Origin of the sequence: Klebsiella pneumoniae subsp. pneumoniae HS11286 (assembly GCF_000240185.1) — a bacterium.
GTDB lineage: Bacteria > Pseudomonadota > Gammaproteobacteria > Enterobacterales > Enterobacteriaceae > Klebsiella > Klebsiella pneumoniae.
Map to the genome: position 1 here is coordinate 54659 of NC_016846.1, position 52215 is coordinate 106873.

At 52.9% G+C, this 52215-nt stretch carries 85 protein-coding genes (2 of these 85 only partly in view); 6 read left to right on the plus strand and 79 right to left on the minus strand.

The features are described from left to right. The 20 genes from KPHS_p200730 to KPHS_p200920 form a co-directional block, all read right to left on the minus strand. Window positions 1-449, minus strand: the 5' portion of a protein-coding gene (locus tag KPHS_p200730; protein YP_005229689.1) for a hypothetical protein. 241 nt of this gene lie to the left of the window's left edge; 449 of the gene's 690 nt are visible here — the first part of the coding sequence; its start codon is at window positions 447-449; its stop codon lies off the left edge, out of view. A 192-nt stretch (window positions 450-641) separates the two neighbouring features. After that, window positions 642-1373 carry a conjugal transfer surface exclusion protein TraT gene (locus KPHS_p200740; RefSeq protein YP_005229690.1) on the minus strand — a complete coding sequence of 244 codons (732 nt, stop codon included), beginning with the start codon at window positions 1371-1373 and terminating at the stop codon, window positions 642-644. Between the two features lie 185 nt (window positions 1374-1558). Continuing rightward, on the minus strand, window positions 1559-2092 hold the full coding sequence (locus KPHS_p200750) for a conjugal transfer entry exclusion protein TraS (protein YP_005229691.1): 534 nt from the start codon (window positions 2090-2092) through the stop codon (window positions 1559-1561). A gap of 2 nt (window positions 2093-2094) precedes the next feature. Continuing rightward, window positions 2095-4944, minus strand: coding sequence for a conjugal transfer mating pair stabilization protein TraG (locus KPHS_p200760; RefSeq protein ID YP_005229692.1), 2850 nt, complete (start codon window positions 4942-4944; stop codon window positions 2095-2097). Then, entirely contained in the window at window positions 4944-6323 is a 1380-nt protein-coding gene (locus KPHS_p200770) for a conjugal transfer pilus assembly protein TraH (protein ID YP_005229693.1), read from the minus strand. The genes KPHS_p200760 and KPHS_p200770 overlap by 1 nt, the downstream gene beginning before the upstream one ends. Beyond that, a complete protein-coding gene (locus tag KPHS_p200780) occupies window positions 6301-6744 on the minus strand; it encodes a conjugal transfer protein TrbF (RefSeq protein ID YP_005229694.1) in 444 nt (147 codons plus the stop codon). Before KPHS_p200780 ends, KPHS_p200770 begins: the two co-directional genes overlap by 23 nt. A gap of 45 nt (window positions 6745-6789) precedes the next feature. After that, window positions 6790-7347, minus strand: a complete 558-nt coding sequence (locus tag KPHS_p200790; protein ID YP_005229695.1) for a conjugal transfer protein TrbB — start codon at window positions 7345-7347, stop codon at window positions 6790-6792. Next, a complete protein-coding gene (locus KPHS_p200800; RefSeq protein ID YP_005229696.1) occupies window positions 7319-7558 on the minus strand; it encodes a conjugal transfer pilin chaperone TraQ in 240 nt (79 codons plus the stop codon). The genes KPHS_p200790 and KPHS_p200800 overlap by 29 nt, the downstream gene beginning before the upstream one ends. Window positions 7559-7568: 10 nt before the next feature. Then, entirely contained in the window at window positions 7569-8321 is a 753-nt protein-coding gene (locus KPHS_p200810; RefSeq protein YP_005229697.1) for a conjugal pilus assembly protein TraF, read from the minus strand. A gap of 20 nt (window positions 8322-8341) precedes the next feature. Beyond that, on the minus strand, window positions 8342-8668 hold the full coding sequence (locus KPHS_p200820) for a hypothetical protein (protein YP_005229698.1): 327 nt from the start codon (window positions 8666-8668) through the stop codon (window positions 8342-8344). Between the two features lie 12 nt (window positions 8669-8680). Then, on the minus strand, window positions 8681-8929 hold the full coding sequence (locus tag KPHS_p200830) for a hypothetical protein (RefSeq protein ID YP_005229699.1): 249 nt from the start codon (window positions 8927-8929) through the stop codon (window positions 8681-8683). Then, window positions 8907-9161, minus strand: a complete 255-nt coding sequence (locus KPHS_p200840) for a conjugal transfer protein TrbE (protein YP_005229700.1) — start codon at window positions 9159-9161, stop codon at window positions 8907-8909. Before KPHS_p200840 ends, KPHS_p200830 begins: the two co-directional genes overlap by 23 nt. A 31-nt stretch (window positions 9162-9192) precedes the next feature. Continuing rightward, window positions 9193-11148 carry a conjugal transfer mating pair stabilization protein TraN gene (locus KPHS_p200850; RefSeq protein YP_005229701.1) on the minus strand — a complete coding sequence of 652 codons (1956 nt, stop codon included), beginning with the start codon at window positions 11146-11148 and terminating at the stop codon, window positions 9193-9195. Between the two features lie 58 nt (window positions 11149-11206). Further along, complete coding sequence (locus KPHS_p200860; RefSeq protein ID YP_005229702.1) at window positions 11207-11845, minus strand: cconjugal transfer pilus assembly protein TrbC; 639 nt, start codon at window positions 11843-11845, stop codon at window positions 11207-11209. 12 nt (window positions 11846-11857) lie between these two features. Beyond that, window positions 11858-12847, minus strand: coding sequence for a conjugal transfer pilus assembly protein TraU (locus KPHS_p200870; RefSeq protein YP_005229703.1), 990 nt, complete (start codon window positions 12845-12847; stop codon window positions 11858-11860). Continuing rightward, window positions 12844-13245: a hypothetical protein gene (locus KPHS_p200880; RefSeq protein ID YP_005229704.1), complete on the minus strand. Its 402-nt coding sequence runs from the start codon at window positions 13243-13245 to the stop codon at window positions 12844-12846. The genes KPHS_p200870 and KPHS_p200880 overlap by 4 nt, the downstream gene beginning before the upstream one ends. Window positions 13246-13279: 34 nt before the next feature. Beyond that, window positions 13280-13915: a conjugal transfer pilus assembly protein TraW gene (locus KPHS_p200890; protein YP_005229705.1), complete on the minus strand. Its 636-nt coding sequence runs from the start codon at window positions 13913-13915 to the stop codon at window positions 13280-13282. Continuing rightward, complete coding sequence (locus KPHS_p200900) at window positions 13915-14304, minus strand: conjugal transfer protein TrbI (protein ID YP_005229706.1); 390 nt, start codon at window positions 14302-14304, stop codon at window positions 13915-13917. Before KPHS_p200900 ends, KPHS_p200890 begins: the two co-directional genes overlap by 1 nt. Then, complete coding sequence (locus KPHS_p200910; protein YP_005229707.1) at window positions 14304-16943, minus strand: conjugal transfer ATP-binding protein TraC; 2640 nt, start codon at window positions 16941-16943, stop codon at window positions 14304-14306. Before KPHS_p200910 ends, KPHS_p200900 begins: the two co-directional genes overlap by 1 nt. Window positions 16944-17014: 71 nt before the next feature. After that, window positions 17015-17413: a hypothetical protein gene (locus KPHS_p200920; protein ID YP_005229708.1), complete on the minus strand. Its 399-nt coding sequence runs from the start codon at window positions 17411-17413 to the stop codon at window positions 17015-17017. 183 nt (window positions 17414-17596) lie between these two features. Here KPHS_p200920 and KPHS_p200930 point away from each other — a divergent pair, with 183 nt between their 5' ends. After that, on the plus strand, window positions 17597-17803 hold the full coding sequence (locus KPHS_p200930) for a hypothetical protein (RefSeq protein ID YP_005229709.1): 207 nt from the start codon (window positions 17597-17599) through the stop codon (window positions 17801-17803). Here KPHS_p200930 and KPHS_p200940 read toward each other — a convergent pair. From KPHS_p200940 to KPHS_p200960, 3 genes are all read right to left on the minus strand, one after another. Further along, window positions 17790-18194, minus strand: a complete 405-nt coding sequence (locus tag KPHS_p200940; RefSeq protein ID YP_005229710.1) for a hypothetical protein — start codon at window positions 18192-18194, stop codon at window positions 17790-17792. The genes KPHS_p200930 and KPHS_p200940 overlap by 14 nt on opposite strands. 66 nt (window positions 18195-18260) lie before the next feature. Beyond that, window positions 18261-18572: a hypothetical protein gene (locus tag KPHS_p200950; RefSeq protein ID YP_005229711.1), complete on the minus strand. Its 312-nt coding sequence runs from the start codon at window positions 18570-18572 to the stop codon at window positions 18261-18263. Continuing rightward, entirely contained in the window at window positions 18573-18791 is a 219-nt protein-coding gene (locus tag KPHS_p200960) for a hypothetical protein (protein ID YP_005229712.1), read from the minus strand. 65 nt (window positions 18792-18856) lie between these two features. Between KPHS_p200960 and KPHS_p200970 the strand changes: the two genes are divergently transcribed. Further along, a complete protein-coding gene (locus KPHS_p200970; protein YP_005229713.1) occupies window positions 18857-18982 on the plus strand; it encodes a hypothetical protein in 126 nt (41 codons plus the stop codon). A 131-nt stretch (window positions 18983-19113) separates the two neighbouring features. Here the strand turns inward: KPHS_p200970 and KPHS_p200980 are convergent, their stop codons facing one another. The 9 genes from KPHS_p200980 to KPHS_p201060 all read right to left on the minus strand — a co-directional run bounded on the left by KPHS_p200980 (window position 19114) and on the right by KPHS_p201060 (window position 24930). Beyond that, complete coding sequence (locus tag KPHS_p200980) at window positions 19114-19698, minus strand: conjugal transfer protein TraV (protein ID YP_005229714.1); 585 nt, start codon at window positions 19696-19698, stop codon at window positions 19114-19116. Window positions 19699-19769: 71 nt separating this feature from the next. After that, a complete protein-coding gene (locus tag KPHS_p200990) occupies window positions 19770-21194 on the minus strand; it encodes a conjugal transfer pilus assembly protein TraB (RefSeq protein YP_005229715.1) in 1425 nt (474 codons plus the stop codon). Continuing rightward, complete coding sequence (locus tag KPHS_p201000; RefSeq protein ID YP_005229716.1) at window positions 21194-21934, minus strand: conjugal transfer protein TraK; 741 nt, start codon at window positions 21932-21934, stop codon at window positions 21194-21196. Before KPHS_p201000 ends, KPHS_p200990 begins: the two co-directional genes overlap by 1 nt. Next, window positions 21921-22487 carry a conjugal transfer pilus assembly protein TraE gene (locus KPHS_p201010; protein YP_005229717.1) on the minus strand — a complete coding sequence of 189 codons (567 nt, stop codon included), beginning with the start codon at window positions 22485-22487 and terminating at the stop codon, window positions 21921-21923. The genes KPHS_p201000 and KPHS_p201010 overlap by 14 nt, the downstream gene beginning before the upstream one ends. Before the next feature lie 19 nt (window positions 22488-22506). Beyond that, on the minus strand, window positions 22507-22812 hold the full coding sequence (locus tag KPHS_p201020) for a conjugal transfer pilus assembly protein TraL (RefSeq protein YP_005229718.1): 306 nt from the start codon (window positions 22810-22812) through the stop codon (window positions 22507-22509). 13 nt (window positions 22813-22825) lie between these two features. After that, a complete protein-coding gene (locus KPHS_p201030; RefSeq protein ID YP_005229719.1) occupies window positions 22826-23194 on the minus strand; it encodes a conjugal transfer pilin subunit TraA in 369 nt (122 codons plus the stop codon). A 61-nt stretch (window positions 23195-23255) separates the two neighbouring features. Then, on the minus strand, window positions 23256-23426 hold the full coding sequence (locus tag KPHS_p201040; protein ID YP_005229720.1) for a conjugal transfer protein TraY: 171 nt from the start codon (window positions 23424-23426) through the stop codon (window positions 23256-23258). 150 nt (window positions 23427-23576) lie between these two features. After that, a complete protein-coding gene (locus KPHS_p201050; protein YP_005229721.1) occupies window positions 23577-24314 on the minus strand; it encodes a conjugal transfer transcriptional regulator TraJ in 738 nt (245 codons plus the stop codon). Window positions 24315-24513: 199 nt separating this feature from the next. Further along, complete coding sequence (locus tag KPHS_p201060; protein ID YP_005229722.1) at window positions 24514-24930, minus strand: conjugal transfer protein TraM; 417 nt, start codon at window positions 24928-24930, stop codon at window positions 24514-24516. A gap of 390 nt (window positions 24931-25320) precedes the next feature. On the opposite strand from KPHS_p201060, the gene KPHS_p201070 reads away from it, so the two are divergent. Then, window positions 25321-25806, plus strand: coding sequence for a putative lytic transglycosylase (locus KPHS_p201070; RefSeq protein ID YP_005229723.1), 486 nt, complete (start codon window positions 25321-25323; stop codon window positions 25804-25806). 32 nt (window positions 25807-25838) lie between these two features. Here the strand turns inward: KPHS_p201070 and KPHS_p201080 are convergent, their stop codons facing one another. The 3 genes from KPHS_p201080 to KPHS_p201100 form a co-directional block, all read right to left on the minus strand. Next, window positions 25839-26168 (minus strand): hypothetical protein, encoded by a 330-nt coding sequence (locus KPHS_p201080; RefSeq protein ID YP_005229724.1) that lies wholly within the window; start codon window positions 26166-26168, stop codon window positions 25839-25841. A 32-nt stretch (window positions 26169-26200) separates the two neighbouring features. Then, on the minus strand, window positions 26201-27022 hold the full coding sequence (locus KPHS_p201090; protein ID YP_005229725.1) for a hypothetical protein: 822 nt from the start codon (window positions 27020-27022) through the stop codon (window positions 26201-26203). Window positions 27023-27132: 110 nt separating this feature from the next. Then, window positions 27133-27474 (minus strand): hypothetical protein, encoded by a 342-nt coding sequence (locus KPHS_p201100; protein ID YP_005229726.1) that lies wholly within the window; start codon window positions 27472-27474, stop codon window positions 27133-27135. A gap of 265 nt (window positions 27475-27739) precedes the next feature. On the opposite strand from KPHS_p201100, the gene KPHS_p201110 reads away from it, so the two are divergent. Beyond that, window positions 27740-27955, plus strand: a complete 216-nt coding sequence (locus KPHS_p201110; RefSeq protein YP_005229727.1) for a hypothetical protein — start codon at window positions 27740-27742, stop codon at window positions 27953-27955. A gap of 3 nt (window positions 27956-27958) precedes the next feature. On the opposite strand, the gene KPHS_p201120 is transcribed toward KPHS_p201110, so the two are convergent. From KPHS_p201120 to KPHS_p201550, 44 genes are all read right to left on the minus strand, one after another. Next, entirely contained in the window at window positions 27959-28237 is a 279-nt protein-coding gene (locus KPHS_p201120) for an XRE-like antitoxin protein (RefSeq protein YP_005229728.1), read from the minus strand. Beyond that, window positions 28227-28547 (minus strand): RelE-like toxin protein, encoded by a 321-nt coding sequence (locus KPHS_p201130; protein ID YP_005229729.1) that lies wholly within the window; start codon window positions 28545-28547, stop codon window positions 28227-28229. Before KPHS_p201130 ends, KPHS_p201120 begins: the two co-directional genes overlap by 11 nt. 80 nt (window positions 28548-28627) lie before the next feature. Beyond that, window positions 28628-28852 carry a hypothetical protein gene (locus tag KPHS_p201140; protein ID YP_005229730.1) on the minus strand — a complete coding sequence of 75 codons (225 nt, stop codon included), beginning with the start codon at window positions 28850-28852 and terminating at the stop codon, window positions 28628-28630. Window positions 28853-28862: 10 nt separating this feature from the next. Continuing rightward, window positions 28863-29075: a hypothetical protein gene (locus KPHS_p201150; RefSeq protein ID YP_005229731.1), complete on the minus strand. Its 213-nt coding sequence runs from the start codon at window positions 29073-29075 to the stop codon at window positions 28863-28865. Window positions 29076-29135: 60 nt separating this feature from the next. Beyond that, a complete protein-coding gene (locus KPHS_p201160; protein ID YP_005229732.1) occupies window positions 29136-29492 on the minus strand; it encodes a hypothetical protein in 357 nt (118 codons plus the stop codon). Continuing rightward, on the minus strand, window positions 29489-29614 hold the full coding sequence (locus KPHS_p201170) for a single-strand binding protein (RefSeq protein YP_005229733.1): 126 nt from the start codon (window positions 29612-29614) through the stop codon (window positions 29489-29491). Before KPHS_p201170 ends, KPHS_p201160 begins: the two co-directional genes overlap by 4 nt. Window positions 29615-29749: 135 nt before the next feature. Then, entirely contained in the window at window positions 29750-29926 is a 177-nt protein-coding gene (locus KPHS_p201180; RefSeq protein ID YP_005229734.1) for a hypothetical protein, read from the minus strand. Between the two features lie 143 nt (window positions 29927-30069). Then, the gene (locus tag KPHS_p201190) at window positions 30070-30204 is read right to left on the minus strand and encodes a hypothetical protein (RefSeq protein YP_005229735.1); all 135 of its coding nucleotides are present in this window, start codon (window positions 30202-30204) and stop codon (window positions 30070-30072) included. 129 nt (window positions 30205-30333) lie between these two features. Further along, window positions 30334-30651, minus strand: a complete 318-nt coding sequence (locus tag KPHS_p201200; RefSeq protein YP_005229736.1) for a hypothetical protein — start codon at window positions 30649-30651, stop codon at window positions 30334-30336. 14 nt (window positions 30652-30665) lie between these two features. Next, on the minus strand, window positions 30666-31016 hold the full coding sequence (locus KPHS_p201210; protein YP_005229737.1) for a hypothetical protein: 351 nt from the start codon (window positions 31014-31016) through the stop codon (window positions 30666-30668). Then, window positions 31013-31285: a hypothetical protein gene (locus tag KPHS_p201220; protein ID YP_005229738.1), complete on the minus strand. Its 273-nt coding sequence runs from the start codon at window positions 31283-31285 to the stop codon at window positions 31013-31015. Before KPHS_p201220 ends, KPHS_p201210 begins: the two co-directional genes overlap by 4 nt. A 47-nt stretch (window positions 31286-31332) precedes the next feature. Beyond that, on the minus strand, window positions 31333-31668 hold the full coding sequence (locus tag KPHS_p201230; RefSeq protein YP_005229739.1) for a hypothetical protein: 336 nt from the start codon (window positions 31666-31668) through the stop codon (window positions 31333-31335). A 76-nt stretch (window positions 31669-31744) separates the two neighbouring features. After that, complete coding sequence (locus tag KPHS_p201240) at window positions 31745-31909, minus strand: hypothetical protein (protein YP_005229740.1); 165 nt, start codon at window positions 31907-31909, stop codon at window positions 31745-31747. A gap of 68 nt (window positions 31910-31977) precedes the next feature. Further along, window positions 31978-32136: a hypothetical protein gene (locus KPHS_p201250; protein YP_005229741.1), complete on the minus strand. Its 159-nt coding sequence runs from the start codon at window positions 32134-32136 to the stop codon at window positions 31978-31980. A gap of 227 nt (window positions 32137-32363) precedes the next feature. Continuing rightward, on the minus strand, window positions 32364-32738 hold the full coding sequence (locus tag KPHS_p201260; RefSeq protein YP_005229742.1) for a hypothetical protein: 375 nt from the start codon (window positions 32736-32738) through the stop codon (window positions 32364-32366). Between the two features lie 55 nt (window positions 32739-32793). Continuing rightward, window positions 32794-33120 carry a hypothetical protein gene (locus tag KPHS_p201270; RefSeq protein ID YP_005229743.1) on the minus strand — a complete coding sequence of 109 codons (327 nt, stop codon included), beginning with the start codon at window positions 33118-33120 and terminating at the stop codon, window positions 32794-32796. Continuing rightward, entirely contained in the window at window positions 33117-33845 is a 729-nt protein-coding gene (locus tag KPHS_p201280; protein YP_005229744.1) for a plasmid SOS inhibition protein A, read from the minus strand. The genes KPHS_p201270 and KPHS_p201280 overlap by 4 nt, the downstream gene beginning before the upstream one ends. Further along, window positions 33842-34273, minus strand: a complete 432-nt coding sequence (locus KPHS_p201290; protein YP_005229745.1) for a plasmid SOS inhibition protein B — start codon at window positions 34271-34273, stop codon at window positions 33842-33844. Before KPHS_p201290 ends, KPHS_p201280 begins: the two co-directional genes overlap by 4 nt. A 44-nt stretch (window positions 34274-34317) precedes the next feature. Next, window positions 34318-36375, minus strand: a complete 2058-nt coding sequence (locus KPHS_p201300) for a DNA-binding protein (RefSeq protein ID YP_005229746.1) — start codon at window positions 36373-36375, stop codon at window positions 34318-34320. 69 nt (window positions 36376-36444) lie between these two features. Further along, window positions 36445-36693, minus strand: a complete 249-nt coding sequence (locus KPHS_p201310; RefSeq protein ID YP_005229747.1) for a hypothetical protein — start codon at window positions 36691-36693, stop codon at window positions 36445-36447. Between the two features lie 48 nt (window positions 36694-36741). Then, window positions 36742-37284 carry a single-strand binding protein gene (locus KPHS_p201320; protein ID YP_005229748.1) on the minus strand — a complete coding sequence of 181 codons (543 nt, stop codon included), beginning with the start codon at window positions 37282-37284 and terminating at the stop codon, window positions 36742-36744. A gap of 116 nt (window positions 37285-37400) precedes the next feature. After that, window positions 37401-37772, minus strand: coding sequence for a hypothetical protein (locus KPHS_p201330; protein YP_005229749.1), 372 nt, complete (start codon window positions 37770-37772; stop codon window positions 37401-37403). 343 nt (window positions 37773-38115) lie between these two features. Next, window positions 38116-38679 carry a hypothetical protein gene (locus KPHS_p201340; protein ID YP_005229750.1) on the minus strand — a complete coding sequence of 188 codons (564 nt, stop codon included), beginning with the start codon at window positions 38677-38679 and terminating at the stop codon, window positions 38116-38118. Between the two features lie 47 nt (window positions 38680-38726). Next, the gene (locus KPHS_p201350; RefSeq protein YP_005229751.1) at window positions 38727-40082 is read right to left on the minus strand and encodes a hypothetical protein; all 1356 of its coding nucleotides are present in this window, start codon (window positions 40080-40082) and stop codon (window positions 38727-38729) included. A gap of 51 nt (window positions 40083-40133) precedes the next feature. After that, complete coding sequence (locus KPHS_p201360; RefSeq protein ID YP_005229752.1) at window positions 40134-40364, minus strand: hypothetical protein; 231 nt, start codon at window positions 40362-40364, stop codon at window positions 40134-40136. 91 nt (window positions 40365-40455) lie between these two features. Continuing rightward, window positions 40456-40683 carry a hypothetical protein gene (locus tag KPHS_p201370; RefSeq protein ID YP_005229753.1) on the minus strand — a complete coding sequence of 76 codons (228 nt, stop codon included), beginning with the start codon at window positions 40681-40683 and terminating at the stop codon, window positions 40456-40458. Window positions 40684-40701: 18 nt separating this feature from the next. Beyond that, entirely contained in the window at window positions 40702-41130 is a 429-nt protein-coding gene (locus tag KPHS_p201380) for a single-strand binding protein (protein ID YP_005229754.1), read from the minus strand. Between the two features lie 232 nt (window positions 41131-41362). After that, window positions 41363-41683: a hypothetical protein gene (locus tag KPHS_p201390; protein YP_005229755.1), complete on the minus strand. Its 321-nt coding sequence runs from the start codon at window positions 41681-41683 to the stop codon at window positions 41363-41365. 34 nt (window positions 41684-41717) lie between these two features. After that, window positions 41718-41972 (minus strand): hypothetical protein, encoded by a 255-nt coding sequence (locus KPHS_p201400; RefSeq protein YP_005229756.1) that lies wholly within the window; start codon window positions 41970-41972, stop codon window positions 41718-41720. A 187-nt stretch (window positions 41973-42159) separates the two neighbouring features. Beyond that, entirely contained in the window at window positions 42160-42351 is a 192-nt protein-coding gene (locus KPHS_p201410; RefSeq protein YP_005229757.1) for a hypothetical protein, read from the minus strand. A 42-nt stretch (window positions 42352-42393) separates the two neighbouring features. After that, entirely contained in the window at window positions 42394-42900 is a 507-nt protein-coding gene (locus KPHS_p201420; protein ID YP_005229758.1) for an anti-restriction protein, read from the minus strand. A 42-nt stretch (window positions 42901-42942) separates the two neighbouring features. Beyond that, a complete protein-coding gene (locus KPHS_p201430; RefSeq protein YP_005229759.1) occupies window positions 42943-43608 on the minus strand; it encodes a hypothetical protein in 666 nt (221 codons plus the stop codon). A gap of 14 nt (window positions 43609-43622) precedes the next feature. Next, a complete protein-coding gene (locus KPHS_p201440) occupies window positions 43623-43979 on the minus strand; it encodes a hypothetical protein (RefSeq protein YP_005229760.1) in 357 nt (118 codons plus the stop codon). Between the two features lie 72 nt (window positions 43980-44051). Further along, on the minus strand, window positions 44052-44819 hold the full coding sequence (locus tag KPHS_p201450) for a hypothetical protein (protein ID YP_005229761.1): 768 nt from the start codon (window positions 44817-44819) through the stop codon (window positions 44052-44054). A 53-nt stretch (window positions 44820-44872) separates the two neighbouring features. Further along, window positions 44873-45292 (minus strand): hypothetical protein, encoded by a 420-nt coding sequence (locus KPHS_p201460; RefSeq protein ID YP_005229762.1) that lies wholly within the window; start codon window positions 45290-45292, stop codon window positions 44873-44875. A gap of 9 nt (window positions 45293-45301) precedes the next feature. Continuing rightward, window positions 45302-45523, minus strand: coding sequence for a hypothetical protein (locus tag KPHS_p201470; RefSeq protein YP_005229763.1), 222 nt, complete (start codon window positions 45521-45523; stop codon window positions 45302-45304). Beyond that, window positions 45523-46224, minus strand: a complete 702-nt coding sequence (locus KPHS_p201480; protein ID YP_005229764.1) for a putative methylase — start codon at window positions 46222-46224, stop codon at window positions 45523-45525. The genes KPHS_p201470 and KPHS_p201480 overlap by 1 nt, the downstream gene beginning before the upstream one ends. Before the next feature lie 201 nt (window positions 46225-46425). After that, window positions 46426-46542 (minus strand): hypothetical protein, encoded by a 117-nt coding sequence (locus KPHS_p201490; RefSeq protein YP_005229765.1) that lies wholly within the window; start codon window positions 46540-46542, stop codon window positions 46426-46428. Window positions 46543-46660: 118 nt separating this feature from the next. Continuing rightward, entirely contained in the window at window positions 46661-46891 is a 231-nt protein-coding gene (locus KPHS_p201500; protein YP_005229766.1) for a hypothetical protein, read from the minus strand. Between the two features lie 62 nt (window positions 46892-46953). Further along, window positions 46954-47625: a mediator of plasmid stability gene (locus KPHS_p201510; protein YP_005229767.1), complete on the minus strand. Its 672-nt coding sequence runs from the start codon at window positions 47623-47625 to the stop codon at window positions 46954-46956. A 2-nt stretch (window positions 47626-47627) separates the two neighbouring features. Next, window positions 47628-48599, minus strand: coding sequence for a mediator of plasmid stability (locus tag KPHS_p201520; RefSeq protein ID YP_005229768.1), 972 nt, complete (start codon window positions 48597-48599; stop codon window positions 47628-47630). Window positions 48600-48729: 130 nt separating this feature from the next. Further along, a complete protein-coding gene (locus tag KPHS_p201530) occupies window positions 48730-48855 on the minus strand; it encodes a hypothetical protein (protein YP_005229769.1) in 126 nt (41 codons plus the stop codon). Further along, on the minus strand, window positions 48848-50332 hold the full coding sequence (locus KPHS_p201540) for a putative retA reverse transcriptase (protein YP_005229770.1): 1485 nt from the start codon (window positions 50330-50332) through the stop codon (window positions 48848-48850). Before KPHS_p201540 ends, KPHS_p201530 begins: the two co-directional genes overlap by 8 nt. A 315-nt stretch (window positions 50333-50647) precedes the next feature. After that, window positions 50648-50764, minus strand: a complete 117-nt coding sequence (locus KPHS_p201550) for a hypothetical protein (RefSeq protein ID YP_005229771.1) — start codon at window positions 50762-50764, stop codon at window positions 50648-50650. Here KPHS_p201550 and KPHS_p201560 point away from each other — a divergent pair. Further along, window positions 50742-51173 carry a Protein impA gene (locus tag KPHS_p201560; protein ID YP_005229772.1) on the plus strand — a complete coding sequence of 144 codons (432 nt, stop codon included), beginning with the start codon at window positions 50742-50744 and terminating at the stop codon, window positions 51171-51173. The two genes, KPHS_p201550 and KPHS_p201560, sit on opposite strands and share 23 nt — an antisense overlap. Continuing rightward, on the plus strand, window positions 51173-52215 hold the 5' portion of the coding sequence (locus KPHS_p201570) for a DNA polymerase V subunit UmuC (RefSeq protein YP_005229773.1). Its footprint extends 229 nt past the window's final position; the window shows 1043 of its 1272 coding nt (coding positions 1-1043); its start codon is at window positions 51173-51175; its stop codon lies beyond the right edge, outside the window. The genes KPHS_p201560 and KPHS_p201570 overlap by 1 nt, the downstream gene beginning before the upstream one ends.

A 52215-nucleotide genomic window follows, 5' to 3' on the forward strand; every position in this document is an offset into this window, starting at 1 on the left:
TGAGTCTGCACGGACCAGGCAAACACGTCGTCAGCACTGTCGCGGCGATTGACGCCGGGGATATACAGATTTTCTGCTTCGCGGACAACACGGGAGGCAAGAGAGGACAAGGCGGAGTCATCCGTGCTGGCCGGGCCTTCCACACATATGGAAAGATGGAAGTATTCCGGTTTGCTCTGTACTTCTGGCTTTGCATCGGAAATAACTGACGCCGTGTTTCGCTTACGCTCCACGGAAGACGTCATTATTTTTCGGAAAAAGACACCTGCGATGAAAACAAGCAGAAGAATAACTAACGCGCTGCAGATATACATGATGTGGTCACTGAAGAGAGAACAGACCTCGCGATGTGACAGGGAATAAATTCCCCCCGCTGCAGGATGTGGGTAAATATCGCCAGGCATCAGTTCATGTGTATCAAGAGACCTGACAGGCACAGATATTGTCATAAATAACCTCTGTTCAAATAAAGACGAAAAGACTCCGCCGAAGGCGGCAACGCCTCACAGATGCACAAATAAATTGCGCAACTGTTCACCGTTTAGATGTGGAATTAACTGATTATTTGACGAATGAATTCTGACACGCCGGAAAGGTGATGCCAGTCTGGCCCGGAGTACCCGGGCCGTGGAATAGAACGTTTACAGGATATTAGCGATCGATTTTGCCAGCTGGTCTTCAAGAACAGGCTGGGCTTCAGGGAACTTGAGGTTAACTTTATTCGCGTTAGAGACGACGCGAGTCTGGTATTTATGCTGATTACCCGTTTCAGTACTTGTCTGCACTTTTGCTCCGGATGTTCCCTGACGTAATACGGCCACGTTATCAGTCTGAACCTGTGTTTTGGTTCTTTCCGCGATCTGAACATCGGTGATCATGGTGTAGTTCACATCTTCCACCATCGCGTCAGCCGCCATTCCGACCAGACCGGCTGCAAGCCCTACTCCCAGGGTTGCTCCCGCGGAACTGGAGTTGTAAGCGGTAATCCCCGCCCCAAGAGCGGCGCCAGTCACAGCGCCCTCATAACCCCGGCTTAACCAGCCCTGAGACTCACGAAGGTCCATTTTATCGGCCTTGAGCACATTCGCCTGGATCCAGTAGCCCGCCGTATCGGGGTTACTGACGACCTGATATCCCTTTGAAGTGACAGCGCTGGCAATTTTTGCCTGCAGGCCACTCATATCCTTATCGGAGGTATTTTTGATTTGCAGATAAACCGTCTTATTATTTGAAGGTTCCAGCCAGATTGTTTCGCTCATCTGGGTTTTTACTTCCAGATTTCTCTTTTTAATAGCGGTTCCCATTGCACTACATCCAGACAACACCAGAGCAGAGCTGACGACCATCACAGCCATGAATTTATTAAGCTTCATCCTGAATCCTTGTGACATAATCAATACGAGTGAATACACATTCTCTTATGATTTCGGAATGCGCATTCACTATATACGAATTTTAAACGAGATGTGAAAACTAATTACAGTCTAAGAAACCAATAATAACAAAGGAAACTTTTAGGCTGTTAACAAACCACCATAATTGATAGGTTGCCTCTGGATCATCCCCCCCCCAACTTTTCTGCTCTGAAAGAGTTTATCGCAGATGAGAGTACCGAAAGTTGATATCGTCCAAAATCAATATTCATAACAAACCATACAAAAATCGTCGCAATAAGAATCATGAACGAAAAAGGAAATGGAGAGGCATAATACACTCTATTAAATAGTGCAAGCGCTAGAATTAAAGCCATATACACAAGTGCATAGACCATAACTTTTCTAGATATAAACCGATATACCTGCGAGCGCATTCTATAGGTTCTGGGAACAGATAAAAAAAGTGAACGCGCACTTGCCACACCAAGCAGAACAATAAGACTTATAACACCGGGGAACACCAACACCCAAAATATGAACTTAACAGACAAATACCCGCCCCCTACACTAATTAGGGCGCAAATCATATTCCAGGCGGCAACAATTACTCCAGGCCATAGACATGACCAAAAAGATGGTATCTCCATTTCACCTCGTGAAAACACATTTTTCAGCTCATCTACTTCTTCAATGAGGATTTTATTGGTCATCATCATTTTCATCTTTTCCCATCAAGAAAATCCTTTTGCGTTTTCGCCGCTTTTTCCTCTAACTCAGCCTGAGAGTCAGCTCCAGGTAAAGAATTTACCTTACTCTTTCTTTCATTATAATCACCTTTAAACTCATTTGCTTTAGTTTTATGGTTCTTTTCCATTTCAGCATTTTCACTTTTCACCTCTGCGCCTTGCCGTTGTATGTTTTCGCGGGTTTCCTGATGCTGTTGTTTATTCTCTGTAATCATCCTATCCACCTTCTGACCCACGTTATCCTTAATACCCGCATCTTGTGTCATAACATCGATACGACGAGAATTTTGTCCGTAGTCGGCCATTACCGAACCATTGTCACCACCACCTGACACCCCAGCCATATTCTGTCCGATGCTTTCACGCCCCTGTTGATACGCAGCATCAACCCTGGGTTCTACCTGCTCTTTGACGAATTCACGCGCCAGGGCTTCACGCTGCGCCGCAATTTCAGGAGAACTGGTATTGGTCAGAATGGCTTCGGCATCCTGTGGAGCACGATGCTGAACAAAGTTCGCAAACTGCTGAGTCAGGTTTTCGTTCATCTGGCCAGTCATGCTCTCTGTGCGTGATGCCATCTCACTGTACTCATGGCTGCGTGTCCGGCTGCTTGTATACTGGTCATAGCTGTTTTTGGCACTGGAGAGTGACGCGGCAAACTGGTCAACACGCGAGCTGGCATTATTATCGGTAATATTGCCCGATGTGGTGGTTTTGCGGCTGGTAAAGTAATCGGATGCTTCCTTAAAGTCTTTGGCCGCCTGACTGCTGGTATCATGTCGGCTGTCATTCGATTCCCTACCGGAAGTTCCAACGTTATCTGTATTACCTGAGCTGTGTCCCCAGCCTGCACTTCCTTTACCACCAACTTCAGCAGAAAAACCACTGCCCCACTTTCCTAACTTGCCAAACAGCTGATCCCCAGAACTCCATTTACCAGATACATGTGCATCAAATGATTGAGTTCTTTTCGATGAATCATCCATCAACTGCTGGAAAGACTCCTCATTACTGATGTTGTTGGCTTTCGCATTAGCAACAACCGCATTCCACATCTTGCTTCTGGCCATCGAATCCTGCGAAGACTCGGTAGTATCGGCCCCTGTCGTTGTTGATGTGCTGTTCCCTTTATTGGTGCCAAATTGCTGCAGACTATTCCAGGCACTTGTCACGCTGCTGTTATAGCCATGCAGCGCGCTTTCGGCCTGGACATCAGCCTCACGGGCCATCTGTTGCTGCGCACTGGCTATCTGACGACCGACGTTGATATCCACCGGCAGTTTTGACATTGCACCACCACTGTCCCAGACCATCGATCCATCCCGCGTCTGCGTGCTCATACCCCCATTCGCCAGCTGCCGCGACATCTGTCCGAAACTGGTTGTACTGTTGGTACCCCAGCTGTAGCCGCTGACGTTCTCCATCTGCATGTTGGCGAAAGAGTAATTCCCGTCCACCACGCCGGAGGCCGCCTGCGATGTTGCACTGAGCCCCGAAGAAGAAAAATGGCTGTAGGCACTGGAGAAAGCGGCCCCCATGCTCTTCACGATCCCCCACGACAAGGGCGGTATCATCACGGCAATATAACCCGCGGTGGTCGCAATATCCGAGTTTTTGAGCTGAACCTGCGACAACTCAGAGAGAACAACCGGCACGCCATTTTGCTTCGCATAGTAGGCCATCGCGCTGTTCAGGATGGCGAACAGTAATGGCCACGTCTGCAGCCAGATAAGCGCAAACACATACCCTTTAAGCACCTGCAGCGTCATCATGTTAAACATGGCAGCCATCACCATGATCGGGAACATCCCAATCATTAAACCCATAATGACGGTCTGCATCAGTGGAAGTGCGCGAAGCGCCTGGTGCCCCATTGTGGCCTGTGCCAGCCGCTGCTTTTCAAGGGATGATGTGTTAGCCATATTGACCAGACTGGCGGTGTCCCCGCTGCGGGCCGCATAACTCTGGATCCCACTGCGCAGGGCGTTCATCGTGACGTTCTGGCGGATAATCTGCCCGGCGCTCTGTCCCGAGCTGTAGAAGTAATTGTAGCTGTCGCCAATCATCTGGCTGAAAAGCAGATCGGGATTAGGTTTGCCGCCAAACAGCTGACGAACATAGTAGTTCCAGGTTTTCCCGCCTGTCTGAGTATCAAGCGCAAGAGCCGATTTCAGATCCCGTGAGGCCTCTTCGCATGTCTGGAACTGGTTGTTTTTATCAAACACGCCACGCAGTGGGCTTGGGTTTGCAAAAATCAGGGTATACGGATCAGGTGAATTCAGTAATTCTTCAAAAGAGTACTTATGATTGAGGAAAATATCGCCCATCACACAGTTTTGTACGTAATCGGAAAACAGCGTCGTAATCTGAGGATTTTGTGACAAAAAATCCGTACTTTTCGCGACCAGATTACTGCCAAATAACATCCCCGTTTTACTGTACGTGACGCTGTCCGGCAGCGCGAAGACCATCTCATAACTCTGGATAAGCGCGTTTCCCACCCTCGTTGTCAGCGACGCAGGAATGGCAAGACCAATAGGAACATTATCGACTTCATAGACCTGCGCAACGTTACTGTAATCGATGATCTGCACAGGGGTACGAATGACAACCAGCATAGAGACCAGGGTGAGGGAAAAGACCCAGCCAATAAGGTCCATTACGTTGTGTTTTTTTACCCAGTTCCCCGCCACAATGAGTACCGAGATGGCGATACACATCTTTTCTATAGTCGACCATGTGCTGGTCCCCATAAACGCCGCAATCGCGTTCAGGTTGCCCCGTAACCAGTCGCCGCCAGCAATGGCATATATCTCAAGCATTACAGATTCCCCCCAAAATGATAGTTATTCTGGTAGCGGGTCATCATGCGGGCAGAGACCTGCTGGCGCATGTAACTCATTTGTCTGTCAACCACAAGCAAGGCGTCCTGCTGGACCTGAACACGGGACTGGAAAGCGGCAATCTGCACACTCGCCTGGTTGAGATTTTCCATGATCATATCCATTGTCGACTGGGGATAATTACCGGTTGAGATCATCGCCCGGGCCTGCTGGATAAGTTCCTGAATGTACTGCAGCAGGATGTCGTAGCCGATATAGTCCGTCAGCTGGTAAATAAGTGAGTTAGACACCCCGAGCATCTGCGGATCGACCAGGTATTTGAACACCGGAATGGTGGTGCTGGAGATAAACCCTTTCTCCTGCTCTGTCAGTTTTTCATCAGCCACCGCTTTATTCTGGATACTGCTCAACAAAGCGCGAATCTGATTTTTGAGCGCCTTATTGGCGGTGATGGTTACGGTCGCATCAGCAACGACCTTGAGACATTTATCCGAGTCATTGCAGTGGTAGATTTTAGCTGTGCCGCCCTCCATCATGGCTTTAATCAGATCCTGGTCAGTGGTGCGTGCCGGCAACGGGGTGATCTCACTGTTCTCACCAAAAATCAGCGTACCGGTCAGGGTCATCACAAACTCTTTCAGCTCCTTATTGCCATCAAAGAGCCGGTTCTTCGATAAGGCATTCCACATGATGTTAATGTTCTTCATCACACGTTCTTTGTCTTTATCGCTGGCCTTATCCTGGACGCTGTCCATCTTGCCGCCCACCGTACAACCCTGGCGCGAGGCGGCCCAGTCCGAAAAGATATTGCTTTCACCGGCAATGTCCTGGCAGACCTTTTGTTGAGCGACCTGGGTACGAGGAAACAGGCCACCCACAATTCCCTGAGCAGCCTGGCAGGAACTGAGGTTCATGCTGTTCATGTCAGTGGCCATCTTTTGAAGGAAGTCCTTTGCGGTTTTGATCTCCGGAACCGTGGTCTGCAGGGCAAGGTCAAAGAAGTAACCCGCGGCGTTGGACATAATTTGTTTGCCAAAGCGCTGCAGCTGCTCGCTGTTGATAAAGGAGAACGACCCCAGGTACGCATCGATGCCGCCGCAGCCGGCGTTAATATCCGGCAGGGTCATGCTGACCAGCTGGATCGTTTTCACCTGCGTTCTGGCATACAGCGAACCGCCAGAGGCATAACCCGCCGCCTGCCCCTGCCAGACCTGTGGCTGGCTGGTATTGGACGCAAACCCGAGCTTATTGAAGAAGTTATTCATGTCGCCATTCACGTCGGCGGCGGCGCTAAATGACAGGCCAAGCGCGGCACCGCAGAAAAGTGACAGAAGTTTAATTCGCATCCTGTCCTCCATTACGCACAGCATTCTTTTTAACTCTGTCATTTCTCAGAATAAAAAGGGTCTTAAGGTGATAACTGAAAAAATTGCGGATTGCTAATGTCACTCCGGCAACAAAGAACCCCACCCCAACAGCGATCAGCGCATAAGGGATGGCGTACATCATAATATTCCACAGGTCTTTTACTCGCAGGTCACCGCTGGCTATCCAGTCATCCACGCAGAGATTAAATAAAAATCTCATTATCCATAACAGCAGAGCACCTGCAGTGAGAAACACAATGAATAATTCCAGATAGATTTCCAGACGCCTTTCCCGGTGGATAAATTCCGGCTTCAGTTGTTCTATTTTTTCTGCTGCTGTCTGCCCGGGTGCTTTTAAACTTGCTGGAAATAAAAACGCATACAGTCCCGTCGAACGTATATATTTGTTCATGGCTATTTTCCTTAATCACTTGCTAAGACCGGATATAACAGAGACTCAGTGCATCATCTGAAATACCGTATCCACTCTGGCCATAAAGCCCTGTGCATCCGTGGCGCCCTGCAGGATCGGGTACGCTGCCAGCGTGTTTACGTTCACCAGAAACGTAGTCGGTGTGGCCACCGGGATATTGGGGAAAAAGGTCTGCATCACGTCAGGAGGCGCCGGCAGCGCTTCCGGAAACGCGTCATCACCCTGTCCGTCAATGGTGTAAGAGAACACGGAGAAGCCATACTGTCCGGCCAGCTGCTTCAGCACCGGGTCAAATTTATGACAGTAGGGACAGTGTCCCTGCATGAACAGCACCACTTTCCAGTCGCGCAGGTCCACCTGCTTTCCGTTGCTGAGTCGTAACCAGCGTGGCTGAGATGCCCCGCTCACCGCCTGGGGAGTGTCGCTCTGCGGGGAGGCCGTTTCAGTACCGGAGATACCCCGCGGATCCCAGAGCGACTTCACCTCATCGAGCGTTCCCGCATGTGCCACCCCAGCCAGTGCAAGGGAAAGAGCCAGTGCCGCCAGCGGCGTCTTAGCGAGGTTCATCAGGCTGTTTTTCACAGGCTTTCTCCTCTTTTTCGGCTTCAGCAATCAGGGCGTTTAGAATGCGGTATCCCCCGAACACCACCATACCCAGCCCGAAGATTTCCCCGGCCTGGACGGCCAGCTCAGGCTGTTTTCTGACAAGCCGGGCTATCAGGTGGAAAAACACGCCCACGGCCAGCACCCACATCCCGGTGATATCTAAATCCGGAAAACGAATATTTCGCATGACACACTCCTTAGAAATTCGGTTTAAAGTCGCTGGAGACATAGAGGAACTGTTTCGCCAGGTCGTCCTGACTGATAAAGCCGTAACTGAGAGGCTTCACCTGGCCACTTTTAGGGTTAACCAGCATCATCGCGGGGAAGAACTTCACGCCAAGCTGCTCTGCCTGGCCCTGGTCCGTCCGGCTGTCGGGCAGCATGGGGTTAATCACTCCGTCAACCGACACCGGTATCACGCTCAGGCCATAGGTTTCGCGAAAATTTTTAATCACCTGGACCAGCTGGCCATCGATCGCTTCCCGGCCCCGGTAGAAGAACATCACGCCGTAGTGCTGTGCGAGGGTGGAGATAGCCTGTCGCTGTTCGGCATAGTCGGCAGCGAGCTGGTTTTTTACCGTGCCGTTGTAGTGGCTGTACTGCAGGTTGTAATCGAGTTCGGGGTTTTCCAGCATGGCTTTCTTCGCACTCATCGAGAACAAACCTGCCTGCTGCGTCCAGTAGTTCTGCAGCCGGAAATACTTCACGAAGTTTTCAGACGATGGATACAGAATGGCTTCGTACAACGACCGTTTGGTGGCCGCCTGGAGTGTGGCGAGTTTCTCCAGAATATCCATTTGCGGCGGTGGTGCCGCTGGTACGGCTTTCCTGTCCTCATCACGGGGCTTCAGTTTCTCGTTGTACCACTGCCAGCCCGCGTCTTTGGCGAAAGCCGGCATCAGGGCGCAGCAAAGGCACCCCGCCAGCATGGCGGCATGTATTGTTCGCATGGCAAATACCCTTTTATGAATTAATGCGACTGGCGTGACAGATGCTGATAGACACTGTATTTATCGAGCTGGCGCTGTACCTTTCCTGCATCATCACGGGCTTCAAAGCGATAACCGCTGCAGTACAGAGGCAGATAATTTATCTGAAGGTCCACCCGCTCCCCGTCCCTGATCACCCACGCGGCCTGAGAAACAGTGTCGCACTGGATCCCCCAGGCCCGGTTGGTTGTCATAAATGCGTTAACCTGCCTGTCCCGCCACAGGCTGTACGATATAATGCTGACCAGGAGAAAGACAAACACCCCGACAAACACCATGACCAGCCCGTATGCTTTTTTCTCTTCCATTGACTCTCCTGGTCACATAATAAGGAATAGCGGCATGCTCAGTACTGAAGATATAAAAGCCTGCCGGTCCGCTGGCAGTTTCTGGAAAGCAGGTGAGTACTGAGCGGCCATCTGAACCAGTTCGGACGAGTTAATCAGGAACCTGTCTGTATGCAGAGAGATATCCGCAAGAACAGCCAGCACCATAACATGATGCTCCTGGGGTAAATTCTCTTCATTCAGAATGTCTATAAATTTCTCAATCGTGATATATTGATTCATCTTTGCTTTTCCTTGCATTTATAACTTTCTCCAGGACTGAGAAAAACAAATAACATACAGACATGGCAAACCCAGCCATAAGAATAAAGACCACACTTTCGACATAATCACTTCCCGACGTCCCTTTGACTGCATCCCAGGAGAAATAAATCACCGGAGAAATAATGATTATTGTTAGCGTTAATCTCAGGACAAAATCAATAACAGGCTTTTTGTGAAAACTCATTTTCATGATTATCGGTCTCTTTATTAGGCAGCATGGTTTATTGCGCGGATTGCTGACTCATGATTTCCTTAATTCGTTCTCTGGTCTTATTGGTGAGCACATCGTTTTCCGGTATTTTTTGATTTTTCATCAGGTCGTCCATAAAGTTGGTGAAATCCAGCTTGTTAAAATCAATCCCCTGGAGTTCCGCGACGGTAATGCCCCGACAGTCAGGACTGCTGGCGCCGCCAAAACCGATATGCAGCTGACCGTTTCTTCCCTGCTGCTGAACGATCTGCGCCAGTTTTGAGTCGAACTGGCAATAGCTCCTTTTTTTCTCCAGGCAAATCCCCAGAACCTTTTTAGAGCAGAATTCCCCTATACTGACCGTCAGCTTGTCTTTTTTCGCTTTGGCCAGCGCCTTTTCCTCGCTGCTGCAGCTTGCCAGCCCCACATCCTGGCCCCAGCCACTGTCTTTGCAGCAGTTACTGAAGCCGGCAGCAAACTTCTTACAGAACTTCGCTTTTCCGGTGAATGCCCGGACATCCACCCCGTTCAGTGCCGCGACGTCCTTCCCCGCGGCAGCCAGTGCCGCCAGCTCAGACACCGCCTGCCCAAAGTCGTTGCTCTTCCCGGACGTGGCTTTGTCACATTCACCATCAAGGCAGAAGACATCACCGCCGCAGATCATTTGCTTGCCACTCGTCCTGGTTTCGCAGGAATACGTTGCATATTCATGCAGGCACGTGCCTTCCTCGCTGGAGAAGGCGCACTGGCGGGATGACAGAGTACAGGCCGTATTTTTCATCAGGCTTTCACAGGAGCCGTTGTCCGCCGGCTGCGTGAGCCAGGTATCCTTATATTTCCAGCAGGCCTCCGTGAACGAGTAATCCCTGCCTCCGAGGGTGATGGTTCGCGTTCCTCCCGGACTGATACATTCCTCGCCCGTTTTTTTCCCTTCATCCTTACTGAACGGACAGCTTTCAACCCAGACGACTTCAGGTGCATAGACGGTTTCGGTTTCTTCCATCACCAGGGTGACCGTGACCTGTACGGGTTTCTGGCTGGCCGATGATACGGTCCGTGATGTTTTGCTTACTGAAAAGTTCTGCCCAGCAATGACCGCTTTGTCCACACCAAACGACTGATGAATCTTCCCCTTCCCGTCATAGGTATATTTCGTACAATGCGTGTTCTGACCGCCTGAACACATCGATTCTGAACGTGGCCAGCTGATCACATCAATGGGGAACGTTCGTTCAAAGAGGGTCAGGCTTTCACTCACTGCACTCTTGCAGCTATCCCGCACCTTCCCTTCGGAATCGCATTCTTCAATCCAGGGGATCACCAGAGGCTCACCATCCACCGAGGCATTCAGCAGACGACCGTTGGTCGGGATCGTCAGGTTGCCACTCCATTGCCGGGTACTCCGGGCATAATTCAGCGTCACCACCTGCTGATAGGTTCGGTTAACTTTCTGTGTGGTGGCGTTATCCTTCAGGGTCGCTTCCCGTGTGCAAAAATTTTCCACCTGCAGATCACGTTCGCAGGTATGGTTTGTGAACTCGCTGCGGTTCACAACCTGGGCGGTACAGGACTGTCCGGTATCACCGACAATGCTGTCGGCACGGGATTCTGTATCCTTTGCGGCCTGAATAAACGGCGCATCCTGAGATATCTGATCCGGTGGCCGGTTCGTGAACGACTCCGTAATCGTTTTGCCGGTATCTCCCTGGCTGAACTCCAGGGCTGAATCGCTTTTCAGAGAGCTGTCTCCGCTGGCAGTGACGCCGCCGTAGTATTTTGTCTGATCCGGGTTGTCGGTATACCCCGGCAGGTTTTGCTCACCACTGAAATTTTTTAGTGAGTTCAGACCATTGCCCTGCACCTGTTTCGCAAAATCCGAACCGGCTTTATAGTCACTTCCACTGTCAGCGCAGGCGGGGGATGCCAGCCAGATGAAGGCGCTCAGGACAAAAAAATGCGCGGTCAGCACGGAAATAACCGTCTTCATTTACACCCTCCCTCATCCCTCACCATTTCCGGTAACGCCATGAAGTACAGTTTATCTTTCATGGCTGGCTCCCGGCGGCATTCGAGGGCGCATCAAGTATTTGCCGGGCCACCTGTGCGCAGTCACCGGTTTGTGCCACTTTCTCCAGCGCCTGTTTGACGTGAATGTTACCGCGTACCACGTCATATCCGGCCTGACACCGTACCACCAGAGACGGCACACTCCGGATGCTGTACTGCGTATATAGTGTCGGGTCGATCTGCACGCCGTCGGTCACGCCATCCTTCACCAGCTGCAGCACCGCGTCAGTGGTGGTCTTCATGTCGTTATTGACGAGCCCACGCAGTGTCGCCGGAATGCCGTACTGCCGGGTTTCGTGCAGCATCCGCTTCAGCCCCTCTTCAGGTATCGAGAAGGAGACAAAGTACAGCGCCCCTTCTGCCGGCTTTTCCTGATTCGCCGCTTTCTGCTGGCTGACCAGATTATCGATAAACTGGCGGTCTGATTTGGGCAGAGGATTACGGTTGATTTGCGCCTCAAGCTCCTGCTGCAGCTGTTTATCCGGATGCTGGCGCAGCTGTTCGCTGAGGTTCTCCTGCTGCTTCAGCCATTCTCTGTCTGTAACAGAGGAGGTTTCAGCCAACACTGCTCGTCCGGTCAGCAAAAGCATGACCATAAACAGATTCATTAATTTCATGAGAGACTCCTGTCAGAGAAAGACACAATTGCGTTTACGCCACATCAGATAGCCATAGTTCTTACGGGTGTTGGGTGGATTTTTACCGGCCTCCCAGCGCATCACGCTGCGCCCCACGGGATGGCACTGGCCGCTGTCCGGGTACATGTTCACCATCTGATAGCGCCAGCGCTCTTTGGGGATGATCGGGGACGGATACTCATAGCAGACCGCCTTGTCCTTCCCGATGCTCTCCATAATTTGTCCCTGCCGGTGAAGCTTGTACGCCATGCGCTCGCTGACAAGTAACGAGGACTGCAGCGGACTGGACTCGTTGCTTACCCAGCCGCTAAACGGGTACATCGAACCCTGAGAGCCGGCACACCAGAACAGAATATCGAGTGGCATATGAAACGCGCTGGCCATAGCGTCAGCCGCGCACGCCCCCTGTGCGATGGGGTTGGCAAACAGGATGGCTTCCGGATTCAGAATGGTGGTGAGGCTGCTGTCCACCCAGGTCGGGTCAATCTCGGACAGATAGGCTATATCCATGTCTCCGCCTTCCAGACAGCCTGCGGAGGTGATGATGTTCAGCCAGTAGGTCAGCGGGTACTTGTACCAGTGAACGTGATAAAAAGCGCCGTTCACCTGCTTATCGTCCTTTCTCGCGGTCCCCATACCGGTCTTGCCGAGATTGATACTGAAGCCCCCCAGATTGACCATACAGCCAGGCGAACGGCTGACGTCCGTCATGGCCATCGGCTCCCAGTACCCGATGGCCAGGCCGGGACGAACAAAAATCGGTGGCGGCGCCGGACACAGCTGCAGGGGACTACCCGGATTGCTGGTATCAGGTAGATCGCCTTTACCAACCTGCACGCTGCCGAGTGATAAAGGAAATATGCAGCGCCAGCACACATCGGTGATCGGGTTAACAAACCGGCCCTCACAGGAGGGGTCTGCGGCGGCGCGGCCACTGAACGTTGAGAACGCGATGCAGATTAAAAAAAATATGGCTTTCATTCGTCAGTTTTCTCCCTGAGAACAAGACGGAGGGCATCGGTTTTATTGCGGACCTTTTCCCGTGTAGAGTCTTCGGCGCCCTCCATCCCGGCCCACACCATCAGGGACAGGCAGTCGAAGAGGTAAAGCTGGCGACGGTATGAATCCCTGTTCGTCTGGCGAACGGCGGACAGTGCATCGAGTTCACAAGTCATTTCATCGATAACCTTTTCACCGTTGTATCTCAGCCAGCGGTACAGCTTCTCGTTATCGGTCCTGAGACGCTCAACCTCTCTCTCCAGCCAGCTTTCTCTTGTACTGAGTTCCCGTATGACATTCTCCTGCTTACGGATGGTGGACCACATTAGCGTCAGCAAGAGCATCGTGAGCAGGATTATTAAGGCCAGTATCATCGGCATCGGTTACCTCTTTTGAATAAAACGCAGCCCCAGATCAGGGGTGCGGGACGGGCGGGAAGGTCTCAATATTCAGCCGTTCACCGGAGGGCGCCGGCGTGATCCGCGCCGGGACCGCCGTCAGGCCAAATCGCTTGCTCAGTACACCGTTCTGGTCGAAATAGATCCGGCTGTCCAGCGCTGCGGAGGTGTCCGGGATACTGCCACGCACCAGGATAATTTTGCTCATCAGGGTTTCCGGCACCTGACGCTTCATCCAGGCCAGCTGGTCGGCATCGTCACCATTGATGAAGTACAGGGTCTGGACAAACGGTACGGTTTTAAGCGGGTTCACCACTTCGCCCTTGCGGGCAAACACCCGCCCCTCATTGTCCTTCAGGTCTTCGGTCAGTCGGATGCTGGGATCAAACCAGCGCTGCTCGTATTTCTCCGCACGCTTAATGCCTTCCACCGGCGCCGGACGCTGACTGTTCTCGATAACCCGCTGCTTAAACGCATCCATCGTCTGGCCCCACTGGCCAGAGGATTGCAGCGACTGCAGACGCTGCGTGATGAGCTGCAGCATGTCCTGCTCCCGGACGGGCCATAAATCCCCCCAGGTACCGAGATCAGCCGCCTGAGTCAGCGGCGATAACAGGCAGGCGGCGAGCAGACAGTCTTTCAGTCGTATCATTACTCTTCTCCTTTCATCCGGCGGGCAATGTCGTGCTGGATGTTGCGGGTCACATCAGGCGCGCCCTGAACCACGGCAGGTGAAACCAGAATGACCACATGATGCTGCTGCTGATACTCCGCCAGACTCTTCTCCAGCGCGTCGTTAAACCGATCAGAGAGCGCTTTGGACTGCGCCTCTGTCAGCTGCTTCTGACTCACACTGTCCATAAAGCTGTCGAGCGTTTTCTTCATATCAAAAGCCACCACCCGCGGCGTGGAGTAGTCCAGAACCACGCGTGAGAGAAACGCGCTGGTTGCCAGGGCGAAAAGCACGAGAGCAACGATGACAGGTATCCGGCGAAAGGTAAGAGAGGTCGTACTGACCGGTTGTTCGGTGTTGTTTTTCATCACTGTTTATCCTCCATGTCATTCACCGGTATTCGGGATTCAAGCTCTGCCATTTCGTCTTTAAAGTTGCGGCACGCCAGTCCGTATACCGCATCGTGGATATCGACCCCCTCCTGCCGGCGCGCTTGCATGTACTCAAAATCCGGGCCTTTGGAGGAGTACATCGCCCGGCTGAGCGGGTCAACGAACAGGCGGTGCCAGGAGCAGTTCGCTTCCACCTGCAGCATAAAAGAGGAGAACCACTGCTCTTTGGCCGAACCGAAGCCGTTAATCATGTCTTTCTCCAGCTTGCTGAACTGATCCGGGTACAGCTGGTTATACTTGGCAAACTCTTTGGCTGACTGCTTCAGAATGGCCTTGTACGACGAGTTCCCCCAGGCAGCGCGTGCAGCGCTCGATGCGGTCGGGGAGTCGAAGTCCACGATATTTTGCGTGATGGTGATGTATGCGCCGGTATGTCGACGCGCGGTACGGTAGCCTTTCTCGATAAACTGCCCCACTTTTTCATTCTTGAAATCAAGGAGCTTCCAGCCCTCATCGATGACGTTCAGTTTTTTCAGGCCACGCGGTGACTGATACATCCTGTTCTCGATGTAAATAATCAATGAGAACATCACCGCGATAAGCAGAGAGGGCCGCGACTCCAGGCCACCGAGCTCCAGTACCACCATCCGGGCGTCATCGTGAAGTGTTGGTTTATCTGAGTTGAAATAGTCCCCGTAGATCCCATTCACCGTGTACTGATCGAGCAGGATTATCATCTCGTCCAGACGGCCCCGGATTGTCGGGGAATCAGCATATTCATCGCTGTCCTTCGCGTCCTGTAAAAACTGAACTACGTCATCAACGCGTGCATGATTACGCTTGCTTAACCAGGCCGCCTGAACTGCCTGCAGAAGCAGACCTTCATGGACTTCATCGAGGTTGCCGTTCGGACTGGCCATCACCGACATCTGATCGCGTATACGTTCTGCTGACATGTCAAAGTGAGCATCATCCAGCACGTTGGCGAACGGGTTAAACTTGAGGGTATCGCCATCGAGGTATACGCCCCCCATGTTTTCACACAGGGACTTATAGCCATCGCCCATGTCGAACACCCAGGCAAACCCGCCGGAGTCGAGCACACTGCGAATGAGGGGCTGAATCAGACCGGTTTTACCCGCCCCGGACGTCCCGCAGACTGCCATGTTGAAATTGGTATTGTTCATTCCCTCGTAGAACAGGTCGATGAACGCCAGCTGATTTCGGTAGGTGGGCGCCAGGAGTCCCGCCGGCGCCAGCGGGCTGTCAGCGACGATCGGCAGGAGGTTAGCCACCTGGAACGTCTCCGCCCGCTTCACCACGCCTGCCGCCTGCAGCTCTTTAAACAGGCCCTCACCACACTTGAACGGCATCATGGCCAGAAAGTTACGCAGGTGATGGTAGCGGGCCGGGATCAGCTGGAAACCGCCTTTACGGTAGCTGTTGAGCACCTGCTGTTCAGCGGCGAGAGAGGCCTCTGTGCTGTCTGCGGTGTACGTGGTGATATTAAAGAAGTAGGACACCAGGGAGGTCTGGTTGGTCGCCAGTCGCTGGCGGATATCGCCCCACTCCTGCATTTCCTTTATCACGTTCGGAAAAAACTTCGCGTAGGAGGTTTTGCTTTTCTTCTCCACGTCCATGAATTTCATGTTGGCTTCATTCTGGGTCTTCACCTGGTCCTCCACCATCAGCGTCAGCGTGATGACAAAGGGGCAGGAGATGGAGAGCTCCGGGTTAAGCAGGTTGGCGTAGTTATCCGCGGAGGTCCAGAGGAAGGCCATTTCCGGATCACTCTCCAGATGGTAGCTCGTCACCCGGGTTACGCACTCTTTCCCGTCGCGCCCCAGGCGGCCAATTTTCAGATGACCGGCGGTGACCTGCATATCAAAGCTGTCATCGACACACTGATAGTTCAGATCCTGATAGGGGTCCAGCTTATACGGTACGCGGTACATCTCGTGCGGGTCCGGGTTTATCAGCTCGCGCATCAGTTCGACCAGCCCGGCAGCATCAAGGATACGCGTCGGAATATAGGCACCGCCCAGTGACGCCCGCAGGATTTTAATCTGGTTCTCCATCTCCACAATTTGCGTGGTGGAGTTTTTCTTCCGGGGCACGCAGCAGGAGATGTACACGCGGTAGTTACGCAGCGTCAGGGGTAAATCCAGTGCAGGAGGCAGGGGGAACTTCGTCTCCGCTGCCCGGAGATAGTAGGCCTGGGTGATGGCGTTAAACTTCTTAGCCTGTTTACCGCTCCAGCGGAATTCACGCAGACCGTAGTCGATATCATTGCCGACCAGTTTGCTGGAGACCAGATGAAAACTGACCGGGACGCCCCGGGGAAGTTTGCTGCGCAGTAAATGCTCCAGTGTGGCGACGATACTTTTATCCGCACCGGGTAAAGGACGCGCCTCAAACATAAAACCGATGGTTTTGTTATTAATAAACAGCCCGGTCGCGGAATCATAATCCTTATAGGGCAAAATACGGCTGAACTGGGGGAAATTCATGCTGCCCAGCGTGTCATTGGCTTTCGCGGATTCGTCGGGCAGCTTCAGTGCTGATACCAGTGAATTCACAGTCTGGGTGACGGCATCGATGATGTTATTACTCATGCAGGCGTTCCTTTAAGAGCATTTCAAAATAACAAGGGTAATAAATGGCAAGAAGAATATTCATATCCGCACTAGAAACTCCTTCTTATAATGGAAAGCACTGGAATAAAAAACAATAAACACATGGAAGCAATAATCTGACCCATAAAGATCGAATCCAACAACACCTCCCCTTGCCACAGACAAATAAGCAGAGTGATAAATAATAAAACCACATGAAAGAAAACAATCAGGAACAGAATGTTCGCTGAGAACTCCCCATCACCAACTTCCACCTCTAAGCAGAAAAAATAAAATACACACAAACTACAGATAATATAGACGCCTTCATGTCGAATACCCTGAAAGAAATCAGGAGAAAACTCTCCTGCCAGTCCATTGTAAGTCAGTCTGGCTCCCAGATAGATGAGCCAGTAGACTGGAGGTATAAACAAAAATCCGTACTTTCGAAGAAACAGCATCATATCCATCCCCTGATTATTTGCTCATAGCGTTCAGTGCGTTAAGTTTTTTTCACGTACTGCTTTAATCTCTTCTTTATACTTGCATTCTGATGCCATCTTTTTTGCGTCACCGAAAGTTAATGGCTCTGACGAAGTGCCTGTGTTAGTTTGAATTGCTAAACGTAACGCCTCACCTGCACAAGGTGTCTAATGAATAATACTTTGCAGTTGTTCTGGAGTAGCGGGCTGCATATCGCTAGAATCTTCAATATACTGCACAAAAAAAATACCCAGTTAACACAATTAAAAGAAGAACTATCAAAAAACCAAATTGCTGGCCAATTTCTTGCTGTCTTTCCATTGTTCCATCCCTACCGGTCAATCCAGTTTGTTAATCAGCATTTCATTTTGAGTTAGCTTTATATAATTCCCACTGATGGATATAGGAATAATACTGCCCACCAGGCACATTAATGATGATGCCATCACAGTCCAGTTTATTAACAGGGCTGGTAAAAGCGCCTGTCGGCATGTTTACCTCAAGTGTCCGGCAGTCATCTTTCCAGTGTCTACCTGCTTCAAGTTCATCCATCGAAAATGAGTGAATGGAGATAACGAACATCCCGGAAAATCCAACCACCGCTATAAGCGCACAGTATATGAATGTATCGCCTCTGTTAACTCGAAGATTGAATTTTTCAGGGATGGCAACCATTGCCAGCGCACCGACCACACCAATAACAAAAAGAATCAGGCATATACCGTTAAGCCATGCAACGTTATGTCCAAGTATATAGTACGCTTTCACTTTCTTATTCCTTATGCTGCATACTTTCAAATAACGTGAGATTGTTAATACTGACCATCGGTCTTACTATTCACCTGCCCCCATCCGATCAAAGTAATAAATCAAGACATAAAACATATAAAAAACCACTGTGGCTGTAAAAAATCCCGTTATTACTGACAGCGTCAAATCAGGAGAGCCGGCCCACATGTTTTTATCCATGAATACCATTAATGAAAATAAAGCACTGAGACCTGTAAGCCCAAACAACATTAAAATACAGGAAAGCGTATCTCTTATAAAAACACCAATAATTACATAGCCGTAACCGCAGATAATGATTGCCATTGCAAAAAAAAGTCGAACAAAACCATCAAAACCTAACTGGTATTCAGCCATTTACCCACCCTCATTCAATGTTTCTATCACGCTGCTCAAAGGCTCGCGGGTTTTAATTTCAATGCACTCTCCTGTATTACTTCCGTAACCTCTGCCCCCACGTGCTTCGAGTACCCGTAGCATTTTTATGCAGACATCTGTATTAGGCATGGGAGTAATATCCCAAATCCCACCGCCACTACTCGGCGTCATCAGCACCAGAAAAATAAAGGCATGCATACTTTATTGCCTCTGTTTATATATTAACGAATGAATATTTCTTTCATTGCCTCTGCGATAGTTGTTTGCCTATCGCCACTTATCGCTCTGTCAGAATCAGACTTGCTTACATTTTCAATAACATCACTACACTGAAGTCGATTTTGCCTGGAGAGAAAAACCCTTTATCATCAACCCGCCCTTTTAAATAACCCTTACATAAAGATACATGAGCGTAATATCTTCGTCTGAACACGCTACCGCCCATCCCTTTCAACGCAGAGGGCACTCGTTATAATTCAGAAATGAAAACTTACTGCAGCGCCAGTAATGGCGCTGTGAATCAATTAAGGCGAGGTTGTCCCCACGCCGATGGTTTTACGACAAAAAGAACCGTTGCCGGCTGGTGATATACATCATCTGAATCCACATACGGCGCTATCCACAATGACGTTGTCTCCTCCCCTTTTCTTAATGGCCGGGGATAATTACCTGGCGGTGTTGACGGTGACGTAAACGTTGACGCCACTACTGGTAAAGACATTTTCACTACCGGCAAAGACTGGAGCCTTTTCCCGGTTTCGAAATATATTGCCTCATTCTTTGCCGTTGGATTATTTAGGTACACTGCACGTGCTCGTTCTCTCTCCGCTGCCACTCTGGCCCGGTTCAGGTTGGGTTGAGGCGGCAACGGGTACGGATTAACTGACGTGGTTCCGAAATTACCCTCAGCCAGTTGTGGCAACCCGGCCGCAGCCGGCTTTGCATCACTGCGTTCCTCCTTCAGCTTCGCTTTTTCATTTGCCTGCTCCATCGTCATACAGGTATCCGACGTCGTGGCATTACATTGAAATTCAGTCTCTGTGCCCGCGCACCCGGTTAAGAGCAAAGCGCTGCCCAGAGGAATTAACAGCATTAATTCCTTCATAATATTTCTCGCTATTTATCGGTTTTTTTTCAGGTTCATCCTGAGCTGGGTATTTTCCTTAATCGCCCGAACTAGCCATTATTTTCCCCCTGCGGCGCTGCGCCCGGAGAGAACTCACGCGGATCAAGTTTGCCCAGCTTCTTCAGCATCTCGTCAGTATTGAATCCGTTCATACCGCCGCCTGACTGATGATGTGCATCAGCCTGCTGTGCCGGCTCCGCCTCCTGATTCTGAGCCTGCTGTTGCCCGTTCTTTTCCGCTTCCAGTTCTTCAATCGTTTTCAGCTGGAATCCATCCTGGAACACGACGGTCACTTCGTTGCCGGCACCAATCGGAATGACCGGGTGATACTGCTCGGCCCTTTTGATGTAGTACTCGCTCAGCGTCTGCGCAGCTTTAGATGCACCACCGCCGACCCCCATTTTCAGAACGTCACCGGCGCCAACAGATGCGGTTGCCCCCAGGCCAACAGCCGGCTGTGAAGCCCGTTCCATGCCCTGACCAATCCCGTCAACAAAACCGGCCCCCCATGCCCAGCCGAGGATTTTTCCGTTACGCATCACCACCTCTCCCTTAACCCCGTTTTTCCCCATAAAGGAAACGTGGCCGTTAATGGGCTGATCGATGGTTTTATCACCTTTGATACAGCTGATATTGCGGGTACGGACAATGGCGCGTTCGCTGGAGACATCGCCCCAGGCTTCAAGGCCCACAAAACACCCTGTCAGGTCGTAGGTTTTGCTGTTTGGCATTTCCACGCGACCGGTGATACGCAACTGCATCGGTACAGTTGATTCATTCCCGGTAACAGACGCGTTGGCATCTGCCCCCTCGATAAGCATGCTTTTTGCAAAGCTCCCCGACGGAATGTACGGCAATGACTTCGTTTTTTTTCCTTTGTCGTAACTGAACGTTTTACGCTGTATCTGGTTTGGTACCGGTACAGACTGGTAGCTGACCTGCGGCGGCGGTGTCATACCATTCCCCGGATAGAATGCCGTCGGAGGCGGTACCGCGGCGCCGGTTTGCGGCGGATAACTGGCTGGCTGCGGCTCCCCTTCCGGACCGGGTGGCGGTGACGGAGGAGTCGGCGCGGGCTCGCCACCAGAGACAGCCGGTTTCACGCCCAGCGACTTCAGCTGATTCTGCATGGCTTCATTGTCACTGCTGAGTTTGTCGATACGTATCTGGTCAGCGGTTCGCGCCTTACTCAGTAGTTCCACTTCCCCCTGCAGGGAGTCAAAACGCTTGTTGAGATCAGCGGCAGTCGCCTGCATTTCTGTTGTCGCGTGCTGCTCCACCTTACTGTTGAAGCTGCTGTCGACCACCCCGGTCATATCCGGTGCGGGTTCGCCCTGAGCCGGGGCTTCCTCATCAGAGCTCATGTTCAGATCTGACAGATACAGCCCGCCTCCGACTGCTGCCGCGCCGCCCGCCAGAATGAGTCCCAGCCAGATATATTGCTTACGTTTGATCAGCGTGTTGAAGTTGGCCATCAGCGCTTCACTCCTTCATCTGACGTCGTGACCCAGATCTGCATGCGACCACCGGCAGTCAGCAGGCCCGCCGGGGTACTGAACATGACGGCACGTGTTCCGGGCTGCCAGAAATCGCTTTCACGCACCATACGGGCCGACAGGGAGACATTGTCCAGACTGTAACGGACAACTTTCAGGTGATGACCGACCCAGACCCGATCGGCAGTGGCGCGCAGACCAGCCGGCACCTGCAGCACTTCAGAAGTGACGGGGACAGACTGATACTCATCGGGTACGCTGCCCTGACGCACGGCGCGATTCAGCGAAACCAGTAACGATTCATAGGGGTTCGACTCTTCCCAGGCTTTTGCCGGACCGGGGGTACCCGCCAGCTCGCTGACCAGCTGAATTGTCCGGCCTGAGCCCGCACGGGGCACGGCACGAATGGAGAAGTTCAGCCCGCGTTCGGTTTCCACAATGAAGGTGAATGGTTTTTTACTGACGGTCGCCAGAATGGCACCGCCGCTGTCGGTCTGCTCCTGGTTTGTCAGGCCACCGTCCAGGCTGTTTATCGCCGTGATGCGATCGCCAGGTACTGTGAACAGATTCGGGTCGGTGTTACTCACGGCAATATTTGCCTGACCACCATTGGTTAGGGGGACCACTGTCGGCGCCAGCGTACCGCTGAGGGTCGCGGACATCGCGGGGGCGGCCAACAGCAGACAGCCTGAAATAAATAACGGGTTAATTTTTTTCATTATTTATTTCTCCAAAACGTGCCAGCCAGCTGACACCATCGACACGACTGAACTGAATGACATAGCTTTTAATTTCACTGTAGGGTTTGGAATCCCCAATCCACGTTTTCAGCTCACCCCGGATATCCACGCGGTTCTCTGCCGGCCAGGCACGCATCGACGTCATATAAAAGGTGGAATTAACGTTATTGTCTTTAATGCGTTTCGCATCTTCAGCCAGCTGGACCTTGAGGCTGTTCTGCGAGGCGGGTAATACATACCGGAGTAGCTGCTGATGCTGGGCATCAACCGTTTCCGGCGTGACATTCAGACGCAGGGCAACAAAGGACAGGCCCAGCTGCTCAATATAAGAGGCGTCAGCCTGGTTCTGAGACACCGCAAAGGGTGCACGGAATAACATCGGTGTCACCGCCACTTTCTGTTCCGTCTGCAGACGGTAATTATTTATGCCCTGGATAATATTGGTCGCAAGACTGAGGGTCAGGAGTGTCCCCAGACTGATAAATCCCACAGCGATAACGCGGGTGGTATTTTGTCTGGCACCATGTTCCATATGTTATTTCCCCGTTGATTTATTTAATCCACTGCCGGAAACAGGAGTCCGGAACATCATGAAAGAAACCTTTAAGAAGGGAGGTTGGCAGATACCAGTAAATCAGGTCGCGTAGCCAGGAACTGCCCCGCCCTTTTTTCAGTTTCTTGATACCCCAGAAAACCAGTACCGCTGAAGCTATGCCAAAAATGAACTTGCTGGTCCAGAAACCCCAGCCGAGACAAATCACGGCCGGGATAAGTTCATCGAGATATAAGCCAAACCAGCGGGACTGGTTAGTCAGTGTTTCCGGGAAACGGTATCGCTTTAATTCGTCTCCCGTCATCACGTGCTTCCTGTCAGTAACCGGCGACCGACATACCGATGGTGATAAAGGTGGAAATAATCGCGAAGCCAAACAGGAACTTCACGTTTTTGGTCATCATGTACATGATGCCGCCGGCGACAACTTCTGCCAGAACCACCCATTTGACGACGCTGGACTGCTTACCAAACGTGCCTTTAACGGTCGCATCCCCGGACTTCATCAGGTCGGTTGCCGTGGTGGTGGCCATCGCAGCATCCGGGAAGAACGCCGCCACAGCAGCAACCGGCAGCGCAACTTTAGCGACTTTCAGGGCTTTCTTTTTATTGAAAACGCGGGACATAAAAGACGGTTTGGTTTTTTCAGAGACAGCAGAGCCCTGAACACTTAATACAGCATTCATATTTATTTCCTTTAAAAAGAATGGTTGATATATAAAACAGATTTTTGACTATGATGTTAAATCACTCTTCCTTTTCACCTCCTGGTACGGCTAGTTCCGAGTTATAAAAGTCCGGAAAACGTTCTAGATGATCTTTCAGTCTCAAATAAGCTTCAGCTGTTTTACTTCTTCTGCTTCTGTCTTTTGCTTTGATGAGTCGACGATTAGTTTCTTCATCTAATTTTAAAAGCACATTTTTTCCAGGCGCAGGTCGTGCGTTGCTCCTAATCGCTCTTTCCAATCGACCTCCAAAGTAAGATTACCAACCTTTAATAAATCTTACATTGGAGGATTTAAAAGTAAACAAACTAAGGAGAAATCTTGAGTAAATTATTTTCACAAATCAAAAGTACCGATGGTACTTTTGATTTAACAAAAAATTAACACCGTCTTTTAATATCGAAACCACATTCGATATAAACTTTCCATAACTTAGAGTATAGATCGATGACATTATGATATAGTCACGATCATCAAAGCTCAGTTCCTTTTTTATTTTACTAACTGTATTTTTTGAGGTTTGCACCCCAACACCTGTAATCTTAGAAATAGATGCATGAGAAAACCCAACCGCATACAGATTAAAGATAGCCCAGTCAGACTTTGCTGAACGCTGAATTCTTTCGATATATCTTTGCATCTTTATAGAAAAGTCATTGTATTCCATTGAAGGATGAGGTATCGGTTCATCTTCATTTATAAAAACCCATTTACTGTATGTATCTTCATTAATCGAGAACGTTTCAATAAAAACAGTCCAAAGTGAACCTGCCAACCAAATATTTTTAACAAGTACAGCAGAACCTTCTGAAAACGATTTCAGTTCTGACTGCATCAGTTCCAGTTTGATCTCCAGGGAGAGATCCAGAAACCAGCTTCCCGGTGCTCTGGGTGTATCAAATGCTCCAGTTCCACCAGATGTTAAGAAAATTTTGTCAAAGGTTGGGCTGGTGTGAATTACTTCGCCCCGGGAATCACGAATAAAAGCAGGGCAAGATGAAATATTAAGCATCTCGCGCATAGAATGAATGGAATCTGTTTGACTGCGCACAGCAATATGACTACGATCCTTCGCACACATAGGCGCCTCCTGGAAAGGACACTATGGATAGTTGACGTTCGGGGGGACAAGCCCCGGACGTCAACGCTTCAACAAATTTTAGTACAACCCTGTAAGTATTCTATATTCCTTATACTTCCATGTCACTTTTTAAAGCTAGATCATTATTCTTTTTTTACTGCTGAATTAATTACAAACCACCATAAACACACACCAGTTCTTACTCTTCTTCCTGCTCGGGGAAGAAGTGAGAAATAACATCTTTTGCATCTTCTCGAATGTTACTCACCATGCTGCGGAACTCGAATCGTTCATCACCTGTAACATGAGGGCTTAGAGAGCCAATAGCCAAAAGTTTGGATACGGTAAACTGAGTCTTCATGACATTCTCAAGCAAAATCTTATTAAACTCAGTTTGGTTAAACCCTGAATCTTTTCTTTCCATTTGAGCCTCATAAACCCTAAGCCCTAATTCAAGGAGCATCGAAGCGACACTTGAAAAACTGACATCCTTTTCCTTTGCCCCTTCAGCCCTTCGCTTTTCCACTATTGCATTAATTTTCTCTGCAACTTCATCACTAGCATAAGCTTGTACCCTGGCCATATCGGTTCCTTTATTAAAAACAGCATCAAACAAGTTATTATGGCGAGAAGATAACGCGAGTTTACCTTCTTTACAACTCTAAACTTAAGTCTAGAGTCTAAGAAAGTTGCATTACGAGTCATATGGCGACTTAAGTCTAGAGTTAAGTCGCTTTAAATATATGATTATAAAAGAGTGAGTCATAAACGAGTCGCTATAGACTTACCGACGACTTACTACTGACTCACCGGCAACTCACATATATATAAAGAAAAATAACATAATGTAATATAACTACAGTTAAGCCACTGAAGCTAAAGTGAAATCTGCAAAATTTTAATTTTGCGTAGTGTGTGGTGATTTTGTGGTGAGGAGTGCATATATGTTGAGTCTCGGTCTTGGATGGGTTAAGGTTATTCCGGGATTTGGCACGGAGGGGAATTCATGAAGGGAGTAGCGTTTGGTATCATCCTGTCTTTAATACCATTGTCATCAATGGCAGCAGACTGCTTTGATATGGCTGGCAGGGATTACAAAATTGATCCGGATCTCCTGCGTGCTATATCATGGCAAGAATCAGGATTTAAAATTGATGCGATTGGGCGTAATCCTGTTACGGGTTATGGATCAGGCTTGATGCAAATTGACTCGCAGCATTTCAACGAACTGTCGCGATATGGAATAAAACCGGATCATCTTCTTAGCGATGCTTGTCTTAACATCTACACCGGAGCCTATTATCTGGCTCAGGCGTTTAAAAAGTGGGGCGTTTCGTGGGATGCAGTCGGGGCATACAATGCAGGCTTCAAAAAGACCCCGCGCCAGGCAGCAAGACGTTACGAGTATGCGAAGAAGATCCATTACTACTACACGGCTATCAAAGCAAGCAAACGAACTTCTTCTAAAGATCAGAAAATCGCCATGAACTAAAAAGCCTTCTGATATAAGAAGGCTTGAATTTCTTAAAAATCTACGGCATCTATACCTGGATAATAATCGGCATCACTATCAAAATGAAAAAGCAGATACCCACCCTCCCGGTGCATTAGTATAAGAGTTTTGCGTAAAAATTTTGACACCCCACCTCTTTTTAGCGCCAGAAGATGGCGTTTGAAATCATACATCCTTATAACACAACCATAAGGTGTATCATGTATCCACTCTAAGTAACTATCGCAAGTTAGATAATTGGTTGTTGATGAAAGCACCTGAAGAACTCTGATATCACCTTCTTCCATATGTGAAATACTGATACAGACAGCTTTAAATTCAAACATAAGTATTCCCACCATCAAAACGCCGGACAGCTGCCCGGCGCTTATAATTAGCCTTTAAGAGTGCGGAATTTCTCCGCAATTAACCACAATGCCTTATTGAGTTTAACATCACCATCGATTGCTTTTACTGGCCGGGTTGTTGTTCTTTTCCCTTTTTCAGTTCGGCCAGGCAAACCGCCTTTAATCAGATTTTCCTGGACCCTTTGATATGTAGTCCAGATGTCATCTTTTTTATCTTCATAACGGCGCGGATGAATTATCTGTTCAATACTGACCGGAGATTTATTTTCATCTTCATATCGGTAGGTTAATGCAGCTTGTCCAAACAGACGCTGTTCTTCCTTGGTTAAGGCAATAGACTTCATGACATCAACGCCTTCAGTTATTTTATCGAAAATTCCCAGAACTTCGTAAGCACCTTCGATAACCCTTCCAACAATATCACCTTTATGAGGTACACGAATCTCACCAAACGACGTACCGCACACAAGGCCATTTGTGCATACAAAACGGAACATACCCGGGATCATTTGATAACTGGACGATCCATCATGCGAGTTAAGAAGAATGATTTCGGGTACTTCTGTTCCTTTATTGGCCCCTTCACGGCGAAGTCTTACCATATGCTTAGTATGCCCCCGTTTATCCTCATCCCTTACTCGTGACTGACAGGCAAAAAATGGCTGGAAACCTTCTTCACGTAATTTATCCAGCAGTGTAATGGTTGGAATATAGGTATAGCGATCACTACGTGAATTATGCTTTTCTTCTGAAAACACAGAAGGTACAACCTTGACTAATTCATCGTTAGTCAGTGGGCGTTCCTGACGAATGGAATGAGTAAGTCCAAATCGGGATGCTAAACGCATATTATTCTCCTTCACCTGTTTAATTTTTTAACCATCACCCGTTGAGTTGCCGGGGCCGCGGTTTTGACTTTGTGCGGGGACCTGCTGAACCTGCCCCCTGGATATAACCTTCACCCGTTTGAGAGCCGTTCGCCGCGAGGGCGTAAACGAGCACGGCCCGGTGCAGATGTCCGGGGGTGAGCGGGAAATTTTTTTCGGTCTAATGAAGCGCAGCGGAATGGCCGGGAAAAATTTATTGCGAAAGGCTCTGCCGTCCCCTGGACAGCAAGACGGGTTGTGCTTGTCTCAGCCCCGGCGAATGGACTCAAACGGGTGATACGGGTACCAGGGGAAAGGAGCAGGCACCCGCCGCAACGACGAAGAGCGCGGGCGCGAAACGGCGTTGCCCTGCAGAGTGCCGGCAGTCCTTCGCCGGCACGGTGAAAGCGGCGCGACCGGGACGGTCGCAGCAAGCGCTGCCGTTGACCTTGACTTCAGACATCAGACACTAGCCGTCAGGCCCGAAACCGCTTGCGGGTTCGGCGGAGCTTACCGCGTCTTTTCGCGGTTAGCGGAGTGTGGCTCGACGACTGGACAGCGTAGCTGGCCAGGAGCCGAAGGTGTCCAGTATGGGTGTGCTTTTAAAGCCTTTAAGGGTTAAAAAGAGGCATCACAGCAGGGAGAAGAAGAGGAAGCAGACAGACAGCAGGCAGCAAACAGGGAAGACGCGGAAAGGAAATGCGGGCGGCGCGTCAGCGCGGCCCGGTTTTCCCGGCGCCGCAGGCGCGCGGCCTTTCGAGGCGCGGCCAGACGGGGACAGATGCCCCCTTCGCCTGCTCTGTTCCCGAATCAGTCAACAAACATCGAGACCGGGATTTGAAATCGATTTGCCAGCGCCCGCATGTGATCGAGGGTCAGACTGCGTTCACCACTGAGGATCCGGCTGACGAGTGACATTCAAACCTGCTGAATTTTAAAGTTAACACCGCAGGCTCTGGCGTACCGAACCAGCGTCTGAATACTCATTCGCGAAGCGTTCTTCTCCATACGTGAGATAGTAGGCGCTTTGATGCCCATACGTTCTGCAACCTGTGCCGACGTCAAACCCGCTTCTTTTCTCCATGTTGCTAAGGTTTCCCGAAGTAGCTCCGAGGCTTCTTCTGCCTCGAATGCCGCGCTGTACTCATGATCGTTCATTGCTTCGGTATGAACCTGGCTAAGGGTTTTATATTTCATTCTGCATTTCCTCCAGTCTGCGAAGTGCCAGATCTATTTCTGCCGGGGGCGTTTTTGGCGATTTTTTGATAAAGATCCGAAGTAGAAAAATACGTTCACCACTCTGATATACCCAGATTCCGCGGGCGATATCTGCCCCCATTGTACGTATTTCGAAAAGGCCGTTTCCAAGCGGCTTGGTATCTGGCTCGCGTAGCTGGCGAGGGTTTGCTTCCAGCTTCATGAGTAGCCTGGCCATTTTTGCACGAATGGCAGCAGGCAGAGCCGTAAACTCTTTTTCAGCCTCATCATGAAAGATGACTGTGAACATGAATGTAATCTCTGGTCCGTATGTGTATACGTTAGCTTAAAAGCTAACTTAGCTCAAGAGCTAAGTTAGCTAACTTCTCACTACCCGATCTTTACAATCTCAATACCCAGCATAAGAGCTATGAATTCCGCTTTGTTCTGAAGCAACCAGGTGCGTGCTTCGGGTGCCTGAGCTTTGCTGATATCGATATCAAACTGATTAAGCGCTGCAGCATCGGCGTGTCCGAGTGTAATACCGCGCCACTGCATCCCCGCATAATAGGCGTTCCCTGCCCCCTGCTGGATTTGTCTTTTCACGTGTTCCATTGCCCAGACCTCATTCCACACCCAGACGGCGGAACATATCGGCGATGATATTCCGGCGCGTATATGAAGCACCTGCGGCTTTCAGATCGGCCAGCACGTTATAGGCGTAACTGGCATCCTTTCCATGAAAAGCGATCAACTTTTCCGCTTTTGGTTCAAAACAGGATGGGGAAGTTTCCCGGGAGAAAACCTCTGATGAGTGTTGATGGCCGTATACTTTCATTTTGCGTTACCTCTGGTCTTTAAGGGATGGCAGCGATACGCCGCCATCCGTGTTTATTTCTCAGCAGTCGTTTGCCGCCAGTTCACTCATCAGTACATCCCGTGCTTCCAGCGCGCGTTCCTCTTCGGCTAGCGTCAGCAGATAGCCGCGCTTTGCCGCAGCGCCCATTAACACCGGACGGTCTTTCAACGGCAGCGCATCCAGATAATCCAGCGCACCACCCAGCAGATGGGCCTGATACAGCTCGTAATGCATCCCGCAGCACCAACCAGCCTCTTTCTCGATACGTTCCAGCACTACATCGGCGCGGATAACATCGAACGGGTTTCGGGAATGAATGTTGCGCACAAAACCGTCAGTCCGGAGGGTTGTGCTTTCTTTGGTGGAGGGTTTTACGTTGACGTTTTGTGTGCTCATCCAGCTTTCTCCTTTGTCTGTTTTTTCTGCCTTTTAAAACCATCACCCGTTGAGTTGCCGGGGCCGCGGTTTTGACTTTGTGCGGGGACCTGCTGAACCTGCCCCCTGGATAAAACCTTCACCCGTTTGAGAGCCGTTCGCCGCGAGGGCGTAAACGAGCACGGGCGACAGCAGCTGTCCAGGGCGCGGTTTACCGCGTGCCATTTACCCTGGACGGATGATGGCGACTGTGCTTGTCTCAGCCCCGGCGAATGGACTCAAACGGGTGATACGGCGCCAGGGGAAAGGAGCAGGCATCCGCCGCAACGACGAAGAGCGCGGGCGCGAAACGGCGTTGCCCTGCAGAGTGCCGGCAGCTTTATCGCCGGCACGGTGAAAGCGGCGCGGCCGGAACGGTCGCAGCAAGCGCTGCCGTTGACCCTGACCTCAGACATCAGACACTAGCCGTCAGGCCCGAAACCGCTTGCGGGTTCGGCGGAGCCCGGCGGGTGCGAAGCAGCTGCCCTGGCGGAGTGTGGCTCGACGACTGGACAGCGCAGCTGGCCAGGAGCCGAAGGTGTCCAGTGTGGGTGTGCTTTTAATCCTTTTCAGTTTTAAAAAGGGACACAGCAGGAAATAAAGCCATCACAGGAAGGAACGGAGGAATATAAGAACAAAAGCCCGCAGAGAAATAACGGGCTGATCCAATGGACGAATCGAGAACAATCAACATAAATCAATATCTACAGCTCAATAAGCGGGCTGGATGTAATAATCCGCGTCACAAAATTAACGCTGCCATATATAGGGATTTATTAATTCCTGAAACTGCATTTGTCCGGAGCACAGACAGGTCAGGAGCTTACTTATCATTGTTTTCACTCACATTATTCGTTTCAAACGAGACAAGAAATGTTTTCAGCCCTGCACAAAACGCATTGAATTCTTCCGGTGTGACATCTGCGGATCGTTTTATTCTGGCTCCGCGAAGATGAGAATTACCGGATGCATTTTTTTCCGCCCCGGCACTGCGGATTATCGAGTCGGCCCGGCTTTTTGAACATGGAACACCGCCCAGGCTGATAATTTGTGCAACATCGTTCCTGTTGAGGCAGCCAATCGCCCCGGCAATCATCTTAAGATTAGCCGTAAGTTGTCTGCAGGAAAGTACGTCACTCATCGGATTTACCTTCTTCAGCGATCGAGCCGTTCGACGGTGGCCAGCAATTGCGGATAGGTCGCTGACTGACACTTTTCGTACAGTGATTTAGCTGCGGGTATCCCTTCCAGATAATCATCCGAGTCCCGAATTTCCTGAGCCAGATATTCAATAAAGGCGGGTTCCACAACGGAGCCATTCAGCACATTAAGCAGAACCTGTGTTTCTTCGGCATCGAGAGGAAGGGCACAGGCGCGAACCAGATGCGCATAGCGATCAAAGATATTATTCAGCCGTTCAGTCACCCCTTCCCTGTGGGAGTTCAGATGTGCTCGCAGCTTAGGCGAAGGTGTGAAAGAGGGGTTGCGGGAGATCTCTTTTTTCACTGGTTATCCTCAGAATACTGGCCCGACATAATTAAGAATTTGCGCCGCTCCCTCACGAACTGTCGGTACCATTTACGGGCAACACTGGCCAGATCGTCCTCAGAAGCGCCACAGGAAAGCGTACTCCCCATGAACCCTCCACCACAGCAAATCTGGGCGCCGGTGTTACCAGGGTGCCCCGGGGACTCCAGGTGAACATAACCGCCACTGTCGGGTGCGTAAAAACTGAAAATTTCGCCGGTTTTACGGGATTTTATCGTGAAGTTCATGCTGGCTCTCCTTTGGCTCACCCGCGACTGCGCTTCGCCTCACTGAGTTAAGTGGAACAATTTCTGTTCATTACGCAATCAACTGTATGACAGATGTCATACATAATCAACAAAAAAAGCCTGCTTAAAAAGCAGGCGAACATCACTGTATCATATAAGGAATGAACTGCAGTATCACCTGGCAGACCGGGCGACTGATTTACCAGGAAAGCGGATACCGCGCATTGCACGAATAAGTTATAGCAGCACTTTTCCGGAAGGAAAACCCGGCAGGCGGGCGGGTTAAGTGCTATGCAACCTGATGTAGCGCCGGGTTTCCCCGGGGAGCCTTTGGACAGCCTCACTGACTCGTGGTCTTTTAACTCTGCCGTTGCTGTTTCCACCCCTCCGTAAAGAGGGCTACGCTACAGAGAGAACTTATCACCAGAACCCAAATGTTCACAATCAATCACTTTTTTTTCAGACTGATGACAGGGTGTTACGGTGAATGAAGGATGTTAATGTGACTTGCGATTCATTGAATCTGTGTTGTAGGTAGATGAAAGATTTTTGCCCGCCTGTCGTGCGGGCTTTTTTTCCTGTAAGCAGGAAAAAGGGGCTACCGGTGAACGGTAACCCCTTCATAAAGGCGCTTCAGGCTTGTCAGACATCATCTCCCCTGAATGGCGGGGGCTTCCCCCCGCCGGGGTTAGCTACTTAGCGGATTCGTAAGCCAGAAAAGCCGCCACCTCCCTGTTCGTGTCCCTGTACCGGATTTCACAAAGTGATTTCCGGGTGAGGTAAGTGAATATCAGCAGTGTGAGGCACACTATTAATACGCACCCGAGCAGAGTGTTTCGCGGCAGTTTCATGGCCTTCTTCTCCTTGCCTTGCGGCATCTAAGAGGCTATCCTGATGTTGTCTAGGCATACAGGTGGCCTCGTGGGTTAATGAAAATTAACTACGGGGCTTTCTGCTTTTTGCCACACAACACGGTAACAAACCACCTTCACGTCATGAGGCAAAAAGCCTCAAGCGCCACGTCGATTATACCGGGACGGTGCTATTTCTTACCAGGTATATCCACGCTTTATGCTGCTTAGCGCTTTAAATATCTAATGTATACCCATCCCGCAATCAAGACGCCCGTGCCCAGCGCAAGATTAGGCAAAATCACATCGTTTGCACTTGCATATATGGTATTAGGATCATGTTGCCCCCAGAATGCCAGCTTGTACCCGATGCCCCAGACAAAGAATATAATCCCGGCAATCAGAACGCCGAATTCTATAACGCCGAGCAGGATTCCATCTAACCAGTCAGGCGGATCACGCCATGTGATGACCGCAGCTATTAGTGTGCAGATAATCTGGCCTGCATAATAACAAGGGGAACCATACCATTCCGGAGCAACATGCTTCACGATCAACCAGAACAGCACGTTCATTAAGATAACGAGCAACCAGTACCTCATAGTTCTGCTTTCCTTGTATTTGGCCATCTGAGTTGTCAGACAGCATTGTACTTATTCATCGGGCGGACTTGCCATTGAAATACTCCGGACGCGCAGCCAGTTCACGCTCGATTAACTCGTCGGCAAACAAAGGGGCAACACGATGAATACGAGCCTGCATGTTGCGCCTTCTCACCGCAGCTTTCCGTTCATCGCTCCAGCGTTGGATCTGTTTCTGGCCGTGAAAATCCACGCATACAGCGTAACCTGAGCCAGCCACCCAGCGTGACATCACCTCTTCAGGTGCCGCCTGCCCAGCCTCCACGACAACGGAAATCAGTTCCCGTGGACCCGGGCAGGGCCTGTGCGGCAGTTTCCAGCGCAGAGAATAGCGCCACTTCATACACCACTCCGATCAGCCAGCTTATTTGGCACCTGCCAGCGTTCAGCAACACGAATATGCTCAGGTGTTTCCCGGACAATTAACGGAATTTCGTACATCACTGCATACAGCGGCTCACCGCTGATGCGAAGCCAGTCCAGTTCCTTCAGCGATGTGAATCGCGACTGCCAGCGCCAGAACGGTGCTGCAAGCTCTGCCGCGTCAAACTCGTCGCTCCACCGGGTGTACCAGGTGCAGACGGTTTCCGGTGACTGAAAATTCAGTTCTGTGACAGCCTGTCCCAGCAGGTTCTGACGCAGTAACCAGGACTGCTCGACCTGACGGGCTTCACGGCGCATTTTTCGGGTGAAGGCAAAGTCCTGACGTTTTAGCCTGCGTACTGTTCGGGTATGAAGGACTTCCGGAAAAAGTTCAGCCTGCACATCCATTGTCAGCGGCAGCGGACAGTATTCCCCGTGGCTGGAGATAAGCATATCCAGCGCCTCTTCCACCTGTTTCAGGCTGGAAAGGCGGTCTTTTGGATCACGGTGAAGGCCCGGAATACGGCGGGCAACGTCACTGTTAATCCGGCTACAGCCTGTCAGCAGGCGCAGGAATGTCCGGACGTGTGGCATCGATGGCAGACGTGCGCCGCGCTGGCGAGCCTCTTCCACCGTCATGATGGCCTGCAGCGCTGCCTGACGGGCTGGTTTCAGGGATACAAGAGCACTGGATGACGGGATCATTGTGCGCCCTCCTGTGACAGCGTGCTGATGATGCTGGCAAACGAGTAGCCACCGGCGTCAAGACACTCGATGAGATCCAGAGTATGGGTGATGAGTTCAGGGTTGAATGCATCCATCACGCGAACGACAGAGAACGGCTGACCGTCACGGGTAACAAAGACCACTATCCAGCGAGGATTCAACTCCCCCGGACTGCATACCGCCACATCAAAGTGACCATGAGAGGGGGTAAAACGGATCTGGACAGGAAAGAAGCCGCCAAATTCGCACCGGTATTCGGCATTCACGGACCAGCCGGACGGTGAGGTCAGATCGCGCATGACAGCGTGACTCAGCTCCCGGCGAAAGTCTTCACCGGCGGCGCGGTAGTCTTCCAGCTCATCAGAAGACATGGTTTTCAGGACATCCAGAGTCAGTAACGTTTTCATTTTCAGTCTCCTTATCGCCGCCCCGCAGGGCGGCGTCTCCGTTATCAGGCGGCGCAGGCCGGGTTGTTATGGTCGGTGACGTCGCCGGCATCAGCGTCGGTATCGTTCTGACTTGTTGCCAGACTGAGTTCAGACTTTGCGGCAAGCTGTTTCTGATTGTCAGCACTGGTCATCCATTCCGGAACCCAACGGATTTTTGAGAGGAAGTGCTCTGCATGTTCAGCGGCATCCTTTTTCTTCATCTTCGCGGCGTCCTGTGCTGCGCCAGCCAGTCCGGCCTGAGAGAGTGCCTGTACAATGTGTGGCAGCTTCATGTGCGAGAAAAGGTTATCAGCCGTCGGTTTCCACCAGTCACGAAGGTCAAACTGAATGGCGTTTTCCACCCCATCCAGCGAACTCTGGTGTTTACGACCAAATTCATCCTTGCCCTGTACACCATCTATGGAGCAGGCGGTGCAGAAAGCCATCAGTGCCATCAGGGTTGCGCCATCGAGCGTAAAGAAGGTGGTCATATCCTTTCGCCAGTTTTCCGGCAGCAGGGCTTCAAGACGTTCTTTTTCTGACTGGATGGCCTGAAACGCAACGCTGTTTTCACCGTCAGGTGCTTCACGGGTCAGCGCGTAATGCGACACACTCACGCTAATGCAGAACGGCTCTTTGACGGACGTTGTGGTATGGAAAACCGAGTTACACATTTTCCAGACCATCAGCGCGACGGCTTTCTGCGGCTGCTGCAACAGGGCCGCCTGAACCGCCAGTGTGCGTTCAGAAGAAAGGCGGGTCAGCAACGGGACACTGACGGCGTCCAGCGGATCGACTTTTTCAGGGGCCTGATCGGTGGATGCATCCTTCTCCTCCATTTTTTCATCGGCGCACAGCACCACACCGCGCTGTACTTTCACCTCCTGGCCAGTCCAGGAAACCACCACTCCGGCAGATTGCTTCATTTCATCCGTCCATGCCCGGTGTTTTGCCCGGTGCGCGATGGTCTGCTGTTCTTCCCAGACGGCTTCCAGAGCCCCGGCCACGACGTCATCATTCACGCCGGGGTTCTCGTCTTCATACTTAGCTTCCAGAGCTTCCAGCTCCGCAAGACGTTCTGATTCGGCTTCGGTATATTCCACAGGCGGGACAGCATGCAGGCGCCAGATTTTAGTGTCCTTCCCGTAGTGAGAAATCGGGTCAAGACGACCATCACACCATGACCAGCCTTCCGCTTCGCGGAGGTGCTCCGCGATGTTCTGCAGTTTTTCCAGCAGGGCGGTATCGAGCGATGCACTTTTGACATAGCCGCCGTTTTCGCTGCTGAAGAGATCAACCCGGATTTCATCCGGACTGAATGCGGCCTCTCCCACAAAGCGGAATTTGTCGCCGTTTGTGGAAACCTCTTCTGAGATAATGAGGTTACGGATCGAGGAAACTGATGCTTCATTATTCCAGGACCGTTTGCGGGCGGATTCCAGCACTTCCACCTGGCGTTTCTGATCGCTTTCGAGCGCCAGTGCCTGGCAGTGTTCGGTGGTGATTTCATCCTTCGCCAGCGCCGCCAGAATTTCGGGAGCCAGTTCGGTCAGCTTCAACATGCGCTGAACATGACGCGTACCGAACCCAAGCAAATCGCCAATCTGCGCGGCGGTTTTCCCCTGCTCTGCCAGTGTGCGGAACCCGGCGATCTGTTCAGACGGATGCATTGCCATCTGCTGTTCGTTTTCTGCCATTGATGCCGCAACAGCCAGTTCATCAGGTACCTTTTTCACCATCACCTGATATCCGGCATCGATACGGTTTTCACTCTGCAGGAGCTGCAGCGCTTTCAGGCGACGACCACCGGCAGCCACACCACAGCGACCATCCGGGAGGTTATGCACGACCAGATTCTGCAACAGGCCAATGGCTTCAATGGAATCTGCCATTGAACAGACTTTCTCCGCCGGATAGGGAATGGTCCTGACGTTCAGGGGAGACTTCACCAGTGCCGTCACCGGGACATACTCGACCTGTGCGGCATCGAGAGCCACTTTAAGCGCCTCAGCTTCGGCAGACTTAAGCGTTTTTTTGCTGGTTTTCGGTGCAGTTTTTACCTTAGACTCTGTTGCAGACATAATTGATACCTCTTAGCTATTGATGAATGTCTGCCGGACAGCCCACCTGTCCGGCCTTCTTCTTACTGCTTACTTCGTTTTGCGTACTCCGTAGTCCCGGATGTAGCGGTTCATCATGTCCTCGCCGCCCGGTTCAAAATTCCAGACGCGCCAGATCATGCTGCCGTCATCCTGATGACGGACGACAAGGCGAAAATGGGTCCCCTGGTCATCTTCAATCGCCACATTCTGATACTGCGCTGCGACAACCTGAGCCTGCTCGCGGGTAAACGTGCCATCCGGCAGGGATACAAGCGGGGACAAAACGTTATGGTCCATGTGTTTCTCCTTTTCTGCCCCGCCTGAACGGGGCGTCTTCATCGTGGTTTAAAAGGGCGCGTCATCATCCATTGGTGGGAAATCATCCGGGAGTGGCTGAGGCGGTTGCTGAGACGGGGCGGCATCCTGACGGCCTTTCTTACCGCCCTTCGCTTTCGGGGATTTAGCTGCGGCCTGAGCAGGTTGTGCCGGGGTGGCAGGATTTTGCGGCTGCGCGGCGCTCTCAGGCACTCCGGATTCACGGCGGCCGCCGAGCATCTGCAGGGTGCCGTTCTGCCCGACCAGCACCTCGGTGACGTAGCGCGTGACTCCGGCATCGTCCTGCCAGTTGCGGGTGCGCAGCTGGCCCTCGATGTAGACCTGTGCGCCTTTACGCAGGTATTCACCCGCCACTTCCGCGAGCTTGCCGAACATGACAACACGGTGCCACTCGGTGTTTTCGCGCATCTCTCCCGTCTGCTTGTCACGCCATGTTTCAGACGTGGCCAGCGTCAGATTGACCACTGCGCCCCCGTTGGGCATGTAACGCACTTCCGGGTCCTGTCCCAGATGTCCAACCAGAATGACTTTGTTAACGCCACGTGCTGCCATGATGAATCTCCTTAATCCGTTGTTTTGCCTTTTAAAACCATCACCCGTTGAGTTGCCGGGGCCGCGGTTTTGACTTTGTGCGGGGACCTGCTGAACCTGCCCCCTGGATATAACCTTCACCCGTTTGAGAGCCGTTCGCCGCAAGGGCGTAAACGAGCACGGCCCGGTGCAGATGTCCGGGGGTGAGCGGGAAATTTTTTTCGGCCTAATGAAGCGCAGCGGAATGGCCGGGAAAAATTTATTGCGAAAGGCCCTGCCGTCCCCTGGACAGCAAGACGGGTTGTGCTTGTCTCAGCCCCGGCGAATGGACTCAAACGGGTGATACGGGTACCAGGGGAAAGGAGCAGGCACCCGCCGCAACGACGAAGAGCGCGGGCGCGAAACGGCGTTGCCCCGCAGAGTGCCGGCAGCTTTATCGCCGGCACGGTGAAAGCGGCGCGACCGGGACGGTCGCAGCAAGCGCTGCCGTTGACCTTGACGTCAGACATCAGACACTAGCCGCCAGGCCCGAAACCGCGTAGCGGGTTCGGCGGAGCTTACCGCGTCTTTTCGCGGTTAGCGGAGTGTGGCTCGACGACCGGACAGCGTAGCTGGCCAGGAGCCGAAGGTGTCCAGTGTGGGTGTGCTTTTAAAGCCTTTAAGGGTTAAAAAGAGGCATCACAGCAGGGAGAAGAAGAGGAAGCAGACAGACAGCAGGCAGCAAACAGGGAAGACGCGGAAAGGAAATGCGGGCGGCGCGTCAGCGCGGCCCGGTTTTCCCGGCGCCGCAGGCGCGCGGTCTTTCGAGGCGCGGCCAGACGGGGACAGGTGCCCCGCCGGCTTAACGTGTCATCAGACGGTTATTCTGAGGATGGCGGTCGCTACCTGGGTATACGTGAATGTTCCCCGCGGCAACGGCTCCCAGACGTCCGCCAGGGACTCCAGCGCCTTTTGCTGACGCGGGCCGTCCAGACATATGCCCGTCAGAATCCCGCCAGGCTCAAGCAGAGTTAATGCCCGCCGGATATGCCGGATATCATCACCGCGATGAAACGGCGGATTCATGATGATTCGGGTATACCGGCGATCCGGATGATATTCGAGAAAATCCCCGCACCAGGTCCGGACCTCCGGGAAACGTGCCTGCAGGTGGCTGACTAATCCGGCGTGCAGCTCCACGGCGTCACACTTCGCCCGGGGGACTGTATCCCTGATCGCCTGCAGTATGGCGCCCGTTCCTGCGCTGGGTTCCAGAATGCGATCGGTTTCCCGGACATCAGCCAGCTCAACCAGCCGGCGACATTCCGGGGCGGGGGTGACAAAAAGCTGCGAGCTCCCCTGAATTTCAGCGACAGGGGCGCGCCCCTCCAGTTTGTCCCGCATCGCCTGAATACGGTGTTTAAGGTCATGATGCATGAATGTACTCCCTGATCTCCCCGGCAAGATGCCGGGGAGCCTTCCTGTCATTTTTTCGGAATTTCAACGGTTTTCATGTCTGTGATATACACATTCACGAGCGTACAGCCGTGCGTCATGCACCGGCGGAAGCGGTAAGCGCCGTGTGTTTCGGTTTCTGCAGCACCCCGCACGCCTTTATAATCAGCGGGTAATTTCGCCCACTCGGCCTTTGTCATTTCCCGGAACCCTTCCCCCGGATAGTTGACGATCGGTGGGCGCTTCGCCGCTTTCTTCGCGTCGCTGGCTTCCTCCGCTGTCGGGGCTTTGTAGTCCGTGATACGGTCGGGCGTGAGTTTCATCGTGCCGCTGTAGCCCAGAAAGCGATAACAGGGCGTTTCGACTGAACTCACCTCCCCCTGACTCCGGTTAACCCGGAGAATGGTTAACCATTCTCCCCGGCTCAGTACCTGCCCGCCTGGTTCAAATTCCTCTGTTCGGGTGACAACGCCACCGTTTTCATTAAGCATCGCGCGTTCGTAGGCCAGGCGGTTCTGGTAATGATTAACCCAGCGCTGTTGGTGGCTAATCGTGCGCTCATGACAGCGGATCGCAATATCCCGCGCCTGTTCAAAAGTAATGATCTCCTCAGACAGGGCAGAATGGAGAGACATCGAGCCCTCATACTGGCTTTTCTCTGTCGGGCGGGGGTATTTGTCGAGCGTGAAGCAGGCATGAATATGATCATAATTACTGACCAGTAACGCCATTTTCAGATCGAGCGTCTGCGCACGCCACATCGTCATATACTTTTCAGACCGGGCAATGTGCTTTTGGGACTTGCGTAATTCCGCCTCGATTTTTTTGATACGGCGGTAACGCACATCCGGACGCTCCTTGTATTTCGCGTGCCGCAGAGAGGCCTGCGCGCGCTGTTCCCAGTATTCGGCGCGCTCGAACAGCATCACCGCACGTTTCATGCCGTTCTCAATTTTCTGCGCATGCCGGCGCGCGCGGCGCTCGCTGTGGTGGCCTACCAGGATCGGCTGTCCCAGCGGGACAGCCGATGCCAGCGAATCAACATGCGCAAGCGCCTGCTCCGATTCAACCGCCCGCCGGTCACTGTAGTCACTGAACCGCCCGGCGCGCTGCTCCTGGCGATCAAACAAGGTGCTGTCCTCGTCCTCGATATCACCGGCGAGGGAAAGCAGGACATCCTCCCGCCCCGGCGTCCAGGCTGGCGCCACAAAGAGTTCCTGTTTGGGCGCCCAGCGAAAGCCTGCTTTGTTGATCAGGGAATACGTTTCTTCATCGAGCCGTAATGATGCGTAAAGTCGCAATTTATTATCATCGGGTGAATAAGTTGCCCGGTAAGTCTGGCTGACGGTATTTTCCGTCATGATCTGTGCGGTAGTCGGTGTCATTGTGTTTTCTCCTTCCTGCAGTTGCCGCCCCTCGCGGGGCGGCTCACCTCATCAGTTAAATGCGCGTTTCAGTTCCAGCGTGCGGAGTACCTGCCCGAGGGCGGTATTTTTCATCGCGGGGATGTGGACACCGCGCCCTTTGCGGTGACTTCTGGCGATATGACGCCCGAAAGCTCTGAGAGCGGGATCAATCTCAGGTGCGGTGATATCTGCGCGCAGAATGCGCGAATGACGACGGGGCTTTACAGCGCCTGCGGAAGGTGAAAAAATAGAAACGATCATAGAGTTGACTCCTTATGGTAGTTAACGAAGCCGGAAAAACCGTTCGTGCGATTTTTACGGCGTGGGAGAAGCAGGGTTTACCCTGCTTTTTTCATATCTGCGGTTTGCTTCCCGCTTCTTCTTCCTCCTTCTTAAGCTGATCGGTAATGTCTTCCGGTTCGCCCAGAAACCAGCCTTTGACGGGTTCACAGCGTTCAATAAACGCTTTTATCGCCCGTTTTCCGGTCGTGGCCTGCACCCGGGTAAACATCGGCAGATTGCCGCTGGCATTGCTTCCCAGAAATGCGATCCGATACGTTCGCAATGAAGGATCCTGCATTTTTCTTTTTCCTGATTTTTAAAGAACATCACCCGTTGAGTTGCCGGGGCCGCGGTTTTGACTTTGTGCGGGGACCTGCTGAACCTGCCCCCTGGATATAACCTTCACCCGTTTGAGAGCCGTTCGCCGCAAGGGCGTAAACGAGCACGGCCCGGTGCAGATGTCCGGGGGTGAGCGGGAAATTTTTTTCGGCCTAATGAAGCGGCAGCGGAATGGCCGGGAAAAATTTATTGCGAAAGGCCCTGCCGTCCCCTGGACAGCAAGACGGGTTGTGCTTGTCTCAGCCCCGGCGAATGGACTCAAACGGGTGATACGGGTACCAGGGGAAAGGAGCAGGCACCCGCCGCAACGACGAAGAGCGCGGGCGCGAAACGGCGTTGCCCCGCAGAGTGCCGGCAGTCCTTCGCCGGCACGGTGAAAGCGGCGCGACCGGGACGGTCGCAGCAAGCGCTGCCGTTGACCTTGACGTCAGACATCAGACACTAGCCGCCAGGCCCGAAACCGCGTAGCGGGTTCGGCGGAGCTTACCGCGTCTTTTCGCGGTTAGCGGAGTGTGGCTCGACGACTGAACCGCGCCAGCGGGTCAGGAGCCGAAGGTGGCCCCGGAGCAGATTGTGTGAAAGGAAAGTGAGGCAAAGCCAGAGGAAGAGCAGCAGCAAGATGAAGGGTACCGGTCAGGTCAGGACTGAGATTCGCCCTGCTCTTTTCTGTACTGTACAACGCAGTACCAGGCCGAAGCCAGGAAAGCAAAAACGGTGATCAACCCGCGTAATTCGTCACCCGGCTCTTTCCCCTTCAGCATCAGCGTTATGATGATGCCGGCAACGATAATCCACGCAATGCCACTCCAGAGGCGCAGCTTATCCGCCACGACATTAATCAGAACAAAAGCAACGGCCAGGATAGCCCCCCACAGAGCCGGAACAGGCTGAAACGGAATAAAAAACAGGTTAATACCGGTTAAAAGCGTCACGGCTGCAAACATCAGAGACATACGCATAAAATTTCCTCCCTGGACACACTGACTATAAGAATCACTTCTGCTGCTCATCTCCGGGTTTATTATATTCGGGCGCATTTGCGCGCGGCAGCTGCTGACTGTTCAGTCGATGTACGCGGAGCCGTTCATGGAAATATTCGCGCAGGTGTTCAGGCTGTTCCCGTTCAACAAGTTCCGGCACGACGGGCTTGTTCATGCGCTCCTGCCAGGCAACAGCAGCAGCCACCTTATCGACGGCAACTTTATCCTGCTCCTCCTTTGAAAAAGAGGCGATATTCCACTTTGACATATGCTTTACCGGTCTGCTTTACAGGAAGATATCCCTGATAATACGCGAATTCCGGGGCAACAGCGACTGACAACGGAGAGGAGAGTGCGCGGCGCCGGAGGCGCGGCGACGTCTCTCTCCGGCAGGCGCAGCCTGCCCGGGTTTTCGCGCGGCCGGAAGCGGCAGAGGTTCCCCCCTGCCCTGTGATTTATCGTGCCTTTCCCCCCTGAAGAATGAAATGGCCGCCAATATAGACGGCGCACTGACAGGTCATGTATTCGCAGATTTCATCCATCACCTGCGCAGTGGTCAGTTCCCGCTGACCGGCATCGCGGCGGCGGGCATTAATCAGGGCTTTGTACTGTCGCAGGATATCGCGGCTTTGTGGTGCAAGTTTCATGTGCTTTCTCCTTAACCGGCGGGCTTCCCCGCCGGATAGTCATCAGTTGCTGAATACATAGCCTTCATGGAAGACATAGCCGCTGCTGAACAGATCCCGCGCGTAAGCCTCATAATCGAAATAGACGCGCAGGGATTCAGGCACCTCGTTTAACAGGCCGTGATCCTCCACAAAGCCATAAGCAAAATCCTCCTCGCTTTCAGCCTCGCCACAATACGCCTCATCAAAGGCGTCATAGTCGCACTCGCCGGTATAGTCCGCCCAGGCCACAAACGCGGCAGCGCGTCCTTCGTCCTGCGCCTGCCGGAATGCCTCGATAAACGCCCACTTAACAGAGGATTCAGAGGCAAACTGAGACGGGATCCCTTCCCAGTCCTGAAACATAAACTCGGGGTCATCCTCGGCGGCATGCAACGCCCGGCAGGCGTCATAAAATTCGTCTTCGTCGTCGAAGTCGGTTAAATCAAACCATTTGCCAAAAATACTGCCGCCGTTGTACTGGTGATATGTGCCCACGTAGACGGCCGGAACGGTTACTGATGAAGTCATTTTTGTCTCCCTGCGGGGCGGTGTAACCGCCCCGGTCGTTAATCAGTCCAGCGCGGCGTAAATAGCACTGCATTCGGGGTGAAAGGTGATGTGATTCCAGAGCTGGGCATCACGCAGCATATAAAGGCGAGTCAGCGCCGGGTTACTGCTGTCATGATGGGCCGCCAGACGGCGATTAATCGCCAGGCTGGTCAGAATAATGCCCGCCGCGTCGGCGCTGACAGTGCGATCAAACCAGTTTTCGCTACTGACCAGATGTACCCGGCCACAATCCGGCATCATGTAGCCGCCCCCCTCCGGCAGGCGAATAAAATGCCAGAAGCCGCCCTCATATTCGGGCATCCATTTTTTGGCCAGAGCGTACACCTGTAATTCCGCGAGCATGAAATCCGTGCCGAACAGGTACGGCATAAAAGACAGGCGGTCGGACTCCTCAACATTCAGGACCGGGCATGTATTCACATACTGCATGGATAAACCTCCGTAATCACATAGACTGCGGCACCGGGTTGTGCCGTGCCGACACGACAGCCCGGCGAAAAGCGGAAGATGCAGGGGCGACACCGGAGGCCGCAGCGCAGATATAGCGCGAAGCTGGTCTGGACGGTTTTCGAGCGAAACCTGAGCGAGAAAACGACGGGAAGAACGGCGAGCATCATAAAAAACCTGCGACCGGGCGAGGATGGCGGCGTCAGCGCACCCTTGCATCTGCAGCGGCCGGGCTAAAGTGAAGGCACGGCACTACCCGTCGCGATGCAGGAGGTTGAATACAGGGTTTCTCTCCCCCGTTTTTCGACCACCGGGAGAAAAGCGGAAGCAGATGTCGCAACGCGACAGACGCAGTAATAAGGCCACGGACCGGAGGGATGGGGCCGGGTGAAGCGGAGCCGGCGGCAACGGCAAGCCGGCGACTGCCTTATCCGGGGATGGCGGCGCCAGCGAACTCCAGCCTCTGCGGCTGCCGGGCTAAAGTGAAGGCACGGCACAGCCAGCACACGGCACGGCGATAACAGAGGGTTGTGTTCACCCAAAAGGCCCGGAAACCGGGCCGGGTGGACGCGGAGCCGGCACGGCGACATCCTTATCGCACCACACCTCCTGTGCCGGCAGGCTGACAAGGGAGGGTCCCCCTCCCCTGACGCTCCGGGCTGTCACTCCTGAGTTCTGCTGGCGCGGGCCTCTCTCACCATTTCCCTTAAAACCCGGCGATCAAACCAGCGCCGGACCGGAGTGTCCGTAAAACGCAGCTGATCAGCGATAACCCCTGCGCTCCTGATAGTTTCCTCCCGCTCGTTAACCAGGGTGAGCAGGACCGGGCAGAATCGCGCATCGCGAATCAGAATGGCATCGAGGACCTGATCCAGCCTGTCGGTTTCGTCTTCGTCCAGGCAGTTATCATGATCATACTCCACGGCCAGCAAGCGCCAGTCACCGATCCGCCTGTCCATCAGACGGGGATTGACGGACGGCGTAAGCGCGGCGGCGATGCGCTTCGTATCCCGGTGGACGATTTCCGATATCTGCGTGAGGGAGGCTTTCAGGAAGGCCAGCAGATCGTCACATTCCGCCGCTGTCAGCCACTCCTGAGCGTAAGGCAGGCGGATAACCTGACAGTCAGCCAGCCGCTCCGGATGCGGATATGCCTGCACCGGAAAGAGATGCAGACGAGCCGGGGTTCCCGCCAGCCGCCGGGCGCTGGCGAGCAACAACGCTGCCCGGCCATACGTCAGCGGCTGACAAAGCTGTTCCGTAAGCGTGAGGATTTCCACGCCACTGAGAGAGCCGCAGGCGGCAAGCCAGCCGGGTACGGTTTCGGGGGCGACGGGCGCCATATCAACAGTGTCGGGCCAGCCAGCCTGGCGCAGCATCCGGTCGCCGTGACGCAGAATAAGCGTGTTAAGGGTTTCTTTTTTCATCATTATCGTCTCTGTCCGGGTTATATCACCCCGCCGCGTGGCGGGGCGATCTGCTGTCAGCTTTTCAGTAATGCCCGCACTTTTGCTGTATCCGCCAGGCGGCGCATTACGCTTTCCGGCACCGGGAGATTGCGATCCCGTGCGGTCCATTCCCTGTCCCACAATGCCTGTTCGGCGGTAATCAGCAGGGTTTCAAGCAGGTCAACCGGCACAGTCACCCTCTGCCCGTTCTCTTTCACCTGGTCTATCAGTGCCATCACCAGGCCGGCTGACACGCCCGACTCAAGCCGTTGTTCTTCCGGTATAGTGTCCATGCGTTCCAGTACTGCCCTTACGTCATGTTCTGAAAAGGAATATTCCATCCCGTCAGCCAGTGCTTCAATATCCGCCGGGGTCCAGATAATCAGGTTCAGCGGGGTTTCTGCGGGATATTGCTCATTCAGCATCCTGCAAAGATCTTCACGGGTTCCGTACATGTTCTCTCCTCAATCCAGAAAGCTTTCATCGAGCATCAGTGCAATATTGAACGCCTCATCCATCAGGACGCTGAGACGTCGCAGACTGATACCGGCAAGCCGTTCCGCCAGTCCGTCGTACCGGTAGTGGTACGTGTCTTCCAGCACTTTCAGGGTGGTTTTCAGGTCGCAAAGATTGTTCGCCAGCCCGGCCATATCGCGGCGCAGGGCTTCGTGTCCGTCGTAATTCATTACGCGGCCTCCGGAAGCCATTCATCGTTCGCCGCCGGGGTATTTACGGCCCGGTGCATGGCGGCCAGTCGTTCGGTTCCGGCCCGGTGGTACTGCGCCAGCATTTCGATGCCGATATAGCGGCGTCCGGCACGGTATGCAGCGACGCAGGTCGAACCGCTTCCGGCAAACGGGTCGAGAACAATCGCGCCCGGAGCGCTGAATGACTCAATCAGCGGCTGTAGCGCCTCCACTGGTTTCTGCGTCGGATGCAGGGTATTACCGGTATACGGGAAGGGCAGCACATCCGGCAGCGGTTTAAGGGGCGGCACGGGGCGGCCTTTGGCAAGGACATAAGCCCCTTCATGGCAGTAGTCCACAAATCCGCGTCGGGCCCTGGCGTTACGACGGTTGGAGGCATAGTTTTTGGTGAACACAAGCTGGCCCACGGCATAGAATCCTGCCGCCTTCCACGCGGCCATAAAGCGGTCCACACGGTTCCAGCCGTAGAAGCTCACCATCAGCGCGTCTTTTTTAAGGACGCGGTACATCTCCAGCGTGGCCGGTTGCAGCCATTCGTCCGTCACATCCCCGGCAATCTGTCTGCCCTGACGGTCCTTAAAACCGACGAGGTAAGGCGGATCGGTCACAATAAGGTCCACGGCACGGTCGGGGAATCCGCGCATCACATCAATACAGTTCCCGAGAATGAATCTGGACATGGCAGCACTCCTGTAGTCTGAGGGGGCAGGAGGCATCACCGCGATACCGTTCCCTGCCGCACGCTGCCTGTTCATCGCGTCCGGTCACGGGTCAGGCCGACCGTGGAATACCGCAGCCGTCCGTCTTTTGGACGGCAAGGATATGCCGCGAAAGCGGCTTGAAGGGCGTTCCTTAAAAGGGCGAGGGACTGGCGTACACTCTCAACGACGCCGGGCCGGAGCGGAAAAACCGCCCGTCCCGTACCAGACCGGACGCGAGACACTGGCAGCGGGCGGCAGGCTGGCGTTAACTCCAGGCGAACGGGGAATTACCGGCATACCTGTCCACAAATCCGGGGCTTAAAATTGTGGATAACCTGAAGGCAAACGACGGAGAAGCGCGGGAGAACAGACGCCACCACGTCTGTTCTTTTTTTGAACAACCGGAAAGTTTGTATCAGCGGTTCAGGGATTTATCCCCGGCCAGGGACAGGCCAATATAGACGCCCGCCCCCCAGATGACCTGCGACAAAATGAAAACCCACTGCGGAACGTCGAAAACCAGAAGCGGAAGCAGACATACCGTCACAATGCCAATCAGCCGGCTGCCAAATTTTCTTCGCACCGGTTCACTGCTGTCGACGGGAATGCGGGCGAGACGGAGAACATTTCTGAATCCTGGTGACATGAGAACCGCCCTGGGATGCCAGTCATTTGAAATCGGTGTAGTAGTGGATGTGATTCGTACTGTTAGTCGCCGAATGCACGCCGCATATTTTTCTTTATTTCCCGGGTATCCGACCCGGACACCGGCGCGGCAGATGCTGCCGGCGTATCCGGTACTGCAGCTGCAGCCCTGTTCACGTCAGCGGTGCCGGCCATCTGCTGAACCAGTGCCTGCAGCTCACTGACCGAGGTGGGCGGTACCGGCATACTGGCCAGCAGGCGCGGCAGTTCAGGCGCCGTCGTGTGGAGGGCAAGACCGGTGATAATCAGGTTTCTCAGCAGATCCCCACGCAGACGGGATGACGCTTCCGTCAGCACACTTTCCACCCGTTCCCCACTCCGGCCATTCTGAAGCGTCAGGGTGTAACGCCGGCGCTGGTATTCCGTCTCCGGTGACACGGGCAGAGCAGCCCCACCATTTTCGGGCTCATCCGGAAGGCCGGTGAGTGAGGACCAGGTTCCGGAGACCAGGGCCATCACGGCGCAAAGGCGGACAGCGCTTAGCTGCCCGGCAAAGAACACCGGGATCAGCGCCGGTAAACGGGCATCCACCTGGTATACCACCGCCCCGGCGGTGGCGGCGGTACGGATGAACTCACCGCGCAGGGGCTGTGAGATGGTGCTGATGGTTGCCATCGCCGCGATGTCGGTGCGATCGTCGCTGTGCAGATAGAAAGAATACTGGCCGTCCGGCACGTTTAGTCCTCTTTATTGTAAAGGGCAATCTCCCTGGCCAGCGCCATCTGCGGATCGCCTATAACCTCGATACGGTCATGAGCCAGAGGCCAGGCCTGACGGATAGCTTCTTCTATGAGGGAAGCCCCTCCCCCGACCAGGAATACCCGGTTAACGTTCCTGAAGGCCGTCAGCTCACTGGTGACACGCGCCCCCAGGGAAGTGATTGCCTCTGTTATTTTGTTCCGAACCTCGTCAATTTTACCGGCATCGTTGATCACACGCTGCAGATACTGACGATCATTGCGGTTGCGGATGACAGTGTCAGCGATGAGGGCGCTGGTTTCGCTGTCTGCCGCACGCAGCGCGCCTGCAGCTGCGCGGGTGACCTGTGACACACCGACAGACGGATTACCGTGCACCGCACTGATATCATCAAACTGGCCGACAATCACACCGGCATCGAGCGTGGTACCACCGAGATCGATAATCAGGGTGGTCTCAGCGGGGCCGGGTTTCAGCTCCGCGAGACGGGAGAACGCCGCCGGTAGTGATTCCGGCATCACCTTCACGTCCGTTACGGTAAATGCCCTGCCCTTATTCAGAACCAGCTCACGCATCAGGTTTTCCCGTTTGCGTCGTATGTTCTCCTCGTTCCGCTGGCAGTCCCCGTCGTAATACTCACTCAGGGGCAGCGTCACGGTCAGGCTCACCGGCTGCGGCTCCAGTCCGCTGTTCAGCAGCGCATGATGCACGGCCAGCAGGTTGAGATCACCGTACTGATATTCCACGTTTGTTGTCGGGATGGCATCCCGACTGACGCTGTCCCAGGTGTATTTCAGCGTCCCCACCTGATAGTTGAACGTTGCCGCACTGAATTCCGCCACTTTCCAGCCATGCCGGAAGGAGTTCGCAGAAACCCGGGTCTGAAGCTCATCGCCTTCAAACCATGCCAGCTTAACATTAGTTGAACCATCATCGCAGTAAATATTCATCAATATGCTCCGTTAGTTACACTCAATTTGATACCAATTATAAGAGCAAAATGAAAAAAACAAAGTAATATTTCTCAATATGAGCAATATAAAAATATCAAAATGATTAATATAAGCATTTTGAACACCTTTATTTACTCAAAATGTTCTTAAGGCATGCGATCTGGATTATCGTCACGCTGTTAAATATGTCGCGGTAGGGATACCCGTTACCGGATACCCCCCGCACAGATCCCGGCGTGCGCGATTTACGCACCGGGCTCCTGCCTCGGGTGTCTGGCGGTGAACCGCTCCACAGGCCATGGATGAAGAACCCGAACCCTTGGTAGCCATGCGGCTGCCAGTTTGTTTGCTTTCGTCCAGGTCGTATCATCCTTCTGGCTCCTGCGCCTGAGCGCCCGGCGCCAGAGGTTTGTTACGTGTGTCCTGAACTTCTGCATGGTGGGGAAGTTGCCCGGTACCGAGTGATAGTTCAGGTATCCCTGAACCACTCTCCTGAGCCATTTTCCCTGTTCGGGGATTGAGTAATGCCAGCGCCTTCGCAGACCGTCTTTGATGGCTTTCAGAGTTGCCGTCATCCGATCCCGGCGGGTCTTTCGTATCAGCATGAACCTGCCGTTGCGATCTTTCCCGCTGATGTGCGTGAACCCGAGGAAGTTGAACGTTTCTGGTTTGCCTTTTCCCCTGATGGCACGGTTTTCGGCAGCGAAGCGGCCGAACTCCATCAGACGGGTTTTCTCCGGGTGAACCGTGAGTCCGAACTCCCTCAGTCTGCGCTGCATGGCTATACGGAAGCGCCGGGCATCGTATCGTTTGTCGAACCCGATGACGATGTCATCGGCGTATCTGACCATTACCACATTGCCTGTGGCATAGCGACGTCGCCACTGATGCGCCCACAGATCGAAGACGTAGTGGAGGTATATGTTTGCCAGCAGCGGTGAGATGACCGCACCCTGTGGGGTGCCTTCCTCCGTTGCTCGCCATTGACCCTCCTCCGACGTCCCGGCTGTGAGCCACTTACGTATGAGCCTGATTACCCTCCGGTCGCCGATCCGATGCTCTGTGAACCTGATCAGCCATTCGTGGCTCACCCTGTCGAAGAACTGACTGATGTCGGCATCCAGTACCCAGTTTACGTTAGTGCGTACCAGCCCTGTGGCCAGTGCGTCCAGTGCATCGTGCTGGCTTCGCCCGGGTCTGAACCCGTATGAGAACCCCATAAAGTCGTTTTCATAGACTGCGTTCAGGATTTTCACCAGCGCATACTGGACGATCTTGTCCTCCAGCGAGGCGATGCCGAGCGGGCGTTGTTTTCCATCCGCTTTTGGGATGTAGTGACGCCTGCCGGGCTGCGCCCTGTAGCTGCCCTGATGTAGCCTCCGGTGCAGATCTGTTATGTTGTTCTTCATGTTTCCGGCGTAGTCCATCCACCTGATGCCATCCACTCCGGCGGCCGCTTTCCTGCTCAGGGAGAGGAATGCGGCTTCCAGTGCTTCGACTGTCAGCAGGTGGAACAATGCTGTAAACCGTTCTTTCTTCCGCTGCTTCGCAGCTTCCCGCACGCGTGACAGCCTCTGTGACATGCTTTCCCGGCTCTGTGTCCGGCGCATGTGTGGCTGTTCCGCGTTCCCCTTGGCCCCGCTCCTTCGCTCCACTGACTCCGCTCCTTTCGGGTTGTTCGCCTGCTTCGCCGCTACTATGAGCGAGTCCGACTTCTCCTCTCCGTACATCACCGGCTATGACTCCTCGTCTTCCCGGTGCGGGCCATCTCCGACACTGGCAGATGGTCAGAGGGGAGATCTCCCGGTTCCCGCGTAGAGATCGTATTGACATGCCAGGGTCTCAGACCCCGCCGGGTCCATGTGGCACTCGCAGTATCGCACCCTATGATGTTGCCTTCCGTTAACAGTACAACGTCGGCACCCGGTAATTTAATATACATTTCGTGGCTCAATGGCTGGCCTGTCAACACCCCTGTCAACGCTTCGCCCCATACCTCGCGGTATGCAACGCATGACTCGGGGACCTTGTGGATTGCTGGTCCTTCAATGGTCGGGGACTTTCACCCCTTGATCTCTACCGGTCTCCCGGCGCACACTGTATGCATAACCAGTAAAAATTAGAGTGTCAGGAGGAAAGATGAAACTACAACTTTTCAGCACCGGGAAAGAACTCCCGCCACAGGCCCATCCATTGTTTGCCGATCTGGCCAGCTGCGGTTTTCCCAGCCCTGCTGCTGACTATGTCGAGTCCGATCTGGATCTCCATGATTACTGCATACGGCATCCGAGCGCGACGTACTACCTGCGTGCCAGCGGAGACAGCATGGCCGACGGCAGTCTGTACAATGGCGATCTGCTGGTTGTGGACAGTGCTGAAAAGCCGCGGCACGGCGATATCGTTGTCGCCAGCGTACAGGGGGAGTTTACGGTGAAACGGCTTCTGCTGACGCCGCGACTGACGCTGCAGCCCATGAATGCCTCCTGGTCGCCGATTTATCCTGATCCCGACGAGCTGGATATCTTTGGCGTTGTCACGCATATCATCCACCGCCCGAGGGAGATGTACTGATGTTTGCCCTGGCCGATGTGAACAGCTTCTATGCCAGCTGTGAACGTGTTTTCCGCCCGGATTTGAAAGGAAAGCCGATAGTCGTCCTGAGCAACAACGACGGGAACGTAATCGCTCGCAGTGCCGAGGCGAAGCCCTGGATCAAAATGGGAACTCCGTGGTTTCAGATAAAAAACGAAAGGTACCCGGAAAAAATATATGCGTTTTCAAGTAATTATGAACTTTACGCCTCGATGTCGGCGCGCGTGATGAACTGCCTGGAGGAACTGGCCCCCAGGGTGGAACAGTATTCCATTGATGAGATGTTCCTCGACCTGACCGGCGTGGAGCACTGTATGGGGCTTGAGGACTTCGGCCGGCAGCTGCGTCAGCACGTGTATGACTGTACCCGCCTGACCATTGGCGTGGGCGCCGGACCAACGAAAACCCTCGCAAAATCAGCCCAGTGGGCCTCAAAAGAGTGGAAACAGTTTCGTGGCGTACTCGCGCTGACCAGGGGAAATCCGCAAAGGACGCGGAAACTGCTTTCACTGCAGCCGGTTGAAGAAATCTGGGGGGTGGGTAACCGTATTGCACGCAAGCTAAATGTGCTGGGCATAAAAACCGCGCTCGATCTGGCTCTGACGAACCCGGCCTTCATCCGCAAAAATTTTTCTGTGGTCCTTGAGCGAACGGTACGGGAACTGAACGGGGAAAGCTGCCTTTCGCTTGAGGAAGCCCCTCCGACGAAACAGCAAATTGTCTGCAGCCGCAGTTTTGGCGTGAAGATCACGGAGTACGAGTCACTCCGTCAGGCTATCTGTCAGCACGCAGAGCGGGCCTCTGAAAAACTGCGTAAAGAGCACCAGTATTGCCGGCATATTTCCGTTTTCATCAAAACGTCTCCGTTCGCCATTAAAGAGCCTTACTACGGCAACGTGGCTACGGAAAAACTGCTTACACCCACTCAGGACACCAGGGACATCATTGCAGCCGCCACAATGGCTCTGGAGCGTATCTGGAGGGATGGGCACCGGTATGCCAAAGCCGGAGTTATGCTGAA

Bases quoted from the DNA above. Each gene is read 5' to 3' on its own strand.
- KPHS_p200840 (YP_005229700.1), bottom strand. From the start codon at position 9,161: ATGAAAATGAGTTTTCACAAAAAGCCTGTTATTGATTTTGTCCTGAGA.
- KPHS_p201440 (YP_005229760.1), bottom strand. From the start codon at position 43,979: ATGTCGCCGTGCCGGCTCCGCGTCCACCCGGCCCGGTTTCCGGGCCTT.
- KPHS_p201280 (YP_005229744.1), bottom strand. From the start codon at position 33,845: ATGATCCCGTCATCCAGTGCTCTTGTATCCCTGAAACCAGCCCGTCAG.
- KPHS_p201360 (YP_005229752.1), bottom strand. From the start codon at position 40,364: ATGATCGTTTCTATTTTTTCACCTTCCGCAGGCGCTGTAAAGCCCCGT.
- KPHS_p201400 (YP_005229756.1), bottom strand. From the start codon at position 41,972: ATGTCAAAGTGGAATATCGCCTCTTTTTCAAAGGAGGAGCAGGATAAA.
- KPHS_p200850 (YP_005229701.1), bottom strand. From the start codon at position 11,148: ATGAAGACGGTTATTTCCGTGCTGACCGCGCATTTTTTTGTCCTGAGC.
- KPHS_p201160 (YP_005229732.1), bottom strand. From the start codon at position 29,492: ATGAGCACACAAAACGTCAACGTAAAACCCTCCACCAAAGAAAGCACA.
- KPHS_p201290 (YP_005229745.1), bottom strand. From the start codon at position 34,273: ATGAAAACGTTACTGACTCTGGATGTCCTGAAAACCATGTCTTCTGAT.
- KPHS_p200910 (YP_005229707.1), bottom strand. From the start codon at position 16,943: ATGAGTAATAACATCATCGATGCCGTCACCCAGACTGTGAATTCACTG.
- KPHS_p201390 (YP_005229755.1), bottom strand. From the start codon at position 41,683: ATGCGTATGTCTCTGATGTTTGCAGCCGTGACGCTTTTAACCGGTATT.
- KPHS_p201070 (YP_005229723.1), top strand. From the start codon at position 25,321: ATGAAGGGAGTAGCGTTTGGTATCATCCTGTCTTTAATACCATTGTCA.
- KPHS_p200960 (YP_005229712.1), bottom strand. From the start codon at position 18,791: ATGCATGCCTTTATTTTTCTGGTGCTGATGACGCCGAGTAGTGGCGGT.
- KPHS_p201490 (YP_005229765.1), bottom strand. From the start codon at position 46,542: ATGCCGGTAATTCCCCGTTCGCCTGGAGTTAACGCCAGCCTGCCGCCC.
- KPHS_p201370 (YP_005229753.1), bottom strand. From the start codon at position 40,683: ATGCAGGATCCTTCATTGCGAACGTATCGGATCGCATTTCTGGGAAGC.
- KPHS_p201080 (YP_005229724.1), bottom strand. From the start codon at position 26,168: ATGGTGGGAATACTTATGTTTGAATTTAAAGCTGTCTGTATCAGTATT.
- KPHS_p200920 (YP_005229708.1), bottom strand. From the start codon at position 17,413: ATGGATATGATGCTGTTTCTTCGAAAGTACGGATTTTTGTTTATACCT.
- KPHS_p201020 (YP_005229718.1), bottom strand. From the start codon at position 22,812: ATGACGGGAGACGAATTAAAGCGATACCGTTTCCCGGAAACACTGACT.
- KPHS_p201090 (YP_005229725.1), bottom strand. From the start codon at position 27,022: ATGCGTTTAGCATCCCGATTTGGACTTACTCATTCCATTCGTCAGGAA.
- KPHS_p200860 (YP_005229702.1), bottom strand. From the start codon at position 11,845: ATGAAATTAATGAATCTGTTTATGGTCATGCTTTTGCTGACCGGACGA.
- KPHS_p200880 (YP_005229704.1), bottom strand. From the start codon at position 13,245: ATGCCGATGATACTGGCCTTAATAATCCTGCTCACGATGCTCTTGCTG.
- KPHS_p200830 (YP_005229699.1), bottom strand. From the start codon at position 8,929: ATGAATCAATATATCACGATTGAGAAATTTATAGACATTCTGAATGAA.
- KPHS_p201180 (YP_005229734.1), bottom strand. From the start codon at position 29,926: ATGTCTGAGGTCAGGGTCAACGGCAGCGCTTGCTGCGACCGTTCCGGC.
- KPHS_p201240 (YP_005229740.1), bottom strand. From the start codon at position 31,909: ATGAAGGGGTTACCGTTCACCGGTAGCCCCTTTTTCCTGCTTACAGGA.
- KPHS_p201430 (YP_005229759.1), bottom strand. From the start codon at position 43,608: ATGCAAGGGTGCGCTGACGCCGCCATCCTCGCCCGGTCGCAGGTTTTT.
- KPHS_p200760 (YP_005229692.1), bottom strand. From the start codon at position 4,944: ATGCTTGAGATATATGCCATTGCTGGCGGCGACTGGTTACGGGGCAAC.
- KPHS_p201120 (YP_005229728.1), bottom strand. From the start codon at position 28,237: ATGAAATATAAAACCCTTAGCCAGGTTCATACCGAAGCAATGAACGAT.
- KPHS_p200800 (YP_005229696.1), bottom strand. From the start codon at position 7,558: ATGCGAAATATTCGTTTTCCGGATTTAGATATCACCGGGATGTGGGTG.
- KPHS_p201000 (YP_005229716.1), bottom strand. From the start codon at position 21,934: ATGAAAAAAATTAACCCGTTATTTATTTCAGGCTGTCTGCTGTTGGCC.
- KPHS_p201420 (YP_005229758.1), bottom strand. From the start codon at position 42,900: ATGACTTCATCAGTAACCGTTCCGGCCGTCTACGTGGGCACATATCAC.
- KPHS_p200980 (YP_005229714.1), bottom strand. From the start codon at position 19,698: ATGAAGGAATTAATGCTGTTAATTCCTCTGGGCAGCGCTTTGCTCTTA.
- KPHS_p201260 (YP_005229742.1), bottom strand. From the start codon at position 32,738: ATGAGGTACTGGTTGCTCGTTATCTTAATGAACGTGCTGTTCTGGTTG.
- KPHS_p201110 (YP_005229727.1), top strand. From the start codon at position 27,740: ATGCGGGCGGCGCGTCAGCGCGGCCCGGTTTTCCCGGCGCCGCAGGCG.
- KPHS_p201200 (YP_005229736.1), bottom strand. From the start codon at position 30,651: ATGAGTGACGTACTTTCCTGCAGACAACTTACGGCTAATCTTAAGATG.
- KPHS_p201300 (YP_005229746.1), bottom strand. From the start codon at position 36,375: ATGTCTGCAACAGAGTCTAAGGTAAAAACTGCACCGAAAACCAGCAAA.
- KPHS_p200870 (YP_005229703.1), bottom strand. From the start codon at position 12,847: ATGAAAGCCATATTTTTTTTAATCTGCATCGCGTTCTCAACGTTCAGT.
- KPHS_p201050 (YP_005229721.1), bottom strand. From the start codon at position 24,314: ATGTGTGCGAAGGATCGTAGTCATATTGCTGTGCGCAGTCAAACAGAT.
- KPHS_p200930 (YP_005229709.1), top strand. From the start codon at position 17,597: ATGAATAATACTTTGCAGTTGTTCTGGAGTAGCGGGCTGCATATCGCT.
- KPHS_p200810 (YP_005229697.1), bottom strand. From the start codon at position 8,321: ATGCGAACAATACATGCCGCCATGCTGGCGGGGTGCCTTTGCTGCGCC.
- KPHS_p201030 (YP_005229719.1), bottom strand. From the start codon at position 23,194: ATGAATGCTGTATTAAGTGTTCAGGGCTCTGCTGTCTCTGAAAAAACC.
- KPHS_p201310 (YP_005229747.1), bottom strand. From the start codon at position 36,693: ATGGACCATAACGTTTTGTCCCCGCTTGTATCCCTGCCGGATGGCACG.
- KPHS_p200770 (YP_005229693.1), bottom strand. From the start codon at position 6,323: ATGGAGGACAGGATGCGAATTAAACTTCTGTCACTTTTCTGCGGTGCC.
- KPHS_p201250 (YP_005229741.1), bottom strand. From the start codon at position 32,136: ATGAAACTGCCGCGAAACACTCTGCTCGGGTGCGTATTAATAGTGTGC.
- KPHS_p201540 (YP_005229770.1), bottom strand. From the start codon at position 50,332: ATGTACGGAGAGGAGAAGTCGGACTCGCTCATAGTAGCGGCGAAGCAG.
- KPHS_p201460 (YP_005229762.1), bottom strand. From the start codon at position 45,292: ATGTACGGAACCCGTGAAGATCTTTGCAGGATGCTGAATGAGCAATAT.
- KPHS_p201450 (YP_005229761.1), bottom strand. From the start codon at position 44,819: ATGATGAAAAAAGAAACCCTTAACACGCTTATTCTGCGTCACGGCGAC.
- KPHS_p201350 (YP_005229751.1), bottom strand. From the start codon at position 40,082: ATGACACCGACTACCGCACAGATCATGACGGAAAATACCGTCAGCCAG.
- KPHS_p201130 (YP_005229729.1), bottom strand. From the start codon at position 28,547: ATGTTCACAGTCATCTTTCATGATGAGGCTGAAAAAGAGTTTACGGCT.
- KPHS_p201010 (YP_005229717.1), bottom strand. From the start codon at position 22,487: ATGGAACATGGTGCCAGACAAAATACCACCCGCGTTATCGCTGTGGGA.
- KPHS_p201520 (YP_005229768.1), bottom strand. From the start codon at position 48,599: ATGAATATTTACTGCGATGATGGTTCAACTAATGTTAAGCTGGCATGG.
- KPHS_p201340 (YP_005229750.1), bottom strand. From the start codon at position 38,679: ATGCATCATGACCTTAAACACCGTATTCAGGCGATGCGGGACAAACTG.
- KPHS_p201140 (YP_005229730.1), bottom strand. From the start codon at position 28,852: ATGGAACACGTGAAAAGACAAATCCAGCAGGGGGCAGGGAACGCCTAT.
- KPHS_p200740 (YP_005229690.1), bottom strand. From the start codon at position 1,373: ATGAAGCTTAATAAATTCATGGCTGTGATGGTCGTCAGCTCTGCTCTG.
- KPHS_p201410 (YP_005229757.1), bottom strand. From the start codon at position 42,351: ATGAAACTTGCACCACAAAGCCGCGATATCCTGCGACAGTACAAAGCC.
- KPHS_p201220 (YP_005229738.1), bottom strand. From the start codon at position 31,285: ATGAACTTCACGATAAAATCCCGTAAAACCGGCGAAATTTTCAGTTTT.
- KPHS_p200990 (YP_005229715.1), bottom strand. From the start codon at position 21,194: ATGGCCAACTTCAACACGCTGATCAAACGTAAGCAATATATCTGGCTG.
- KPHS_p201190 (YP_005229735.1), bottom strand. From the start codon at position 30,204: ATGTTGATTGTTCTCGATTCGTCCATTGGATCAGCCCGTTATTTCTCT.
- KPHS_p201470 (YP_005229763.1), bottom strand. From the start codon at position 45,523: ATGAATTACGACGGACACGAAGCCCTGCGCCGCGATATGGCCGGGCTG.
- KPHS_p200950 (YP_005229711.1), bottom strand. From the start codon at position 18,572: ATGGCTGAATACCAGTTAGGTTTTGATGGTTTTGTTCGACTTTTTTTT.
- KPHS_p201500 (YP_005229766.1), bottom strand. From the start codon at position 46,891: ATGTCACCAGGATTCAGAAATGTTCTCCGTCTCGCCCGCATTCCCGTC.
- KPHS_p201560 (YP_005229772.1), top strand. From the start codon at position 50,742: ATGAAACTACAACTTTTCAGCACCGGGAAAGAACTCCCGCCACAGGCC.
- KPHS_p201270 (YP_005229743.1), bottom strand. From the start codon at position 33,120: ATGAAGTGGCGCTATTCTCTGCGCTGGAAACTGCCGCACAGGCCCTGC.
- KPHS_p201480 (YP_005229764.1), bottom strand. From the start codon at position 46,224: ATGTCCAGATTCATTCTCGGGAACTGTATTGATGTGATGCGCGGATTC.
- KPHS_p201320 (YP_005229748.1), bottom strand. From the start codon at position 37,284: ATGGCAGCACGTGGCGTTAACAAAGTCATTCTGGTTGGACATCTGGGA.
- KPHS_p200750 (YP_005229691.1), bottom strand. From the start codon at position 2,092: ATGATGATGACCAATAAAATCCTCATTGAAGAAGTAGATGAGCTGAAA.
- KPHS_p201150 (YP_005229731.1), bottom strand. From the start codon at position 29,075: ATGAAAGTATACGGCCATCAACACTCATCAGAGGTTTTCTCCCGGGAA.
- KPHS_p200820 (YP_005229698.1), bottom strand. From the start codon at position 8,668: ATGGAAGAGAAAAAAGCATACGGGCTGGTCATGGTGTTTGTCGGGGTG.
- KPHS_p200900 (YP_005229706.1), bottom strand. From the start codon at position 14,304: ATGAAAAACAACACCGAACAACCGGTCAGTACGACCTCTCTTACCTTT.
- KPHS_p200780 (YP_005229694.1), bottom strand. From the start codon at position 6,744: ATGAACAAATATATACGTTCGACGGGACTGTATGCGTTTTTATTTCCA.
- KPHS_p201330 (YP_005229749.1), bottom strand. From the start codon at position 37,772: ATGTCTGACGTCAAGGTCAACGGCAGCGCTTGCTGCGACCGTCCCGGT.
- KPHS_p200890 (YP_005229705.1), bottom strand. From the start codon at position 13,915: ATGATACGACTGAAAGACTGTCTGCTCGCCGCCTGCCTGTTATCGCCG.